At 54.1% G+C, this 45443-nt stretch carries 37 protein-coding genes and 1 riboswitch (1 of these 38 cut by a window edge); of the genes, 24 read left to right on the top strand and 13 right to left on the bottom strand.

Annotation, left to right across the window (positions count from 1 at the left end; translation table 11 throughout):
* Together OCA8868_RS05270 and OCA8868_RS05265 are read right to left on the bottom strand one after the other, a co-directional pair.
* Positions 1-286 (bottom strand): transposase (locus OCA8868_RS05270; protein WP_143849527.1); only part of this gene is annotated, 286 nt, incomplete at its 3' end.
* An 86-nt stretch (positions 287-372) separates the two neighbouring features.
* The gene (locus tag OCA8868_RS05265; RefSeq protein ID WP_143849525.1) at positions 373-942 is read right to left on the bottom strand and encodes a hypothetical protein; all 570 of its coding nucleotides are present in this window, start codon (positions 940-942) and stop codon (positions 373-375) included.
* 106 nt (positions 943-1048) lie between these two features.
* Here OCA8868_RS05265 and OCA8868_RS05260 point away from each other — a divergent pair, with 106 nt between their 5' ends.
* Together OCA8868_RS05260 and OCA8868_RS05255 are read left to right on the top strand one after the other, a co-directional pair.
* On the top strand, positions 1049-1402 hold the full coding sequence (locus OCA8868_RS05260; RefSeq protein WP_143849523.1) for a hypothetical protein: 354 nt from the start codon (positions 1049-1051) through the stop codon (positions 1400-1402).
* Positions 1403-1405: 3 nt separating this feature from the next.
* The gene (locus OCA8868_RS05255) at positions 1406-1987 is read left to right on the top strand and encodes a TIR domain-containing protein (protein ID WP_093995438.1); all 582 of its coding nucleotides are present in this window, start codon (positions 1406-1408) and stop codon (positions 1985-1987) included.
* Between the two features lie 67 nt (positions 1988-2054).
* Here OCA8868_RS05255 and OCA8868_RS16930 read toward each other — a convergent pair whose 3' ends face one another.
* On the bottom strand, positions 2055-2192 hold the full coding sequence (locus OCA8868_RS16930; protein ID WP_306456103.1) for a hypothetical protein: 138 nt from the start codon (positions 2190-2192) through the stop codon (positions 2055-2057).
* Positions 2183-2641 carry a recombinase family protein gene (locus OCA8868_RS05250; RefSeq protein WP_306456107.1) on the bottom strand — a complete coding sequence of 153 codons (459 nt, stop codon included), beginning with the start codon at positions 2639-2641 and terminating at the stop codon, positions 2183-2185. The genes OCA8868_RS16930 and OCA8868_RS05250 overlap by 10 nt, the downstream gene beginning before the upstream one ends.
* 495 nt (positions 2642-3136) lie before the next feature.
* Positions 3137-3222: riboswitch (glycine riboswitch) on the top strand.
* Positions 3223-3385: 163 nt separating this feature from the next.
* On the opposite strand from OCA8868_RS05250, the gene gcvT reads away from it, so the two are divergent.
* Genes gcvT through gcvP form a run of 3 tightly spaced genes read left to right on the top strand, consistent with a single transcriptional unit; the run spans position 3386 to position 7752 of the window.
* Entirely contained in the window at positions 3386-4507 is a 1122-nt protein-coding gene (gene gcvT / locus OCA8868_RS05245; RefSeq protein WP_093995437.1) for a glycine cleavage system aminomethyltransferase GcvT, read from the top strand.
* The gene (gene gcvH / locus OCA8868_RS05240) at positions 4494-4892 is read left to right on the top strand and encodes a glycine cleavage system protein GcvH (RefSeq protein ID WP_281253592.1); all 399 of its coding nucleotides are present in this window, start codon (positions 4494-4496) and stop codon (positions 4890-4892) included. Before gcvT ends, gcvH begins: the two co-directional genes overlap by 14 nt.
* Positions 4893-4908: 16 nt before the next feature.
* Positions 4909-7752 carry an aminomethyl-transferring glycine dehydrogenase gene (gene gcvP / locus OCA8868_RS05235; protein ID WP_093995435.1) on the top strand — a complete coding sequence of 948 codons (2844 nt, stop codon included), beginning with the start codon at positions 4909-4911 and terminating at the stop codon, positions 7750-7752.
* A gap of 125 nt (positions 7753-7877) precedes the next feature.
* On the opposite strand, the gene OCA8868_RS05230 is transcribed toward gcvP, so the two are convergent.
* Together OCA8868_RS05230 and OCA8868_RS05225 are read right to left on the bottom strand one after the other, a co-directional pair.
* Positions 7878-9605: an alkaline phosphatase D family protein gene (locus tag OCA8868_RS05230; RefSeq protein WP_093995434.1), complete on the bottom strand. Its 1728-nt coding sequence runs from the start codon at positions 9603-9605 to the stop codon at positions 7878-7880.
* Between the two features lie 20 nt (positions 9606-9625).
* On the bottom strand, positions 9626-10351 hold the full coding sequence (locus OCA8868_RS05225; protein ID WP_093995433.1) for a sterol desaturase family protein: 726 nt from the start codon (positions 10349-10351) through the stop codon (positions 9626-9628).
* Positions 10352-10541: 190 nt separating this feature from the next.
* On the opposite strand from OCA8868_RS05225, the gene OCA8868_RS05220 reads away from it, so the two are divergent.
* Together OCA8868_RS05220 and OCA8868_RS05215 are read left to right on the top strand one after the other, a co-directional pair.
* Complete coding sequence (locus OCA8868_RS05220; RefSeq protein ID WP_179214776.1) at positions 10542-11204, top strand: lysoplasmalogenase family protein; 663 nt, start codon at positions 10542-10544, stop codon at positions 11202-11204.
* 354 nt (positions 11205-11558) lie between these two features.
* A complete protein-coding gene (locus OCA8868_RS05215; protein ID WP_093995431.1) occupies positions 11559-12080 on the top strand; it encodes a DUF995 domain-containing protein in 522 nt (173 codons plus the stop codon).
* A gap of 46 nt (positions 12081-12126) precedes the next feature.
* On the opposite strand, the gene OCA8868_RS05210 is transcribed toward OCA8868_RS05215, so the two are convergent.
* From OCA8868_RS05210 to OCA8868_RS05195, 4 genes are all read right to left on the bottom strand, one after another.
* On the bottom strand, positions 12127-13473 hold the full coding sequence (locus OCA8868_RS05210; RefSeq protein WP_093995430.1) for an HlyD family type I secretion periplasmic adaptor subunit: 1347 nt from the start codon (positions 13471-13473) through the stop codon (positions 12127-12129).
* A complete protein-coding gene (locus OCA8868_RS05205) occupies positions 13466-15544 on the bottom strand; it encodes a type I secretion system permease/ATPase (RefSeq protein WP_245848042.1) in 2079 nt (692 codons plus the stop codon). The genes OCA8868_RS05210 and OCA8868_RS05205 overlap by 8 nt, the downstream gene beginning before the upstream one ends.
* A 16-nt stretch (positions 15545-15560) precedes the next feature.
* A complete protein-coding gene (locus tag OCA8868_RS05200) occupies positions 15561-17576 on the bottom strand; it encodes a type I secretion protein ATPase (protein WP_245848041.1) in 2016 nt (671 codons plus the stop codon).
* A gap of 169 nt (positions 17577-17745) precedes the next feature.
* On the bottom strand, positions 17746-19473 hold the full coding sequence (locus tag OCA8868_RS05195; RefSeq protein ID WP_093995428.1) for a hypothetical protein: 1728 nt from the start codon (positions 19471-19473) through the stop codon (positions 17746-17748).
* Positions 19474-20154: 681 nt separating this feature from the next.
* Between OCA8868_RS05195 and OCA8868_RS16775 the strand changes: the two genes are divergently transcribed.
* From OCA8868_RS16775 to OCA8868_RS16485, 7 genes are all read left to right on the top strand, one after another.
* Positions 20155-21000: a helix-turn-helix transcriptional regulator gene (locus tag OCA8868_RS16775; RefSeq protein WP_245848055.1), complete on the top strand. Its 846-nt coding sequence runs from the start codon at positions 20155-20157 to the stop codon at positions 20998-21000.
* Entirely contained in the window at positions 20997-21518 is a 522-nt protein-coding gene (locus OCA8868_RS05185; RefSeq protein WP_093995427.1) for a hypothetical protein, read from the top strand. The genes OCA8868_RS16775 and OCA8868_RS05185 overlap by 4 nt, the downstream gene beginning before the upstream one ends.
* A 197-nt stretch (positions 21519-21715) precedes the next feature.
* On the top strand, positions 21716-22732 hold the full coding sequence (locus tag OCA8868_RS05180; protein WP_245848040.1) for a UDP-glucuronic acid decarboxylase family protein: 1017 nt from the start codon (positions 21716-21718) through the stop codon (positions 22730-22732).
* Positions 22729-23730 (top strand): UDP-glucose 4-epimerase GalE, encoded by a 1002-nt coding sequence (gene galE / locus OCA8868_RS05175; RefSeq protein WP_093995425.1) that lies wholly within the window; start codon positions 22729-22731, stop codon positions 23728-23730. The genes OCA8868_RS05180 and galE overlap by 4 nt, the downstream gene beginning before the upstream one ends.
* Positions 23714-25564: a glycosyltransferase family 2 protein gene (locus OCA8868_RS05170; RefSeq protein WP_093995424.1), complete on the top strand. Its 1851-nt coding sequence runs from the start codon at positions 23714-23716 to the stop codon at positions 25562-25564. Before galE ends, OCA8868_RS05170 begins: the two co-directional genes overlap by 17 nt.
* Position 25565: 1 nt before the next feature.
* The gene (locus OCA8868_RS05165) at positions 25566-26465 is read left to right on the top strand and encodes a glycoside hydrolase family 26 protein (RefSeq protein ID WP_245848039.1); all 900 of its coding nucleotides are present in this window, start codon (positions 25566-25568) and stop codon (positions 26463-26465) included.
* A gap of 261 nt (positions 26466-26726) precedes the next feature.
* Positions 26727-26921, top strand: coding sequence for a hypothetical protein (locus tag OCA8868_RS16485; protein ID WP_143849518.1), 195 nt, complete (start codon positions 26727-26729; stop codon positions 26919-26921).
* A 40-nt stretch (positions 26922-26961) separates the two neighbouring features.
* On the opposite strand, the gene OCA8868_RS05160 is transcribed toward OCA8868_RS16485, so the two are convergent.
* Positions 26962-28398, bottom strand: coding sequence for an efflux transporter outer membrane subunit (locus OCA8868_RS05160; protein ID WP_179214775.1), 1437 nt, complete (start codon positions 28396-28398; stop codon positions 26962-26964).
* 272 nt (positions 28399-28670) lie between these two features.
* On the opposite strand from OCA8868_RS05160, the gene OCA8868_RS05155 reads away from it, so the two are divergent.
* The 7 genes from OCA8868_RS05155 to OCA8868_RS05125 all read left to right on the top strand — a co-directional run bounded on the left by OCA8868_RS05155 (position 28671) and on the right by OCA8868_RS05125 (position 36947).
* A complete protein-coding gene (locus OCA8868_RS05155; RefSeq protein WP_093995422.1) occupies positions 28671-30110 on the top strand; it encodes an aldehyde dehydrogenase family protein in 1440 nt (479 codons plus the stop codon).
* A gap of 242 nt (positions 30111-30352) precedes the next feature.
* Positions 30353-31555 (top strand): aminopeptidase P family protein, encoded by a 1203-nt coding sequence (locus tag OCA8868_RS05150; RefSeq protein ID WP_093995421.1) that lies wholly within the window; start codon positions 30353-30355, stop codon positions 31553-31555.
* A 212-nt stretch (positions 31556-31767) separates the two neighbouring features.
* On the top strand, positions 31768-32862 hold the full coding sequence (locus OCA8868_RS05145) for an ABC transporter ATP-binding protein (RefSeq protein WP_093995420.1): 1095 nt from the start codon (positions 31768-31770) through the stop codon (positions 32860-32862).
* A gap of 88 nt (positions 32863-32950) precedes the next feature.
* Positions 32951-34057, top strand: coding sequence for an extracellular solute-binding protein (locus OCA8868_RS05140; RefSeq protein ID WP_093995419.1), 1107 nt, complete (start codon positions 32951-32953; stop codon positions 34055-34057).
* Positions 34058-34131: 74 nt separating this feature from the next.
* Positions 34132-34422, top strand: coding sequence for a DUF1330 domain-containing protein (locus tag OCA8868_RS05135; protein WP_093995418.1), 291 nt, complete (start codon positions 34132-34134; stop codon positions 34420-34422).
* Positions 34419-36050, top strand: a complete 1632-nt coding sequence (locus tag OCA8868_RS05130; RefSeq protein WP_093995417.1) for an ABC transporter permease — start codon at positions 34419-34421, stop codon at positions 36048-36050. The genes OCA8868_RS05135 and OCA8868_RS05130 overlap by 4 nt, the downstream gene beginning before the upstream one ends.
* A gap of 3 nt (positions 36051-36053) precedes the next feature.
* A complete protein-coding gene (locus OCA8868_RS05125; RefSeq protein ID WP_093995416.1) occupies positions 36054-36947 on the top strand; it encodes an ABC transporter permease in 894 nt (297 codons plus the stop codon).
* 6 nt (positions 36948-36953) lie between these two features.
* Here OCA8868_RS05125 and OCA8868_RS05120 read toward each other — a convergent pair whose 3' ends face one another.
* Together OCA8868_RS05120 and OCA8868_RS05115 are read right to left on the bottom strand one after the other, a co-directional pair.
* A complete protein-coding gene (locus OCA8868_RS05120; RefSeq protein WP_093995415.1) occupies positions 36954-40712 on the bottom strand; it encodes a translocation/assembly module TamB domain-containing protein in 3759 nt (1252 codons plus the stop codon).
* Complete coding sequence (locus OCA8868_RS05115; protein ID WP_093995414.1) at positions 40712-42487, bottom strand: autotransporter assembly complex protein TamA; 1776 nt, start codon at positions 42485-42487, stop codon at positions 40712-40714. Before OCA8868_RS05115 ends, OCA8868_RS05120 begins: the two co-directional genes overlap by 1 nt.
* A gap of 135 nt (positions 42488-42622) precedes the next feature.
* Between OCA8868_RS05115 and OCA8868_RS05110 the strand changes: the two genes are divergently transcribed.
* The 3 genes from OCA8868_RS05110 to OCA8868_RS05100 form a co-directional block, all read left to right on the top strand.
* Positions 42623-43606: a membrane dipeptidase gene (locus OCA8868_RS05110; protein WP_093995413.1), complete on the top strand. Its 984-nt coding sequence runs from the start codon at positions 42623-42625 to the stop codon at positions 43604-43606.
* Between the two features lie 77 nt (positions 43607-43683).
* Positions 43684-45330, top strand: a complete 1647-nt coding sequence (locus OCA8868_RS05105; protein ID WP_093995546.1) for a hypothetical protein — start codon at positions 43684-43686, stop codon at positions 45328-45330.
* On the top strand, positions 45306-45443 hold the 5' portion of the coding sequence (locus OCA8868_RS05100) for a DUF3726 domain-containing protein (protein WP_245848038.1). It continues 375 nt past the right edge of the window; the window shows 138 of its 513 coding nt (coding positions 1-138); it begins with the start codon at positions 45306-45308; its stop codon lies beyond the right edge, outside the window. The genes OCA8868_RS05105 and OCA8868_RS05100 overlap by 25 nt, the downstream gene beginning before the upstream one ends.

The following is a 45443-nucleotide window of genomic DNA, read 5'->3' as shown; positions in this document are numbered from 1 at the left end:
CGAGGCGGCAGAACCAGCGATATGCGAGGTTCAGATGCACCTCTTCGCACAACCGGCGCTCTGACCGAATACCGAAGCAATAGCCCACCAGCAGCATCCGGATCAGCAGCTCAGGATCAATCGATGGGCGACCCGTATGGCTGTAAAAGTCGGCTAAATATTGGCGGATGTCATCCAGGTCGACGAACCGATCAATCGATCGCAGCAGATGATCTTGGGGCACATGACCATCCAGTGAGAACTCATAAAACAACGCCGCTTGCGCTTTCTGCTTCGCTCCCATCATCGCTAAATTCCCCGTTGTAATAGGGAAATTGAATCAGCCGATGGCCTTCAAATCAAGAAGACTTTTTCAACAGAATTCGCCCATATCTACCAGCCCAACTTCTCCAACAAATCACTATTTTGAGCTTTAAGCTCCGCCCATTGATTGGCCCCTTGTGTCTTGAATTCGGCGGGAGTGTTGGCTCCATTAATGAGGATCGCATCGATATCGGCAAAAAAAGCATCCGTTGGTCCAAGCTCATCCCAAGCTTCTGGTATGCCACATGCCTCAGCGATAATCTGCGACGCCATCATGACGGGTTTTATAACCTCTGTTCGAAACCCCATAAGTTCATCTGATGAAGGGAGATATTCTGGAGATAAGCGATCTAAGCCTTCTGCATGCGCACGTTTGATGCCGGGGATCATAGGCAGTTCAACCAGATGTGCGATCAGCATGAACAGCCGTGTTGACGCGTGGGGGTGATAACGAAGCGGCAAGCCTGACTTGCGGTCTTCAGATTCAATGATGAATAACACGATCAAGATGCAAGTTGCGTAGTACCGGAACAGTGGCCAGTTTTCGGTCGCGTATGCCCCAAGAATAATTTCGGTCGCATCATGGTCGGTTTGAAGTTCTAGACAGAGATGCGCATTTGCCAGTTCCAGTGGTGTCATCGTTTGCGCCGCCGATTTGGTCTGACTCTGACGTTGCACAACTCCAAAACCATTCGGACTGTGCATGCGCAACACGTCAGATCAAAAGAGAAGAGGAAACGAACCGATGACACTGCTACACGCACAACCATACGACCTAGCCGCGACAGGATTTTATTTTGAGAGCATGGAGGAGTTCACCACAAAGGCAAACAATAACCGCAACGACTACGGCGAACCTGTCGAGGAATATGAAATCCAATTTATTGACGGGGATCATATCGATTGTGATTTGGCCGAGTTTTGGGAGATCAATCAGGCGAACATCGGGCCATACTTCGACGCTTGTGAAAACTGGAGTGACCACGACAAAACGGTGTTCATCATAGCTGTTGGCGAACGCGGATACAGCTTCGATCCTGATGCCGTTTCAGCATCGGATTTTGATGTGGATATCTGCGTTGGAACGGTGTCTTTATAGGCGATCCACTTACAGACAATATCGCCGTATGGTGCTTTCAAAGACGGTTCTGTCGAAGTGGGTGACATTGATGATGAATTACCTAGCGAAACCATTCGTCGCATCATTAGAGATGACTATCTGCGAGATACCGAGGTTACGATCTTGCTCTGCGGAACGGAAACTAGGTTCCGCAAACACATTGACTGGGAATTGAAATCCTCAATGATCGACGGGCGGGTCAATAAAAAATCTGGCATATTGATTGTTGATCTTCCATCCACGTCTTCGACCAGTTGGCATTGCAGCCTCCCCAATGAAAAGGCTGTAATCTACCCTGACTACGCAGGATCATGGATGAGTCTATCGCAAAAATCGGATTACTTGTCTCGGTATCCAGACATGCCAGAGCGCGTCATCGATAACCTGTTGGTTTCTCAGGTTTCGATGTCTGTGGTGCCGTGGTCCCGTATAGAAAACCAGCCTGATAACTTGAGGTGGTTAGTGGATGCTACGGCGACTGCGGGCCGCAGCAACCAGTATGATCTGTCTTTGCCGATGCGTCGTAAGAACTACAATCCAAAGCTTGAATACGGAACCGTCTGACACAAAGTATGGAGAATCCTTGGCAAACTAGTCGTCACTAAAGCCGCAATCAACTCTTCAAGACACTTCACAACCCCCACCGTTCCATCGCCGCAGACGCCACAGCAGGTTCATCACGAATGCGGATCAGCGTTTGGCGTGACAAACCTGTTTGCTTGGATACCGCACTGGGACCGTTGCCAAGACCCAGCAGACTCAGCGCCAACTCGAACGTAGCGCGATCATAAGATGGTTTACGGCCACGGAACCGATCACACTTCGCTTTGGCAAGATCGATACCAGCTCGCTGTGCAATCTTAGTGGCCTCTGCTTGTGCTTCGGCGGTCGCTCCAAGAATGCGATCATGGCATCACGCACGGCTTGCTGAACGGGGTCCGTAGTCGATCCGTCGAAGGTCATATCGTTGATAACGGTCCTGATGATGACGCCCTGTCGAATGAAATGGCGAACAGAGTCCGTGACATCATCGTGGTTGCGCCCCAGTCGATCCAACCAACGCACCACCAGTGTGTCTCCTGATCGCAGCTTGTCATAAAGCCTACGCCCTTCTGGGCGTTCCTGAAGTCGATGTTTCACGCCAGACACCCCATGATCGGCAACGACTTCATCAATCTTGAAACCTGCTGCTTCGGCCTGTGTGACTTGGTGATCCAGTGTCTGGTCTCGTGTTGAAACACGTGCATAAAAAATGGTTTTTAAAACATCCCCTTTTGTCCGTATGATTCCTGTCCGTAGGTGAGGATCAACCTATACGGACAAGTTTCCGTGGGGATGTGTGGTGACCGCTACACCATAGCGTAGTGAACATTGCACGATGTCGGTTTTGAACGCCCGCAAAGGTAGCGGTTCACCATACGGACACGCCGACAACGAACATGACCTAAACGGACTGTCCTATTTGTGTATAGTGGTATCGTACAGGTTGGACGAGTGCCGGCCCTTCGTGAACAACCGTTGGGTCAACCAGTTTCCACTGATTTGTCTTGTTTTGCTAGCGACCTATTAGCACTGAATTCGGTAAGTTCGCGGCTGGTTATTTCGGTCGATACATGCAGAAAGAAGTGACTTGATAGTCTCGACTGGTCCAGCCGTGAATTAGCGATTGATTAAGCCCTTGCGTCCCGGCTTTGTACACGTAAGTATACTGGCATATCGACTTTGGGAGAACCAACCTAGTTGGTGCCGAAGGAGCAACCGCCCCGGAAACTCTCAGGCAACCGGACCGACGTCGTTACGAAGACTCTGGAGAGAGGTACGCGAAGTGTGCCCGCCGAAGGGATAGCAATCTCAGGCAACCGGACAGAGGGGGCATCATGCGCAGAAGCTTTGGCTTTTGTGTGCAATTGGTGCCGCGTGAACTCTCGATTTCAGACGGCCCGTATTTGATAGAGAGCCAGAATGTCTGATCTGTTTCGTACGCCGCTGCATGACCTTCATGTTGAACTTGGTGCTAAAATGGTCCCTTTCGCGGGATATGACATGCCCGTTCAATACCCAATGGGTGTTTTGCAGGAACACCTACACACGCGCAGCAAGGCCGGGTTGTTTGATGTTAGTCACATGGGGCAAGTGATCATCAAGGGTGCCGACTATGAGGCAGCAGCCGCCGCCCTTGAGTCGATTATTCCTGTCGATATTCTCGGACTTGGGCTTGACCGGCAACGCTATGGTTTCTTCACAAACGAAACAGGCGGCATTTTAGATGACCTGATGCTGGCAAACCGGGGCGATCATATCTTTATGGTCGTTAATGCTGGCTGCAAGGTAGATGACATCGCCTACATGAAGGCCAATCTCCACGACGTCTCCGTCACTGAAATTACAGATCGCGCGCTGCTCGCCTTGCAGGGGCCAGCTGCCGAGGCGGTCTTGTCGACGCTGGACGCGAAAGCCGCGGACATGCGGTTTATGGATGTGGCGAACTTGTCCCTAGCAGGCGTCGAATGTTGGGTGTCGAGGTCTGGATATTCCGGTGAAGATGGATATGAAATTTCAGTTCCCGCTGCGCAAGCTGAGGCATTGGCAAATGAATTGCTGACCCACGAAGACGTCGAACCTATTGGCCTCGGTGCACGTGACAGTCTACGTCTTGAGGCGGGCCTTTGCCTTTACGGACAAGACATGGACGAGGGATTAAACCCAATCGAAGCCTCTCTGCCATGGGCCATTCAAAAGGTACGACGCACTGATGGCGCACGCGCGGGTGGCTTTCCTGGAGCCGACGTCATTCTTGCCGCACTGGATCACGGAGTTGACCGCCGCCGCGTCGGGCTGAAACCCGAAGGCCGCGCGCCAATGCGCCAAGGTGTTCCGTTGTTTGAAGCTGAAGATGGCGGGGCGCAGATTGGATTTGTCACATCAGGTGGCTTCGGCCCATCTGTGGGTGGACCCGTGGCGATGGGTATCGTTGCGGACAATCTGCGTGAACCCGGCACCGTTTTATACGGCGAACTGCGCGGCAAGCGCCTGCCGGTGACCGTCGTTTCACTTCCCTTCATACCCGCGAATTTCAAACGCTAATCCAAACCAAAAAACGGAGACCAACATGAAGTACACTGAAGAACACGAATGGTTGCGCGAAGAAGACGGCTTGGTCGTCGTTGGCATTACTGAACATGCAACCACACAGTTGGGCGACATCGTTTTTGTCGAGCTTCCCGATGTGGGCACGACCGTCACCAAAGACGAAGAAGTTGTGGTTATCGAAAGCGTAAAGGCCGCGTCCGACATCATTTCTCCGATCGACGGTGAAATTGTTGAGGTCAATGACGCGCTGGCAGACAATCCCGCCCTCGCAAATGAAGACGCAATCGGCGCAGGTTGGTTCTTCAAGATCAAGCCATCTGACGCATCCCAAATGGACGGCCTGATGGACGAAGCCGCCTACAATGCCCTGATTGCCTAAACCTGCGGAGACTAACATGACCTTCACCCCCACAGACTATCTACCTTATGACTTCGCAAACCGACGTCATATCGGACCGTCGCCTGCTGAAATGACGGATATGTTGAAAGTCGTTGGGGCTGACGATCTGGATGCTCTCATTGCTGACACGCTTCCAGCCAAAATCCGGCAAGACGAACCGCTCGATTTTGGAAAATCCATGTCAGAGCGCGAATTGCTTCACCACATGAAAGTCACCGCATCCAAGAATAAGGTCCTGACCTCGCTTATTGGGCAAGGGTATCACGGCACCGTTACGCCACCTGCGATCCAGAGAAATATCTTTGAAAATCCGGCTTGGTACACGGCCTATACGCCCTACCAGCCTGAGATATCGCAAGGCAGACTTGAGGCGCTTTTGAACTTCCAGACTATGGTCTCTGACCTTACGGGTTTGGAGATTTCGAACGCATCGTTGTTGGATGAAGCGACGGCCTGCGCGGAAGCGATGACGATGGCGCAGCGTGTGGCGAAGTCGAAAGCCCAAGGCTTCTTCGTCGATGAAAACTGTCACCCGCAAAACATCGCTGTGATAAAGACGCGCGCCGCGCCTTTGGGGATTGAAGTCATTGTTGGCAACCCTGACGACTTGGACGCCAGCGCTGTTTTCGGCGCGATCTTCCAATACCCGGGGTCATTCGGGCAGGTTCGTGATTTCACGCCCGAGATTTCAAAGCTCCATGAAGCGAAATCCATAGGCATTGTCGCGGCCGATCCATTGGCGCTGACGCTGCTGAAGGAGCCGGGTGCGATGGGTGCGGACATTGCGGTTGGCAGTACGCAACGTTTCGGTGTGCCTGTTGGCTATGGCGGGCCACACGCCGCTTATATGGCGACCAAGAAAAACTACGCCCGCTCTATGCCGGGCCGTATTGTTGGCGTTTCCATCGACAGTCACGGCAACCGCGCCTACCGGTTGTCACTGCAAACCCGTGAACAGCATATTCGCCGTGAAAAAGCGACGTCGAACGTCTGTACCGCGCAGGCCTTACTGGCTGTAATGGCCGGATTTTACGCGGTCTTCCACGGCCCCGACGGGCTGAAGGCGATTGCACAACGGATACATCGGAAAACCGCTCGTCTGGCTGAGGGGATAAAGAGTGCAGGCTTTGATGTGCGCCCCGCGACGTTTTTTGACACCATCACAGTCGACGTAGGCCCACTGCAAGCTGCGGTACTGAAATCTGCGGTCGACGAAGGCATTAACCTGCGCAAAGTCGGCACTACAAAAGTCGGCATAACGCTGGACGAACGCACGCGCCCTGCAACAATTGAAGCTGTCTGGCGTGCTTTCGGTATTGATCGCGAGGACAAAGACTACACGCCGCACTACAATGTGCCAGAAAAGTTGATCCGCACATCGCAATATCTGACGCACCCCGTCTTTCACATGAACCGCGCCGAAACCGAGATGATGCGTTACATGCGCCGCTTGGCCGACCGCGACCTTGCGCTTGACCGCGCAATGATCCCGCTCGGGTCCTGCACGATGAAGCTAAACTCCGCAGCTGAAATGATGCCCGTGTCATGGGACGAATTTTCGCTGCTGCACCCCTATATCCCGCGTGATCAAGCTGCGGGTTATATGGAAATGATCGACGACCTGTCGGCCAAGCTTTGTGATGTCACAGGGTATGATGCGATTTCGATGCAGCCCAATTCCGGCGCGCAGGGCGAATACGCGGGCCTGTTGTCAATTGCGGGCTATCACCGTGCAAACGGCCAAGGGCATCGCGACATCTGCCTGATCCCGATGTCCGCCCACGGCACCAATCCGGCGTCCGCGCAGATGGTCGGATGGAAGGTTGTGCCTGTCAATTCGGCGGCCAACGGCGACATTGACCTCGAAGACTTTAAAGCCAAAGCAGAACTGCACGCTGACAATTTGGCAGGCTGTATGATCACGTATCCCTCTACCCACGGTGTGTTTGAGGACTCCGTGATCGACGTGTGCAAAATCGTGCATGATCATGGCGGTCAGGTTTATATCGACGGCGCCAATATGAATGCGATGGTTGGACTGTCGCGTCCTGGCGATCTCGGTGGCGACGTGAGCCACCTGAACTTGCACAAGACGTTCTGCATCCCCCACGGCGGTGGTGGCCCTGGCATGGGGCCGATCGGCGTCAAAAGCCATCTCATCCCGCACCTTCCAGGTGACCCGACAACGGGCGAAGGGGCTGTATCAGCTGCGGCGTTCGGATCACCGTCCTTACTGCCGATTTCTTGGGCGTACTGTTTGATGATGGGGGGCGATGGGCTTACGCAGGCCACACGGGTCGCAATCCTGAACGCCAATTACATTGCCAAGCGGCTCGAAGGTTACTTTGATGTTCTATACAAAGGCCCATCCGGTCGCGTTGCGCACGAATGTATCATTGATACACGCCCTTTCGCTGACAGCGCCAATGTAACGGTTGATGATATTGCAAAGAGACTGATGGATTGCGGCTTTCACGCCCCCACCATGAGTTGGCCGGTGGCTGGCACACTTATGATCGAGCCAACTGAATCTGAAACCAAAGCCGAGCTCGACCGGTTTTGTGACGCCATGCTCGCGATCCGCGCTGAAATTACGGACATCGAAAACGGCAAAGCTGATCCAGAAAACAACCCACTGAAGAACGCGCCTCACACGATGGAAGACCTCGTGAAAGACTGGGATCGACCGTATTCTCGTGAAACCGCGTGTTTCCCCCCCGGTGCGTTCCGCATCGACAAGTATTGGCCGCCAGTCAACCGAGTAGACAATGTCTGGGGCGACAGAAACTTGGCGTGCACTTGCCCGCCAATGGGAAACTATGTGGACGTTGTCAAATAACGCGCTTTTTAAAACGCGTCACAATTTCAGTGTTTGTCTTGTTAAACGCGCAATTTAACGTTGCGCGTTTTTCGCAAAGACCAATAAGGATGCTTCACCCAAAACGGCCCATCCAGCAGAGTGCACTACCCCAAGCTCCGAAACAGGGCCCATTGCTTGGGGTTCAATCCCCGAGGCCGCCCAAAGGCCAGTGATTGGTGGTCCGATGACACCTTGAACTTTGCCGTGCTAAACGCCGTGTAGTCACGGGTGAACACAGTATCGACCGCAACAAGGTCCGCGACAGCAGCGTTGGTCATCAAGTGCAGGTCTACATAGCCGTGATAGACTGGGTTGTAGTATCGGACGTCCGGGTTTTCGCGGGTCATCAACAGCGCATAGCTCGCCGTGGAATCGCCAAGAAAGCTCTGTAGTGTACTGGATGTGACGGATGTGGTGCCAATTTCTACGCCCATTTTTGAGCCATCATCGGCTGTCAGATCGTTCACCCAGTACTCGTGGGCGTCACCCGTCAGGACAAGCATATCGTTAATACCCGCAGCATCGAGAGCATCATAAAGCCGAGTGCGTGCAGCCGGATACCCGTCCCAGCTATTCAGATCGAATGGCAGGCGGAACCCGGAAATGCGCACGAATTCATCAATGCCTGCCCACTTTGGCCGAATGTTATCCATCGCTTCTTTGGTGACATGTGGGCGAAGGTCAGGGGTTGCGACACGGCCCATAACCACCTGATTGGCCAAAATACGCCACGGCTTGCCGGCACGCTTAGACTGCGTAAAGGCATCAACTACAAAATCTTGCTGTGCTTGCCCCAGCACTTCGCGATCCTCTGCGAACAGGATATTTTCGTTGAAGGCATCTAGGCCCTCGCCGTCTCCCAACGCGTCGGATGCATCTTCGACAGTGATCGGGGCATTGCGTGCAATCAGGCGCGTCTCGACCGCGACCAGAGTCGCCAAATCGCCCCATTCATAGCTGCGATATGCGGTCACGCTATCGCCGCTTGGCTCACGGACTGGCAACCATTCGTAATAGGCCTGCAATGCCGCCGCCTGACGGTCAGGCCAGTTGCCTTCGTCGCTCTGGTGATTGGCAGCACCTGTGGTGTAGCTGTCATTGGCTGTCTCGTGGTCATCCCAGATTGCAATCAACGGAATACGGGCAGTGACTGCACGCAAAGACGCATCTTGGCGGTATTGGGCTAATCGCATCCGATAGTCAGCAAGCGTGATTGTTTCGTGGGTCGGGGCATGGGGGCGAATTGGTCCTGCCTTTGGTTGGCCCGCTTTCTCGGACGTGCCGTATTCATAGATATAATCGCCCAAGTGAATCATCGCATCAAAATGGTCTTGACGGGCGATGTGGTCATAGACGTTGAAATACCCGTGTTGCCAACTTGAACAGGACACCACAGCAAACCGGGCGTCGGCTATTGGGCCCACAGGTAGTGTTTTAGTTCGGCCGACCTCAGACGTGTTATCCCCGAGTTTAAACCGGTAGAAAAATTGCGTTCCGGCGGTTAGGCCGCTGACATCGACCTTGACCGTCCAATCACGTGCCGCGCTGGTTGCAACAACGCCGGTTGCGAAAAGTGACTTAAAATCAGCAGTTTGTGACACCTCCCATTGCACATCGACTGCGTCGTTGGCGTCTACGTGGGTCCAAAGAACCACGCGGTCGTGTAACGGGTCACCGCTGGCGACCCCGTGGGCAAACACGCCAGACCCAGCCGTGTCTGATGACGTGAAAGACTGCCCACTAGGCAATGGCCAAAATTCATACGCACCAAGTGCTGCGACAGACGTGGAAGCCGCAAGCGTTGCGGTAAGCAGTTTGCGCCGTGAAATCATGATGTCAGCCTTTCGGGAGGTTAAGCGCGCGCGGCTTGTTGCAAGTCTTTTTCAGACAAGTCGAAACGGTCAGCGTAATGCTGACGCGCAGCGACTAAGCGTGGATCATCAGGGCGCAGCCCCAAAGTGCGAATAAATTCAATCCGTTGTTGCTGTTTCAGTGCATTTGTATCAATCGCGGTGCCCATAACCCGATCAATTACATGGCCACCGGGTGAAACATGGAACCACTTGGAAAAATCCCTGAAATGGTGCTGGTTGTGCAGCTTTGTAACATGCCGAGCCAGCCATGACTTGGAGCAGTTAACGTGAGCCGTCATATGGAACCATTCATACCCCAAAAACGTTGCGACCCCACCGACTAAGACAACTGCGGTCGCAATCATGACCGCATGTGCAGGCACCACAAACGATGCGACAGCCCAGACTATTGCGAAATTTATCACCATCATCGGTACAGATACCCAAACGGGAGCAAAGAACAGCTTTGTGTTGGTCGGGAAATCATGATGCCCGTAGTGCGCCTCATACAACAGATTAAAAGCCCATTGTTTTTGTGGCGGCGCCAGATGAAACACAAACCGATGCAGAGTATACTCATTGAGCATCTGGGCGGGCACGCCCAAAAGAACAAATCCCCAAATCCACCATGGAGCCCACAGAACAAGGCTTACGAACCCGACGATCAACGCCAATAGAATTGGTGGTATGGAGTGATGAGTGACGATCGTGAAAAGTCGCTGCATCTGCGCGGTTCCCTGTATTACTTCGAAGTCTGCATCAAGTTGGGCAGACGATGTCTGCTATATCCAGCATAACGTGACGGAAAACCGTCTGTTTTTTGGCCAACTTGAACTTTAGGGTAATGTCAGGCGTGTGTTTCGCGCAATGCAGTGGCACCTTGGCGTGCATCAATACTACACGAAAGAGGTCACAATGATTACTGTATCCGTAGCTTTGGGGCTCTCGGCGTATTGCGCTTTGGCATACGGTGGCGTGCTGGTGCACCAGCAGCCAAGTGCATTACGCACCATTGTCAAAGCGGCTTCGGTTGCAATTCTCGCTGCCGTTTCGGCCGTTTTCGGCGCGCCCCTTCTTTTGACTGTGGCATTAGTGCTTGGTGCTGTGGGTGACGTGTTCCTGTCGCGTGATGGCGAGAGGAACTTCTTGTTCGGCTTGGCCGCGTTCTTAGTTGGCCATGTGGCCTATATTGGCCTGTTGTCGGGCTACGGAGACTCATGGGCCGCATTTGCTTCGAACCCTGCCAAGCTGGGCGCAAGTTTGATTATGTTCATTATTGCGGGCGCCGTCGTGCAGCGCATGTTTCCCTATTTGGGCGCGTTGCGCATTCCTGTTTTGATCTACGTCCTTGTGATCGTAGTGATGGGTGTTTGCGCCTTTAACCTCCCTGCAGAATGGCCTTTTGCTTTGGCCATTCTTGGCGCGGTCATGTTCATCGCTTCTGATGCGATTTTGGGGTTTGAGGTGTTTGTCTTCGAGGACGCCGAAGATCCTCGCTATGTGCCTGCCACACTTCTGTGGTTTTTGTACTGGGGTGGTCAATTGTTGATATTAATTACCTTTTTGGTGACCGCTTGATCCCGTTTCAAGAAAGCGACGTGGGCCAGTTCGATCAATCTACAGGCTCGCCGTTTAGAATCTTGTAAAATTTTGAGGCTTTGTCTTCGCAACTTTTTTCACTGTTTGTTAATTTGACGGTCGAGTTTTGATTTCATTAGCGATGGGCGCCCATTCCCAAAAACCTTGAAAAAAATGCTGCGATGTGTAAGGGTAGACGTCTATGCAGAGTCCCGTTTTTCTTGGGAAAGTCTTGGTGTTTCGGATATTTAGACCGATTTTTTACCAACACAATTTTTTAAAACGACGTCATGATTTAAACGATTTTTTGCTCTGCGCGTTGCGTCATGACCCAATTTTTCCGGGGGGAAACTGATGTTTGCAAAGAAGTTTTTAAATCCACTGAAAGCAGCGCCTTTGGCTGTTGTACTTTCGCTTGGGACACCGATGTTTGCGGAGAATTCGTCTCGGGCGCGTATCCCCGAAGGGGCCGTGCTTGCAGATCCGACTTCGTTACTTCGGATGTTTTCGGGTCGGACTTCTGATTGGGGTGGCGGGTCTGCGGCGTTTTGGGCGGCAGATGGTACATTTCGCGCCGTAAATCCGTCTGAACAAAGCCTTGGATATGGAACCTGGTTTGTCACGTCTGCAAGCCGGATGTGTTATGAAGGCACTTGGGCCTGGCGCCAGGATTTCGGAGTTCAGACGCGAGACGTCGATGTTTGTACGCGATTTATGATTGATGCCGAAGGTCAGGTTTGGACGACGACTGAAGGTATGGGTGGGCCGTGGTTTCCGTTCTTTGACGACAACATAAACACGGGTGACTTCGTGTCACCGGGTTTTGAGGCGACGGCATCCATGCTGGGGATGATGCGCGTCCCGGCTGACGGTTAGAAGGAAAAGCAGCTAGCGCAGCCGTATGCGCTAGCTGCTTACCGCGTTACTGTTCACGGAATGCGCGGTTCATACTGTCTGTGATTGGCTTGATCAGATACTGGAAAAACGTCCGTGCTTCCGTTTGGATCATGATTTCTGCAGGCATACCGGGGGCAGGGGCGAAGCCGCGAACGCGGTCCAGTTGTTCAGGCGTCACCGAAACCCGCGCGATGTAGACTTCTTGAGGCATTTCCTGACGCCGATCTAGGATCGCATCTGCAGAGACATAGTAAACTTCGCCTTCAAGAATTGGCGTTGTTCGCGCGTTAAGGCCGGTCAATCGGACGGTCGCCATTTGACCTTGTTGTACGACATCTACTTCGGTGCGCGGCACGCTGACTTCGATAATCAGCGGCTCACCCGTCGGGAGGATTTCGGCGATGGCTTTGCCGGATTCAATGACCCCACCCGCGGTGTGGTAGTGCAGGGTCACGACTGTTCCCGAAACTGGTGCGACCACCGCAGAGCGTTCGAGAACGTTCTCGGCGCGACGCGCTTGTTCGCGGACACCTTCCAGTTCTGATTGTACAAGCTGAAGTTCATCTAACGCGACGCTTTGGCGTTCGCTGACTGTTTGTTCTATCTGCGCGCCGTAACGGTTTTTCACTTCGGCGATTTCGTCGACCTCAGCCATCAAGCGCCCGACTTGCCCTTCGGCTTCGGCGATGGCGCGTCTTAACGTATTGACCTCTGAACGGCGGATCAGACCGCGATCTAGCAATACCTGTTTGGCTGCCAAATCCTCGCGCAAAATCTCAAGTTGTGTGTTCGTCGCGGTCAGTTGAAAGTCATAACCCGACGCGCGGACTGAAAGGGCTTCGATGCTTTGTTCAAGCAGGCCAACATCGTTGCGCAATTGGCGCATAGCGGCGTCAAACGTGACGTTTTGACTGTCCAACATCGAAGCAACGCCGAAATCTGATCTCAGCTCTTCGATATGGGGCGGAAAGACGAGGCGGCTTTCACCCGCGTATTCGGCCAGTATCCGCGCTTCCATTGCTTCAAGACGGACTTGGCGTAGGAACAATTCCCGTTCCGTCGCCAAGGCGGCCGTTTCATCCAGTAGCAAAATAGGCTGCCCCGCGACGACAGTGTCGCCTTCGGCCACGAGGATTTCGTTGATAATCCCGCCTTCCAAGTGCTGGACAATTTTGTTGCTGCCAGTGGCGACAAAGCTGCCTTGTGCAATGACAGCCGCTGCAAGCGGGGCTTTCAATGCCCAGTAGCCGAAGCCGCCGAATGTGATGACGAACAGAAGCAGGCCAAACATGATGTGTTTGGAAACGGATCGTGGTACTTCTGAGTACCATTCGAGAGTCGTAGGCGTTGGAACTGTGAGAGCGTTAGACATTTGGTTGGCCTCCTGCGCCGCCGTTTGCAGGTGGAAGGGATCCGCCACCGGGTTTTGTACGTTCTGCGAGTTGAGCAAGTACCTGTTGGCGGAACCCGAACATTCCGATGTTGCCGTCTGCCATCACCATGATCTTATCGACCACGCTAAGCAGCGACGGCTTTTGGGTAATGACGACGACCGTGATGCCGTTCTCTCCAGCGTGGCGAATAGCGTTTGCGAGCGCTTGATCCCCAGCGGTATCGAGGTTGGAGTTCGGTTCGTCCAAGACAAGCAGGCGCGGATTCCCAAAGAAAGCCCGTGCAAGCGCGATGCGTTGTTTCTGACCACCAGATAGCGGCGAGCCGTCTGCCTGTACGATGGTTTCGTACCCATGGGGTAGGGTTGCGATCATGTCGTGAACATCTGCAAGAAGGGCGGCGCGGTGGACGTCTTCATCACGGGCCCCCGCACGCATCCGCGCGATGTTGGCTTTGATCGATCCCGGAAATAGCTGCACGTCTTGCGGCAGATAACCGATGTTTTCGCCGAGCTGTCGAGTATCCCAATTTCGCAGGTCCATCAGATCAAGACGCACGTTGCCGGACGTCGGCAAAATCGACCCGACGAGCATTTTACCGAGGGTCGTTTTACCCGCACCTGAATTACCAATCACGGCAAGGGATTCACCTGGGTTTAGGCTAAAGGTCAGGCCGTTCAGAATGACCTGCTTGGTTCCCTGCGGCACGTACAACAGGCGCTCAACGTTCAGGCGGCCTTCGGGATTTGGAAGTACGAGCTTTTCAAATATCTGCACCGAGTTATGCATCAACGCGCGAACTCTGCCGTAGGCGGAGCGTGAAATGCTGTAACCGTTCCAGCCTTCAATCGCGCCTTCAATCGGGGCGAGGGCACGGCCTGCGATGATGGAAGCCGCAATCACCATGCCGCCTGTGATCTCGCCCTGAATGGCAAGGAACGCGCCCCAGCCAAGCATGGCAATCTGAGTAAGAAGGCGCGCTGCACGCGAAACGGCGGCCCATGCGATGTTGCGATCTTGGGCTTTGACTTGCGACTTCAGACTGTCAGCGGTGTCTTTTCCCCAAAGGGCGACCGCTTCGGGAACCATCGCAAGCGCGTTGATGATCTGGCTGTTGCGCGACATGGAATCCAGATGCATGTTCGCTTTGCTCTGCGCCATGTTCGCGTCAGCAAAGGGTTTTGCTGTGACCTTTTGGTTGATCATCGCGATCACCATTAAAAGCAGGGCGGTAGTAACAACGATCATCCCCAGATGCGGGTGGACCAAGAAAATCGCAAAGATAAACAGCGGTGCAAAGGGCACGTCGAGGAACGAAATAAGCGTGCCGGACGTCAGAAACCCGCGCAATTGCTGCAAATCACCAAGGGTTTGATATTGCCGCCCGTTGTCGTGAAGGGACGCGTGGGCAGCGGCGCTAAGAACTGGCGCGCCAAGACGAACGGCCACTTCAACGGCGGTGCGCATCAGAATGAACCTGCGCACCGCGTCGAAGATCGCCTGCAACACGACCGCGCCAACAATAACCGTCGTGAGCATCACGAGCGTATCGAGTGAGCGGCTGGTCAGCACGCGGTCAGAAATCTGGAAAAGATAAATCGGGATCGCCAGAACGAGCAGGTTTGTCGCGCAGGTGAGCAGCATCACAAAGGTAAGGTTGCGCTTCACCACGCGGGTACCTTTGTTCAGTTGTTGAACAAATTGATCAGGTGCCGCGCGTTTGTGAAAGTCGGACGACCCACCGCCGCCACCGCCACCGCCACCCTTGCCGCCGTCAGTTGGGGTAGGGGGCTTGCCGCCGCCGTCTGTTTTGCGAATTGGCCCTGTGTCGCCTTCTATGAGATCACCACCTAACCCTTTGGCAGGGGCGGATTCCGTTATACGCTTGCTCTCAAAAACAGGAACGGCCTCTCGTGCGACACGATCTTTAGCCGTTAGCGCGAGTGGCGGAAGTTTTGCTTCGTTGTTGCTTTTTGTTGGCTCGGGCTTGGTTTTTGCTTCCTGCGCTTTCAGCAGCGCTTCGGCAAAACTCTTTGTTTCGGTCACTGTCATCTAAACTAATATCCTACTAAGCCAACATCGTTTGCATTACGTCTGGCGACGCAGTGCTTTCGGGTGCGGTTGCTACAATTGCTGTGTCTTCTGGGGCTATGTCGGAGCCCATCATGTCGTCCGCGAGAAAGGCCACGGCCTCATTTGCGAGGGCGGGCATTGCCACACCCAATGGGTCTGCGTCTGTATCGACCAGGTTGGCTTGGTAAAGCAGCGCATCGTCATAGACGTCGCCGTTGACGGCAACTTGGGAATCCACGCCAAACTCGTTGATGGTCGCTGAATTGATGATAGCGTTTGAACCCGTTGTGACCGTTGCGGATGCGCCTGTCGTGGACTCTAAGTTTTCCAGCGCGAGGTGGACTTGGTCTGAATCCCCCAAAACATTTGTCTGTTCGATCCAGTTGACCGTGGTCAAATCACCTTCGATGTAGAGTACCCGCAAGATTTCAGTGCCCTCAAAAACGCTGTCGTGGGCGACGCTTTCATCAATACTGTTGGCACCATTCGCAAAATCGTTGCTTGCAGCGGCGAAGTTGTCTTGCATCTCGCCGTAACTGTCCACGCCGACGGAATTGATCATCGCCGAGTTGAACAACAGGTTGTCGCTGCCGCTGATGTCAGCAGGTGCGTTGCCGCTTACGGTGACGGTGTCATTGTCGATCATCACGTTGACTTGACTGATCCAATTGACGGAAATCATGCTGCCGCCGATCATGATCAGATCGTATCCGTAGCCCAGTTCCGCCAGATCGGTGAGGTTGATAACCGTGTTGTCACCCATGCCGATATAAGTGTTCGTGCTGCCGAAAATCAGTTCAGCGCAATCGTCATCCGTCACAAAGCTGTACTGGTTAATTTGGTTGATCGCGATGAGGTCGCCGTCAATCCGTGTGACCGCCCAATTGGACGGCAACCCGAGATTTTCAGCTTCCCCGGCGACCTCTTCACCCTGCTCGGGCACCGGAGTGGTGACAGTGGCCGTAAGGGTTGCGGCGTTCATCGCGGTTGAATCGATGAGTTCGCCAAAGGTTCCGTAGTCATGGTCAACAAGAACATTGACCTGAGAAATAATGTTGAGGTTTACGACGTCACCCATGACAGAAAAGACAGGGGCGTCGAGCCATGAAGAGTTAATAAAAACTTCATTGAGCAACAGGTTCGCACCAGCCACGACAGCGTGGCCGTCATCAGTGTCAAATAAATCCGCGTCGCTGTAACCGGGGGTTAGGCCCTCGAATGGGTCGGGCCATTCGTAGTCTTCGTCGGCACCGTCATCTGTCGTTTCAGTTTCTTCAACGTCATCCGCTTTGAACGCTGGCATCAGTTCATCAAGGGTCGGGATCTTTTCAACAGCTTCTCCGTTGATGTGCAGGCCAACGGCCTCTGCGCCATGCAGCATTGTCGCCGCGACACCAGTGATCGAGGACACTTCTGCCACTGACATTTTGTCATGGAGAGTGATTGCGTCTGCGGTAGCGTTTTCCCCGGGTACGATCATTTCGGAACTGACTGGGGCCGCGACTGCCGCTGCGATGGTCTGGTACGTCTGCAACTGTGCCAAAAACTCGGCTGGGTCCGTAAAAACGGTTTCCCCGTCACCAAGCAGGATCATGTCGTTGTCCGTCAGGTAGGCTTCTTGAAACGTAACAACGACAACGCTTGAGGCTGGCTCAAGTGTAAGTGTCGCGCGACCTTCTGCGGAAATTGCGAAGATCGGGAAGTCTTGGTCCGGACCTGAAACTATGGGTGGAAGTTTCAAGATCGGATAGTTGGCGCCTGAAAAGAAGGGGCTCGCTATGTCGTCGCCAGGATTGTTGTGTACGCTATCGGCATACCGCAATCCGGGGGTAAATCCCTCCAGCGAGTATTTCGTTTTGAAATTGATCCCCATCGCTTCGAGGGGATCGTTTTCAGGATCTGCAGCTGCGAGCGCTTTGAACTTGTCATAGGCCTCGCGCATGCGTTGTTCTTCTAAGGTCGTGTGAAATATACCGACCATGTGGGCGACCATTTCGGTCATTTTATCCATTAACATCGCAGCCTCGCTATGAGTTAATATTGTTGCCCGCCTCTGAAACGTTTCTTATTGTTGGTGCGCAAAAAAATATGCGTTTTGAGTTCTGAAAATTAGCAAAATGAATAGTTTAGAAAGGGTCTGGGCCCGGACAAAGCCGGACCCAGAAGTGTTATCCTAACGCTTATGCGTCTGCATCGTCGCCGATGTAGCTGGAGCTGAACGAACCACCAACAACTGTCATATCGACAGTGTTGCCGAGCACGTTTGCACCTTGAACGATGGTCTGGTTGAACGCAGATGTATCAATCTGCGAAGCAGCAGACGCAAAGCTCTCACCAGTGACATAACCGTCGTCACCGTTGCCAGAGCCCCACATGCCAGCGTTTCCGCCGTCACCGCCACCGCCAGCAAAAGCGTCGCCGCCGTTGCCTGCGTGACCGCCACCAGCTTGGACACCGCCAACCTGTGCTTGGCCACCGAATGCGTTACCGGAGTCACCGCCCCAGGCGTGCCCGCCGTAGCCGTCACCACCAGCGCCGCCGGTTGCAGTGTTCATGCCGCCGTTACCAGCTGTTGCGTTCCATGCGCCAGATGCTGCGCCAGCGTCGCCGCCGTTGCCACCATCGGCGTCACCAGCACCTGCAAGGCCAAGACCAGTGCCTGCAGCACCAGAAATTGCACCAGCATCGCCGCCGTCACCGCTTTGACCAACACCAGCACCGAACCCAGCGCCAAGTGCGTCTGCATCGGAAGCACCGGTGTCACCACCGCCAGCTACACCAAGACCGAGACCCAACAGGCCAAGTCCAAGTCCACCAGCACCAGCATCGCCAGCGTCAGAGCTGTCTGCACCAGCACCAGCTGCGCCGATACCAACACCAGCACCACCAGCATCGCCAGAGTCGCCGCCATCAGCGTTTGCATCAGACAGTCCAGCACCAAGGCCGAGGCTTGCTGCTACGGATGCAGCGTCACCGCCGTTACCGCCATCAGCATTTGCATCAGAAGATGCTCCGCCAAGACCGACACCTAGGCCAACAGCTGCACCAGCTGCACCCTGTGCACCTTGGCCGCCAGCTGCTTGTGCGTTTCCGCCATTACCGCTGGTTCCGCCCATAGCACCGGCTGCTCCGCCGATCCCAAGACCACCAAGCGCGGATCCACCGTTCGCATCGGCTGTGCCGTTGCCTTTGCCACCATCTGCTCCAGCAGAGATGCCATCGTCGGCTTCAGCGCGTCCACCAGTCGAGGTGTTTGTCTGCTGCAGGTTGCCGCTGTTGGACACGTGATCGAGTGTGTCGTTGTCGGTCAACTTGTTGGACTGAGCGTTAACAGTCGCAGAGTCGTTGCCAGCACCGTTCAGAGCATCGTTGAGGATGTCTTCGATGTTCATGTCATCGCCTGGGCTGTAGTTCATGCCGCCTTCAGCCATGATGATGTCACCTGTCACAGAGTGGTTCAGGTCAACATCAGCGAAGTCGTTGTCATCTGGCATGTAACCTTCAAAGTCCAGATCGACGTCAACATCGACGTCAACATCTGTGTCTGAAGCATTGTGGTTGGCGTTCAGGTTTCCGTTAAGGTTTCCGTTCAGGTTTCCGTTTCCGTTCAGGTTACCGTTTCCGTTGGAGCTGGCATTCGCATTCGCATTTCCGTTGCCGTTTCCATTCAGGTTCCCGTTTCCGTTTCCGTTCAGGTTCCCGTTTCCGTTCAGGTTGCCGTTGCCATTGCCGTTTGAATTCCCGTTGTCGTTTTCATTGTCACTCGAGGAATACTGGGCTTGGCCCTGACCTTGAAGCTGAGCTTGGAGCTCCGCCTGCGCCTGAAGTTGCGCTTGATCCTGATCTTGGTCCTGATTTTGGTGACCATTGTGATGTGGTGGGAAAATGAAGTTGTTACGATTTGACATTTTGTATCTCCGTAAATTGCACCTACGGGATCGCCACTCTATCTAAGACGACCAACGTGTAGTTGCTGTTTTCATGTGAATTTAGATTGGGAACGTCGGATGATGACTCGATCCAAGGTTCGCCCAGTATTTTGATGTTTGTTTGATTTCGTTCGCAGGCCCCCCGGTCTAATTTATTTGTGTCAGGTGGCAGCGAGGTGATTCGGGCTAAAATGCCCCCAGGTTGCAACCTTCACCAACTCCAGATGCGGTGTTGGTCATCACGGAAATTCGTGACTGTCATAGGTTGGCTGGATCGAAAGCGATCGGGTAGCTGGACATTGGAGCTATGGAGGCGCGTTTGGATAGAGCGTTGATTTTCGGGCGGTAAATCGAAAAAGGTTAACAAAAGGTTTAAGGGGGTTACGCCAAGCCCCCGCAGTCCTTTAGGTCTGTAGACCGCCGATAAACCCGTGCTTTTGCAAACTGTTACAAAAATTTTAACGGACAAATGCTTTGGATTAGGGTAAGTTACCCAAGCGTAAAGCTTTAGATCAGCGCGACGACATTTTTGATCGCTCTGATTAATTTCGATTTCGTAGTTTGCCATTTCGGCAAATTTTCGAGCCGCCAGTGGGTTATTTTATCCAAAGATTGGAGGCTTAGTTTGCAGCCTTAGGGCAGGTAAGAGTACCGGTGAAAATGGCGCACGGTGGGCAAATTGTCTGCAGTGTCGTGAACGTGTTGGTTGCATTCGTAACGAGTTTTCAAGTTGAACTATTACCGCAATTTTCGCGGTTGGATGGGATTGTTTTTTTAACGGGTGACGAAATGATACATGATGAAATTTTGAATTCGAAGACGGCGTCTGGTGTGTTTGTGGGAGACGCGCTCGGCTTTTCAGACACGATGCTCTCGCTTGCTGAGACTGAATTCCCTTGCATGGCTTGCCTGCGAACGCCGCAGGTGAATGACCTGCTGTTGATGGGGAAGGAACGTGCTGAAGCAGTTCGACTGATTGCAGTGGACGAAGCTTTGCTTAGTAAGCTCACGGATGTCCTGCCGCAGCTGCGTGCTATGTTTCCCTTAGCGAGCATCGTGTTGGCATATCGGCACCGTGATGTCGCACGTACGTTGTTGGCGGAAATCAGTGTGAACCCGTCTTGGGGCAAGGTCGGTTTTTTGCCAATGAACTTGAACGTGGACGCTTGGTTATCGGTGCTGCGTTTGATCACGTCGGGCGAGTGCTATGTGCCATCAGAGATTATGATCCCGAAGGCTGCGCCGACGGTGATTACCGAACAATCAGCACCCGCACTGGCAGAGTACGAAAAGGTGGAATTACCGGATGATGTCAAACTAACGGCACGTGAATTGCAGGTTTTAAAATCGGCGGCGAGCGGAATGCAAAATAAGAACATCGCCGATGAGTTGGACCTCTCCCAACATACTGTGAAGCTGCATATGCATCACATCATTGCCAAGCTGGGTGTCCACAACCGGACAGAAGCTGCGAATTGGTATCATGGCCACAAGTTAACGTCATGACACGTGGTGTTGCCGAAAAAAGCAAAGCAGAGGGTCCCGTCGATTTTGACGCCTTCTTATTGCTGATCGGCAAACTCAACTATTCTTGGACAAACACTGAAAGCCTCCTGATCCATTTGATAGCGGGGCTTTCGGGAATGGATAAAGAGATCGCGACTGTTGTTTTCCTGACATTGAATACAACACGCGCCCGGATCGACATGGTTGAGCGGCTTTCAAAACTTAACCGAGTTGATTCAGTGGAACGAGAACGTGTGCTGGAGTTGACCGGCAGAATTCAGAAACAGTCCGCGCTGCGAAACCGGTATAATCATTGTATTTACGCATTTGACACTGAGGGCGAAAATCCGCGTTCAATCCTGATGCGCATCGCAGATCGCAAAGATAAATTGATGATGGGTCAGGTGAATGACCTAGATGCCGCCGCTGCTGAAGCGGTTGAGGCGGCAATCGCCGAGTTGCGGTCGATCAACCGCGATATTTGGATTACTGTCAACGAATTCAATTACCCTGATTAGCCATTAACAATCACGACTATCCTTATTGTTAGCTTACCCCAGATGCCCCTTCGTCCTACGATTTATGTAGAATTTAACGCGCCTTGGTGGCTTATTTTATAGCCTTGGTGCCTTAGGATGCACGCATATTAGCGGTTAGCCATCCTGCAAGAGGGGCAGCATTTTAGACAAGGCCTATTGTTTCGGGGGGAACAGTGGTGACGATATTTACATCGGAATTTAACCAATCAAACTCTGAGGCCCAAAAACGCATTCTAGTGGCAGGTGGTGCTGGATTCCTTGGCGGGCACCTCTGTGAGACGCTTCTTGATGAAGGGCATAGGGTCGTTTGCGTTGACAATTTCCTGACAGGGCGTCTGCGTAATGTCGAACATCTTTTCAGCAACCCACGTTTCACACTCGTCAGCCATGACATTGTTGATGAGCTGCCCGAGATCGGCGCTGTTGATCAGATTTATAATCTTGCCTGCGCGGCTTCCCCTCCGAAGTATCAAGAAAACCCGCTGCATACGTTCAAGACGAGTGTTTATGGCGCGATGAACCTTCTCGATATGGCGGAACGCTACGGCGCGTCTATTTTGCAGTCATCCACTTCCGAAGTCTACGGAGACCCAGATATCAGTCCACAGCCAGAAGGTTACCACGGGAACGTCAACACTGTTGGGCCTCGGTCGTGCTATGATGAAGGGAAGCGCGCCGTTGAAACGTTGTTCTATGAATATCACCAACAACGCGGTGTCAGTACGCGAATTGCGCGGATCTTCAACACTTACGGGCCACGGATGTCTCCGACTGATGGCCGAGTCGTGTCAAACTTTGTCGTTCAGGCTTTGGCTGGGGAAGACGTCACAATTTACGGCGACGGTAGCCAAACGCGTTCCTTCTGTTTCTATACAGATATGATTGCGGGGCTGATGGCCTTGATGAATGCGCCCGACACGGTGAGTGAGCCGGTAAATCTTGGCAATCCGACTGAGTTCACGGTTTTGGAGTTGGCGGAGACCGTCGTTGAAACGCTGGAGTCGTCCTCTAAGCTTCGCTTCGTTGATCTGCCGAAAGACGATCCGAAACAAAGAAAGCCAAACATTGCCCGCGCGAGCGATGTTCTGGGCTGGGCACCAAAGGTATCACTCGCAGAAGGTCTGGCGCACACTATTCCATATTTCGCAGCCGAGACGGACTTGATTGCGCACGTGCCGATGGCAGCAGAATGAAGACGAAAGCATCCATATGTCTTACGGGTGGTGCGGGCTACGTCGGTAGCCATGCGTGCTTGGCGTTGGCGGCGCGAGGCATCAAGCCGCTCACGATTGATAACCTGTCTACTGGATCGCGTGACGCGGTCAGGTGGGGGCCGTTAGTCAATCTGGATTTACGCGATACGGAGAGGGTGACCGAGGCGCTGATTAATTACAACGTAGACACGGTGCTGCACTTCGCGGCGTCTGCCTATGTCGGCGAGTCCGTTAGCGACCCTTTGAAATACTATGACAACAACGTCGGTGGGATGCTGTCCCTTCTCACCGCCTGCGCAGCTGCAGGAGTAAAATCTTTTGTCCTGTCCAGCAGCTGCGCCACTTATGGCATTCCCGACAATATCCCTGTCGTGGAAAATGAACCGCAGCGCCCGATCAATCCTTACGGCATGACGAAACTGATGTGCGAACAGATGCTTATGGATGTCGCGCCGCTAACGGACATGTCCTATGGCATCTTGCGGTATTTCAATGTCGCTGGGGCGGACGTTAGTGGGACATTGCGGGAAAATCACGACCCTGAAACCCATCTCATTCCGTTGACTTTGTTTGCCGCTGCTGGCTGGACGTCTGCGTTGAAGCTTTTTGGTGGCGACTACGAAACGCCCGATGGCAGTTGCATTCGTGACTATGTGCATGTGAGCGACCTCGTGCACGGGCACATTCTGGCGTTCGAGCATCTACGCGCAAATGGCGGCAATCTCACCGTCAATTTGGGCAGTGGACAAGGCGTGTCGAACTTTGAAATCGTTGAAATGGTTGAACGTGTGACGGGCCGGCATGTGCCTGTTGAAATCGCACCGCGCCGCAAAGGTGATCCGCCTGTGCTGGTTGGGAATACATCAAAGGCGCGGGAACTGCTTGGTTTCGTACCACAGCGTTCCGATCTTGCGACAATTGTGGCGGACGCGGCGCGCTCAATGGGATTGGAGGCCGCCCATGCGATTTCGGCCTGACAAAACGACAAACGACGGAGCGCAATATCGTGAGTCCGTTTTATCTGGGCGGACCCGTCTGAAGTATCGCTTATTCGTCCTTGTTTGGATCGCGGCGGCAGGTTTCTTTTGGGCGTGGTGGCTACAGCCGATCCACAATATTGGTCTAGGTCGATACCTCCTCGTGAGCGCGTGCCTGTTTTGGGTGTTTTTCCTTCAGGCCTATTTCATTGCGATGTTCATGCGTGCGCAGCGTGTATCAAAGGCAGCTCAAGACCTTATCGCGCCAAGGGTGGCGATGGTTGTCACCAAAGCGCCCGCAGAACCTTTTTACGTCGTGCGTGAAACGCTTTTGGCGATGCTTGCACAGGATATTCCGCATGACACGTGGTTGGCGGATGAAGACCCGCAGCCCAAAACGATTGCATGGTGCAAAGCGAACCGTGTCAAAATTTCCACTCGCAAGGGTGTCAAAGAATATCACCAACCCAACTGGCCGCGTCGTACACGTTGCAAGGAGGGTAACCTTGCGTATTTCTACGATCATTACGGCTACGAAAACTACGACTTCGTGGCGCAGTTGGATGCGGATCACGTCCCGCAGGCCGACTATCTACGCGAGATCTTGCGCCCTTTCGTTGACCCTTCAATAGGGTATGTAAGTGCGCCAAGTATCTGTTCACAAAACGCAAACATTAGCTGGGCTGCACGTACGCGCCTACATGCCGAAGCTATGTTTCATGGGGTGTTGCAAGCTGGGTATTCCAACGGGTGGGCGCCGATGTGCATCGGCTCGCATTATGCCGTGCGCACCAAAGCGTTGCGTGAAATTGGCGGTCTGGGGCCTGAGCTGGCCGAGGATCATTCAACGTCGATGCTGATGAACGCAGGCGGCTGGCGTGGAATGCACGCGATGGACGCGATTGCGATCGGGCAGGGACCCGCAAATCTTGCAGATTTGGTCACGCAGGAATTTCAATGGTCACGCAGCCTAGTGTCATTGCTGTTGTCGCATACGCCCCGCTATTTCCGTGCGCTACCTGCGCGACAGAAGTTCCAATTCGTTTTTTCGCAACTTTGGTACCCGATTTTTGCGGTCTTCATGGCGACGATGTTTGTGCTTCCAATCCTCGCGTTGTTGTTCGACTTCCGATTTGTCGGAGTGACCTATCCAGCATTCTTGGCGCATGTGATCCCTTCTATTGCTGTGCTGGTGTGGCTGGCCTACCTCATTCGCGCTGACGGGTTTTTCCGGCCCTTTGATGCCAAAGTACTGGGCTGGGAAAAGGCATTATTTGCAGCGCTACAGTGGCCTTGGGTCTTGTGGGGCTGCACGATGGCAGCTTGGGATAAACTGTCCGGCAAGTTCGTCGACTTTCGCGTAACTCCCAAGGGCGAGGCGGCATCATCGGTCGTTTCGTGGTCTGTGTTGTTGCCCTATTTCGCGTTAGCGCTTGGGTCGTTGGCGCCAGTTTTGTTGGTCACCGATGTGCAAGACGCCGCAGGGTTCTACCTTTTCGCACTTATCAACGCGGCCATTTACACAACCTTGTTCGCGGTCATCATTATCAACCATCTGCGCGAAAACCCAAGCCGTGCGTATCAATTGAGTGGGCACGCCATGGCGCAGTTCGCGGCCGTCGCCGTACTCGGTGGCGCGATAGGCTACGGTTCGGTCACACAAGGGCGCGACGCGGCTATCGCGCTGGCGACAACAAACGGTGATCTGCAATTCTTGCAGTCCGGCTACGTAGTGGCTGGCGCTGGGCAAGGAAATTATGGCGACCTGCACGTCACCTATAATTCAAACTGGCTTTCAGATTTTCTGCAAACCCGCACTAAAGGAGGGGAATAAGATGTCATTCAAAATTCATAAACAACCTATGAACGCGGCGGCGCTTGTTGCCGTCCTCATATCCGCGTCATCTGCGATGGCGCAGTCGTTGCCCCCTGGAGACATCCCGTTTGGGGTGTTTGATCCGGGCGGTGAATATAGCGATGTACAGGGTATTGCGATTGAGCATTTGTTCCTTCCATGGGAGGATGTTTTCCTTCCCAGCCTTGCTGAGGCCGAAACCTATACTGCTGAGCGTGGGCGCGCACTTTTAGTGACGATCGAGCCTTGGACATGGACGCGTGATGAACGTAATTCACCCTCCGTTTTGCGCAACGGGATCGCGAATGGCGTCTATGATGAAACGATGGATACGGTTTGCAGTGCACTTGGCACGCTTGATCGGCCGCTGACGATCCGTTGGGCGCAAGAGATGGACGACGAAAGTGGCCAGTTCATTTGGGCTGGTTGGGAACCGCAAGACTATGTCGATGCGTACAAACGGATGATCGATATTTGCCGGACAGGTGCGCCGGATGCTTCGTTTATGTGGTCCCCATTGGGGTTCGAGAACATGGGCGATTTTTATCCAGGGGATGACTACGTTGATATCGTCGGATTGTCGGTGTTCAGCCTCGCGCCTTGGGAACAACAGGTTCTGGGCAGAGAACAATCCTTTGATGACATCTTTGCCCCGCGGTACGAACGCGCGCTTGCTTTCGATAAACCGATCATGATCGCCGAGCTTGGTTTCGTTGGGGACGCGGACCACGTTGCGATGTGGGATGCCGACGTGCGCAGTAAAACGGCGCTTTATCCAGAACTCGACGCGGTTGTGTATTTCAACCAGCAAGAGGTTTATCCATGGCCGAATGACTTCGGTTTGCCGGATTGGCGCAGGACTGCACAGACACTGAACTGATGTGTCGGGTGGGCCGTTGCCGCAACTCGGCGGCAATTCGCCCGTCTGGAAATCAGCGCATTCAACGTGGCTAGCACGTTGAGATAACTCTGCTTCTTATCGGGGGCGGGGAAAAAGCACGTTCAGTCAACGGGCTTTTGAGTCACTTTCATAGACTTTGAAATTGCGCCGGCTTGACCGTTTAGGTGATTTTAAGGCATTTCTCCAAGTATTGACGAGGGTTGCGGACTTCAAATGTGACCCCGGTTTGAGGAGAATGCAGTGACTAATCGTATCCAACGGCTTTCGAGCCGACTAAATACCATCGGGCTTACCAGTGCTTTCATTCTAACGATTTCTGCCGCACCAAGTTTGGTCGAAGCGCAAAGCGCGAACACCGCTACGACGACGGGTAGCGGAACCTATGTTTGCACGCCTGCAGGTTTTGGTAATCCATCACGGTGTTATCGCCGCTAAAACAGATCATGCCCGCCAGATCACTTAGGCAGGCATCAGATCAATTGTTGCCGCCAGACGCGAGGACCGTTCCTTCGAGTGCCAATGGGTCAGAAGGCATAACGGGAGCCTGACCTTCGGCGGCGAAAGCCATTCCTTCAACATTCCAACCGCGCCCTGTCGCCACCTGCACCCGCATCCAGCTGAGTGCGTAATTGCGCCGTGCGTCCGCGAGGTCCAACCGGTTGCTGGCGTTGATGCGTTCTGCATCCAGTACATCTGTTAATGTCGCTTCACCCAATTGATAAGACTCGCGCGACAGGCGCAAGACGGATCGCGATGCGGATGCCGCCCGCTCAAGATGTTGAATCTGGCGGTTCCAGTTCCGGCAAAGCGTAAGTGCGACTTGGACTTCTTCAACAGCAATAAGAACACTATTGCGCCATTCGAGTTCGGCACTTCGGGCTGCGGATTGTGCGATCTGTTGGCGTCCGCGTAACAGCCCACGGTTTAGAATCGGAAGCGTTAGGAGAGGGCCAAAAGACCAACCATTTGCGGTGCCTGCTGCAACCGTTCCGTTCAACTGGATCGATGGGTACAATTGGGACTCTGCAACACCAATCTGTGCAGTTGCAGCCGCAAGGTTTTTTTCTGCTACACGAATGTCAGGACGATTTCGCAGTAAATCCGCGGGCAAACCAACGTTGGTAAAGCCATGTGGGTGCGGCTGAGGTGCGCCAGATTGCATCTGTTCCAGTAGTGGAGATGCAGGTTCTGCCAGCAACGTCGCAATATGGAAAACGTTTACCTCAAAGTTCGCGACCAAGATCGGCAACGGTGCCTGCGCTGAGGCTAAAAGGGAACGTGCCTGTTGGACTTCGAGTTCGGTCGCTTCTTCAACGGCCCGTCTTTCGTTCACAATCGCCAGCGTTTGACGACGGCTTGCAATGGTTTGGCGCGTGATCGCCGCGGTTTCTTGATAATAACGCGCTTGAATATAGCTGTTCGCCAGATCCGCGAGATAGGCGAGGCGGATCGTTCCGACGTCAAGCTGCGCAGCCTCCAAGTTTGCGACAGACCGTTCCTGTTCACGTGAAAAACCACCAAACATGTCAATGACATAGCCCGCATTAATCGAGAGGTTGTTTGTCGTTTCGGAGCCACTTTCATCGCCCTGATGCTGAACGGCAGCCGAAAGCGAGCCGCTAGATTGTGCATTCACGCCAGTCTGACCCAGGCGCGCATTCGCTGCTGTGATACGTTCCAATGCGGATCGCACGTTTAGGTTTTGCTCAGCCCCTCGATCCACCAATTCATTCAAAATGGGATCGTTCAAGCGTTGCCACCATGGGTCCGCATGCGCGTTTGAAAGCGTGCTATCGCCACCAAGAATGAATGCAGGAGCCACGTCCATCGTTGGTACTTCGAAGTTTGGTCCGACCGCTGAACAACCAACTAAAACAACGATGCTGCCAGCGGATAAAATAATCCTGATCATCTGTTCTGCCTGCCAAAAACTGCACTTTTCTTTAATAATTGCCGCAATTTGCGAAAAACAATGTGGCAGAAATGGGGCAGCGTTGCCGTTTTTAAAGAGTAGATGCATTCTGAAGACACTCGCATCGGTGGATTTCGCGCCGTTTTCCGCAACTTTAAGGTCGGAATGCTCATGACATTGATTGCGTTTTGGAGAACTATTTTCAAGAATTGGCTTGCGCGGAAGGCAGGTCGTAGCGATGTAGTGTGGGAGCGAATTGAAAGGGTCTGAAAATGGACAACGCACGCAACTTTTATATCGATGGTAAATGGGTCGCGCCTATTGCCGGAACGGACTTTGAAGTGATCGATCCTTCCACTGAGGAAGCTACATCGGTGATTTCTCTGGGTGGGCAGGCGGATACCGATGCCGCAGTCGCAGCGGCAAAGGCCGCGTTCCCGAAATGGCGTATGTCATCCAAGGCGGAACGTATTGAGCTGATGGAAAGCATCCTCGATATCTACATGCGCCGTTCTGATGAAATGGGCGAAGTTATCAGCCGCGAAATGGGCGCGCCGATTGACATGTCCAAGGTGCAGCAATCTGGTACGGGGTCGTTCCACCTCAAGGCGTTTATCCAAGCGCTGAAAGAGTTCGAATTCGAAGGCCCGCTGCGCGCTGGTGAAGAAAGCACGCACATCATCCATGAACCGATTGGTGTTTGTGCGCTGATCACACCGTGGAACTGGCCGATGAACCAGATCACGTTGAAGGTGATGCCCGCATTGGCGACAGGCTGTACGATGGTGCTGAAGCCGTCTGAACAATCCCCGCTTTCCGCGACTCTGTTCAGTGAAATCATGCACGAAGCGGGCGTTCCTGCTGGCGTTTACAACATGCTGAACGGCGATGGCCCGGGTGTTGGTAGCCAACTGTCCGTTCACAAAGACGTCGACATGGTTAGCTTCACGGGTTCTACCCGTGCAGGGCAAGCGATCACGATTGCAGCGGCACCTACCGTCAAACGCGTCAGCCTTGAGCTTGGCGGCAAGGGCGCGAACATTGTGTTCGCTGATGCCGATCCAAAAGCCGTGCAGCAAGGTGTTGCACGTTGTTTCAACAACACTGGCCAGTCCTGTAACGCGCCGACACGTATGCTGGTGGAACGTTCTCGTTACGACGAAGCAGTTGAACAAGCGGTTGCTGCGGCGAACGCCACGACCGTCAATCCTGCGGCAACGGAAGGCCAGCATATCGGGCCGCTTGTTTCAGAAATGCAGTTCAACAAAGTGCAGGACTTGATCCAAAAAGGGATTGATGAAGGCGCCAACCTTGTTGCCGGTGGCGTAGGCCGCCCTGAAGGATTGAACCGCGGGTTCTTTGTAAAGCCAACTGTGTTTGCCGATTGCACCAACGATATGAACATCATGCGTGAAGAGGTTTTCGGGCCTGTCTTGTCCATGATGCCGTTCGACACCGAAGAAGAAGCGATCGCGATTGCCAATGACACGGACTATGGTCTGACTAACTATGTTCAGACAACTGATCCTGAAAAAGCCCGTCGCGTTGCACGTGCTATGCGCACGGGCATGGTCGACATGAACGGCAAAGGCCGCGGTGCGGGGTCTCCGTTTGGGGGCATGAAGCAGTCCGGCAATGGCCGTGAAGGTGGCAAATGGGGCTTGGATGAGTTCTGTGAAGTCCGCGCGATTGGCGGCTGGCCCGTCGAATAACGCGACCTGTAAGACGGAAAACGAAATGATCCGGCTTTCCCGAAAGGGGAGGCCGGATTTTTCTTGCCCGACTCAGTGTTTCAGACTTATCAATTCCGAAAGGGCCAGCGATGGCGTCGCTTCATACTTAATGCGCCCTTCATCTATCCTGAACGCCGGGATCTTGCTTTGTCGCCTTTGGCGCTGAGGAAGGTTTCGGCCTCCTCACAAAGCTTAGGTTTTTATCGCGAAGGAGTCCGTTCATGGATCGCCCACAGCACTATCGTTTTCACCAAGGGGATAAGGTCCTCCCGTTTGCCGACGCCGAATATGAAGGGCGTCTCGCTAAGCTGCGCAAAAGCATGGCTGATCTGGGCGTGGATGCCTGCGTTTTCACGTCGATGCACAACATCGCCTATTATTCTGGCTTTCTGTATTGCGCGTTTGGGCGGCCCTATGCGCTGGTCGTGACAGCGACAGACAACGTCACCATGTCTGCTGGTATCGACGCCGCACAGCCGTTCCGCCGTGGGTATGGCGACAACATCACATACACAGATTGGCAGCGAAACAATTACTGGCGGGCTATTCAGTCGGTGACCGGATCGGGCAAGGTTGTCGGTTACGAGGGCGACCATCTGAGCCTTGCGCAGAAAGCGTTGCTAGATGAATTCCTGACGCCGAAATCCAGCATGGATATTGCGCCGACGACAATGAAGCAGCGGATGCATAAGTCCGCAGCCGAGATCGACCTGATCCGCGCAGGCGCAAATGTCGCTGATGTCGGCGGCTATGCGATTAAGGATGCTGTGAAGGTCGGTGCGCGCGAGATTGATGTCGCGATGGCGGGGCGTGACGCGATGGAACGGGAAATCGCCAAGCGGTTCCCTGATGCAGAATATCGCGACACGTGGGTTTGGTTCCAATCCGACATCAACACCGATGGTGCTCATAACCCTGTAACGTCTCGCAAACTTGAGCGTGGCGATATCCTGAGCCTCAACACCTTCCCGATGATTTCCGGCTATTACACAGCACTTGAACGCACGATGTTCGTCGGCGAAGTCGACGACGCAAGCCTGAAGATCTGGGAAGCCAACGTCGCGGCCCATGAGTATGGCATGTCGTTGTTGGTTCCTGGCGCGAAGTGCAGCGAGATCACGCACAAGATCAATGACTTCTTTGCTGAACGCCAGTTGTTACAGTACCGCACATTTGGCTACGGCCATTCGTTCGGTGTTCTGTCTCACTACTACGGACGCGAAGCAGGGCTAGAGTTGCGCGAAGATATCGACACGGTACTCGAACCCGGCATGGTAATTTCGATGGAACCGATGCTGACGATCGGTGAAGGAAACCCCGGTGCAGGCGGTTATCGTGAACACGATATTCTAGTGATCAACGAAGACGGCAACGAGAACATCACAGGCTATCCTTATGGTCCTGGTTTCAACGTTGTTGGATAAGCAAGTCGCGCGGCACATTAGAGTAAGATGCGCCGCGCGATCTAATGATGAGCATAGAAAACAGTTAATACTGTTAGAAATTGAACCTGTTAGCGCCACAACTTTCCACGAATCATGTTGTGTTCTTTGAGACTCTCAAGCAGGCTGACGTTCAGACTTTGGGTGACCTGCGCGGATGATGCGGGCGCCTATCCGCAGGGGGGAATGTCTATATGACAGATACGCAGTCGGCTTTCGTGGCCTTTGAACGTGTCCAGAAAAGTTACGACGGCGAAGTTTTGGTAGTCAAAGACCTGAACCTTTCGATGCCTAAGGGCGAGTTTTTGACAATGCTTGGGCCATCAGGGTCTGGCAAAACGACTTGCCTTATGATGCTTGCAGGGTTTGAGACAGCCACACACGGCGACATCCTGCTTGATGGTGTTTCAATAAACAATATCCCACCGCACAAGCGCGGCATTGGCATGGTGTTCCAGAACTACGCGCTGTTCCCGCATATGTCGGTTGCGGAAAACCTATCTTTCCCGTTGGAAGTGCGCAAAATCGGCAAGTCCGAGCGTGAGGAAAAAGTCATGCGCGCGCTGGGCAGGGTTCAGATGCAAGATTTCGCCGGACGTCGCCCTGCACAGCTTTCTGGTGGTCAACAGCAGCGCATCGCGTTGGCGCGTGCTTTGGTGTTTGAACCTGAATTGGTTTTGATGGACGAACCCCTTGGTGCGCTGGATAAACAATTGCGCGAAACCTTGCAGTTCGAAATCACAAATCTCGCGCATGAGCTTGGTATTACAACGGTTTACGTGACGCACGACCAAACCGAAGCGCTGACAATGTCAGACCGTGTCGCTGTGTTCGATGATGGTCGCATTCAACAACTCGCGCCGCCAGATCAGCTGTACGAGCAGCCCGAAAACAGCTTCGTTGCGCAGTTTATCGGTGAGAACAACACGCTGGAAGGTGTGGTGCAGGAAATTCAGGGCAACACTTGTATCGTTAAGCTCGACAGTGGTGACATTATCGATGCGGTTCCGGTGAACGTTTCGACAGTTGGCGAACGCACACGCGTTTCCATTCGCCCTGAACGCGTTGAATTCAACCGTGAGCGTTTGCACGCTGATGCCCATACGCTGAAGGCCGAGGTGCTTGAGTTCATTTACATGGGCGATATCTTCAGAACGCGCCTGCGCGTGGCTGGAACCGATGAGTTCGTGATCAAAACACGTAACGCGCCTGATCAGAAACGCCTGAAGCCCGGCGAGATGATCGAGATTGGCTGGCTCGCAGAGGATTGCCGAGCGCTCGACGCATAGCTGCGCAGCGTTCGATAAAACAGCATGTCCGTCGCCCGGACGGTCACGCTGAAACGTACAAAACCGGGCACTTCAATGGGAGACTTCAATGAAAACGACTATGAAATTGATGGCCACAACATGTCTGACGCTGACGGCGACACTCGCTGTTGCGGAAAGCCACATGGCCGATGAGATGACAATCGTTAGCTGGGGCGGCGCATACTCCGCATCACAAAACAACGCATACCACATGCCTTACTCTGAGATGACTGGCGTCAACATCATCAACGATGAATCCTCTGCTGAAGCAGTTGCGAAACTTCGTGCGATGAACGAAGCAGGCAACGTTACTTGGGACGTTGTTGATGTGGTTGCATCCGATGCGATCCGTCTTTGCGACGAAGGCCTTGCGCTGGAAATCGACTTTGATGAGCAACTAGCACCGGGCGACGATGGATCCACTGCTTCTGATGACTTCGGCGATCTTCTGGTGTCCGACTGCTTCATCCCGCAGATCGTGTACTCCACGACATTTGGTTACCGTACAGACCTCGTTGGCGACACTGCACCAACAGACATCTGCGCAGTCTTCGACACTGAAACATACCCAGGTATGCGTTCCCTCGAAAAGCGCCCAATCAACAACATGGAATGGGCTTTGCTTTGTGACGGCGTAGCGAAAGACGACGTTTATGACGTTCTGGAGACAGAAGAAGGTCAGGCACAGGCATTTGCCAAGCTCGACACCATTAAAGACAGCGTTATCTGGTGGTCCGCTGGTGCTGATACGCCACAGCTTTTGGCTGACGGCGAAGTTGTCATGGGATCCACATACAACGGTCGTTTGTTTGCTTTGATCGAAGAGCAGGACCAGCCGGTGGCAATGCTCTGGGACGCGCAAGTGTTTGACCTTGGCGGTTGGATCATCCCAACTGGCCTGTCACCTGAGCGTGAAGCACGCGCATTGGACTACGTCCGTTTCGCGACTGACACACAGCGTCTTGCAGACCAAGCCAAGTACATCAGCTACGGTCCAGCACGTGCGTCTTCCGCACCGCTTGTTGGAAACCACGCTGAACTGGGTATCGACATGGCACCACACATGCCAACAGACCCAGCGAACGCGGAAAACACGTTCCTGTACAACTACGAATGGTGGGCTGACTACCGTGACGATCTGGATGCGAAATTCCAGGTCTGGTTGTCCCAGTAACCGATTGAATTGGAAGGGCGGGCTGCGATTGCCCGCCCTTTCGACCCAACGACCACCAAATTCGGATACAAAGAATGCCTAAGGGATACATCATCGGCCACATCACCGTGACCAACGAGGAGGCGTATAAAGAATACGTTGCCCGTGACACGCCGATGTTTGAAGCCGCCGGTGCGCGTATCCTTGTCCGTGGTGGAGATGCCGAAAACGCTGAAGGCCCGCAGTATGCGCGTCACGTCGTTTTCGAATTCGACAGCTTTCAAGCTGCTAGAGACTTCTACCATTCGCCCGCGTATCAAGACGTGATCAAGATCCGCCATGCCAATGCTGACAGTATGATCGTCCTTGTGGAGGGATACGAATGAGCGACACAACAACAGGCCCCGTTCTGGCTGCAGATGGACGCCCGCTAAAGGCATCCCTCAACCGTGCATTACGTCGCCAGAAACTCCGCGCGATGATGCTGATTGCGCCGTTGCTGATTTTCATTTTGGTGTCCTTCGTGATGCCGATCGCCGATATGCTGTTCCGCTCCGTCGAGAACCAGATTGTTTCCGATACGCTGCCGCGCACGACTGCTTTGCTGCCCGATTGGGACGGAGAGGGCGCGCCAGATGATATGATCTATGAAGCGCTCGCCCGTGATCTGGCCGTGGCGGTTGAAGCGAAGGCACACACGCGGCTAGGTAGTCGATTAAACTACGAGCGAACGGGGATTTCATCCTTGCTACGCAAAACGGGTCGTGGCGTCGATGAGATCGGCGAAACACCGCAAGACGTTCTCGAAGGCGTCAACGACATTTGGAAAGATCGCGATGCGTTTGGAAGGTTGATCGGAACGTCCGAATGGGTGGACGCGATCAACGCTTGGGACGGCGAAGATTCTAGCACCCGCATCGCACCCGAATTTAACGCAAACTCAAGCTTCGCTGAGCAATTCCCCGGGACAACATCGCTTTATGCGTCATACGTGCTTCAATCGGTTAGTGAAGAAGACAACCCGCTGGGTGAAAAACCGTGGCCAATCTTGTTCCATGTTTTGGCGCAAGAGCTGCCATCAGCGACACCGCCATCTGATGTGCCAGAAGAGCTGGCCCTCGCATTGCGCGAAGCAGCGACCGCATTGGATGGCGTGGTATTGGATGACCCCAGAGCCGTTTTCCTCGACATAGACGATGACTGGGGTGATCAAGGTGTCTGGACTACGATCCAGACTTATGGCCCAGCCTACACGAACGGTTACTTCCTGAATTCGATCGACATGCAAAAGGGGCTCGACGGTCCTGAATGGCGCCCTGAGAATGAGCAGATTTATATCGTGTTGTTCATTCGGACCATGATTATGTCGTTAACAATCATGGGGATGTGTGTGCTATTGGGGTATCCAATTGCATGGCTGCTGGCGAACCTGCCAGACCGCAAAGCCAACATGCTGATGATCCTTGTTTTGCTGCCGTTCTGGACGTCGCTCTTGGTGCGTACATCTGCGTGGAAAGTGCTGCTGCAACAGCAGGGCGTGATTAACGACGTACTCGTCTGGATTGGCATCGTCGCGGATGATGGTCGGCTGCAACTTATCAATAACCAGACCGGTACAATCATCGCGATGACGCACATTCTGTTGCCGTTCATGATCTTGCCGCTCTATTCGGTGATGAAGACGATCCCACCAAGTTATCTGCGCGCGGCTAAGTCACTTGGCGCAACGAATTGGACAGCCTTCTGGCGGGTCTATTTCCCGCAGTCTGTCCCCGGGATCGGCGCAGGGTGTATCCTCGTGTTCATTCTGTCCATCGGCTACTACATCACGCCTGAACTGGTCGGCGGCACTAAGGGTGTCTTCATCTCGAACCGGATCGCTTACCATATTTCCAGCTCGCTGAACTGGGGTCTTGCTGCGGCGTTGGGCACGATCCTTCTGGCAGTCGTGATGTTGCTATACTGGATGTATGACAAGATCGTTGGCATCGATAACGTGAAATTGGGGGGCTAAGATATGTCTGCATTGCCACCATATGCAACGACAGGCCAACGGGTCTGGCACTATAGCTTCCGCATCATTTGTGGGCTTATCTTCTTCTTCCTGATCGCACCGATCATTGTGATCATCCCGTTGTCATTCAACGCACAGGACTTCTTCACGTTCACGCCAGAAATGCTGGCGCTTGATCCCGAAGGGTACTCGACCAAACACTATGAGGATTTCTTTACGAATTCCGATTGGCAATTGGCACTGAAAAACTCGCTCAAGATCGCGCCTGTGGCGACGATCCTGTCGGTGTCATTTGGGACCTTGGCCGCCATCGGCCTGAGCCAGTCACACGTCCCGTTCCGCCGTGCGATCATGGCGATCCTGATTTCACCAATGATCGTACCGCTGATCATCTCCGCGACAGGCATGTATTTCTTCTACTCCAACCCATACATCCCAACACCGTTCGGCAAGATCGACCTGCCGTTCACCCTGACGGGGACATACTGGGGCGTTGTATTGGCACACGCTGCGCTGGGAATTCCGTTCGTGATTATCACTGTTACGGCGACGCTTGTCGGGTTTGATCAATCTCTAACTCGCGCGGCGGCCAACATGGGTGCGAACCCTGTGACGACTTTCTTCAAAATCCAGATGCCGCTCATTTTGCCAGGTGTCGTGTCGGGTGGTTTGTTCGCCTTCATCACATCCTTTGACGAAGTAGTCGTGGTGCTATTCGTCGGTTCCGCTGGGCAAAAAACATTGCCGTGGCAAATGTTCACCGGACTTCGCGAACAGATCAGTCCGACCATTCTAGCGGTTGCGACAATTCTTATCGCTGTCTCGGTCCTGCTGTTGTTCACGCTTGAAATTTTGCGGCGGCGGTCTGAACGCTTGCGTGGAATGTCACCCAGCTAACGGCGTTTAGTAGTCGCGCTCAAAGAAGATCCCGACGCTGGTTTCACCGTCGGACCCAACCGACCCGCGTGCGGTGAAGTTGCGGTCGATGTCGATATTGATGTTGATCTCTGAGTTGCCATTCGCGCCAACGGTGACATCTGTGTAGACGTTGTCTGAGATGTATTTCCCAGCGCGAACGGCTGCGGTGCCATCCTCACTGGTCACAAAATCTAGGTCATCAAGGTCGAGCCCTTCACGGAGGTTTCCGACTACGCCACCGTTCGCACCACCAGTGCCGGCAAGCGTTGCCACGGCGGAAGCTAACTGCACCGCTTGCAATGGGCTGATGGAAGACAGGTCGCGGCCAAACAGCAACTGAGCGAGGACTTCGTCCTGCGGCAATTCAGGCGAGCTTTCGAAACGCACTTCAATATCTTCAGCAGGGCCTTCAACGATAATACTGACCATGGTTCCGGTCGCGGTCTCTGTCGTGGCGACCAACCGCAAAAATGGGGAGAAATCCCCTTGGAGTTGAGCGTAACCTTCGTCCAATTCAAAACGTTGCCCCAAGATGTTCAATCGCCCGCGAACCAGATCGAACCGTCCTATAGGGATAAGATTGTTTAGGCTCCCAGTTAGGCGCAATTGCCCCCCAAGTTCTGCATCCAGCCCGCGACCGCGCACGAAGATACGCGAAGGGACGCGGATGAGAAGGTTGATTGGGAAGTCGGGCCCAGCGATGGTGGCTTGCTCTGTCACGGGTGCTGTGTTCACTCCGGCCCGTGCGAGCGTTTGTTGAACATCCATGCGTGGTCCAAGATGCGTTACTTCGGGCAGGCTGCCCAATGCGCTGACACCGGTTGATGGGACCTGTACTTCTGCCGCTCCAACGTCGATCGTCCCCGCGATCTGCGCACCGCCAGTTAGGGGCCCGTTAATCGTGACCAGTCCGTTTGCCGTGGTGCGGTAAAGGGTCGGATCACGCAAAACGACATCCGTAAGCTGGGCATTTAAGGCGGCTTGAAAAGGTGGGACGAGGTCGACAGGGCCAGAAAGCGTCAAGGCGCCACCGTCTGCACTGGCCGCCCGAAGATCAAGGCGTGCCGTTCCGCCAGCAAGTTGAAGTGTACCGTTCAAGTCTTCAATCGCTTGGCGCAGGTTTGGTGCCACTAAGCGGGCGCCGCTGATTGTTACGGGCCCGCGCACAGATGACAGGGCAGGCGGGCCGTTCACCGTCAGATCAAACTGGGCCAAACCGCTGATTTGACGCGGATCGATATAAACGTTTGCGAGTGCAAGGGGGGCAGAGCCGTTGATGTTCACGTCCAGCTGACCGCTATTTGAAACACGCCCTGTTGCACGCGCAGCAGTACCGGCCGGACCCGTTGCATCACCCGTGACGTTCCAACCAGACGCATCTTGGTTCGCGGAAATCTCAGCAACCAGTGGGCCAGAGAAATCGGATACTAACACCGCAATGTCACGCAAACGTACAGACAAGTTGGCCGTCGTATCGCTGCCGGATGTTACGACGGCACCGTTCGCTGTAAGGTTCGGAAACACGGCATTAAGGGCATCAATGCGAAGGCGTCGAGACTCAGAAAGTCCGACGTTCGCAGACACACGACCGAGCCCCGCGAACACACGATCCAGCACCGCAGGACCTGCACGAAGGTCTTGTGTACGTGCGGCGATATCCGCACTTAGAACGCCCGTATTTGTTGAGTAGATGCCGTCCAATTCGACCGTGAGGCCACCGCCAAGGCGTTGCCCCGCGACATTGCCATAGGCGCTCAGATCACTCACGGAGAGGGTCGTGTCGGTTTGAAGGACGTATCCGTTTTCATGCGGAGACGCGGTTCCAACCGTTGAGGCGCTTATGTGTGGCGCTGCAACGTCAGCGTCCAGAGCAATCACGCCTTCTGAATCAGTTTTGACATCAGCAGTAAGGGTCGCCGGGCCCGAAAGTTCAGGTGCGAGAATGTTCAAGTCCGTGATCTGAGCGGTAAAGTTTGCGGCCGCTGATTGTGCGGTGATCTCGGCGTCGCCAGTCGCAACGACGGCCTCATTGCGGATGTTGATCTCGCTTAGTCGCGTCCCCGTCGTGTCGCGTGCGATTTGAAGCGCCAGCGTTCCTTCGCCAGCTAAAAGCGGGTCCGCTTCGGGGATGCCAAGGGCAAGGTCGCGGGTGCTCGCGTCAATGTCGAAATCGAAAATACCGTCAAAAGGTAGCGCCGTCCCCGAAAGCGCAATGGTACCGTTTCCTGCCAGTTCAACACCAGTCAACGCAGCGAAGCGGGTGAAATCATCTGCCGTTACAGAGAGTTCCGCACGCGTGTTGAAGCGTTCGCCCGGACCATTGATGTAGGCAAGACCGAACGCCTGAATTCCGGCCCCAGCTAATGTGAGTTCGCGCACCACGAAGGGCCCATCGGACAATCGCCCGACGTTGAGCGTGCCATCAATGTCAGTTCCAATCGCCTCGCTTAAGGCAGCATCATCAAATACGAGGCCACGCGCCGCATAGTTCAAATCCGCTGAAAAGCGCCCGCGCGTTGCGTTAATACTAGGGGAGATAACACCACCACCTGAGAGCGTGAGCGCGCCGACAGAAACCCCGGTCTGCGTTAGGGACGTGATATCGAAGGCGCCGGTCCACGTTTCTCCGTTGGCTTCATCATATTGTACATTGAGAGACATTTCGCTGACTTCGATCGGGTCACCTGCAATGGGGAGGAGAACACGGTTCGCACCGCCAGACCCGAGACGCCCGCGCAGATCAATCGTTTCTGGCCAACCCTGCGCGTCAATATTTGCTGACCCGCGTAACACCACCTGATCAGCAGCAATGAGCAAGTTGGACAGTTGCACGCCGCCGCCGCTGGGCACGGTGCCTTGAACACGTAGGATTGCTTGTTCGCCAAAGAACGGGTCGTACTGATCGGCCAACATAGGGCGCAAATCGCCCGCTAGGTCGATGTTGAAGTCTTGGTCGGTGCTATCAACGGAGCGCGACAACACGACGGTACCTGTCACACGCTCTACGTCATTTGTTGCCAGCGCTATATTGCCCGTGAATTCATCTAGCGGCGCGTCGCCGATGATTTCCAGCTTAACTGACGGATTGTCTGGAAGGCTAAGGAGGCGGGCTGCTATCCCGTTTTGTCCTTCTTGCGCCAGAAAGTTTAACGCCAATCGGCGCGTTTCGTTTTCAAAGGACGCATCGACGATGAAGCGACCCGTCTTGCCGTCTGTGCGTTCCAAAGTGAAGTCGGTGTCTCCCGCGCCCTCGCCAAGACGCAAAGACGCGTTCAGACGTGCGGTTATTGGCTCTCCCAGCAAATCTTCGGGCAAAACAATTTCGTCTGCTGATACAGAATTGAGGTCAATGGAAACGGGTAGGTCAGGTAAACTGAACGGCGTGGCCTCTGCGCTTGGAAGGTCAGCGGCTGTTTCGTTTGTTGCTGGAAGGCGGATCAGTTCAATGCGTTCCGCACTTAGGGTTTCGACTTCTATGCGACCAGATAAAAGGGCGGAACGGTTCCATTGAAGCGTCAGCGCCTCAAAGCGTAGCCAAACCCCGTCTGGGTCCGCGATGGTAATTGCATCTACGGTCGCCTCAGAGCTAAGCGCACCTTCAAAGTTCACTAAGCGGACGATCATTTCGTCGTTTGAAATGGTGTCTTCGATCAGGCCTGTGATGTAGTCGCGGTCTTCTTCGGTGGTCTGCGCAAACGCGCCGCCCGCCCAAACAACAAACAACAATCCAAATAAAAAACGCATCAGAATGACTGCCCGATACCGATGTAAACTTCGAGCTGCTTACCAGCATCATTACCAGACGTCGGCGTTGCCAGATCAAGGCGGATCGGGCCAATTCCCGTGTTGTACCGTAGGCCAAGCCCCGCACCAGAATGCCAATCACCGTTTTCAAATGGAATGTCGTCTGCGCCGATAAAACCGGTGTCAACGAAACCAACAACACCGATGGTGTCCGTCACATCAACACGTGCTTCTAATTGGGCACCAAAGAATGACGTCCCGCCAATTTCGTTTCCGCCCCCAAGATCAACCGCGAGAGACTGGTAAGGTTGGCCGCGAACCGTGCCGCCGCCGCCGGAGAAGAACAGATAGCTGGCCGGAACGCTTGCTGCATCGGCCCCGATGATCGAACCGATCTGACTGCGAAACGCCAACGTCAGACCGTCGTTTTCGCCAAAGCTGCGATAGATGCGGCCGTCACCTACAATCCGAAACCCACTTCCATCGTTTCCGACAAACGGAGACACAAGCAGGTTCGCGAAATACCCTGAGTTTGGATCAAGAGCATTGTCGCGGCGATCTTTGGTACCTTCAATCGGCGCATAAAACAGGCCGTAGCTGCGGTCACCAAAAGAATCGGAGATTTCACCGCCGGCGTAACCCAGACCATATTCTAGGATCACGTCGTCACGTATGCGGCGGATGATGCCTGCTTCGATGTGCGCATCCCGCTCAAAGAACGAGGGTTCATCCAGTTGCTCTGCATTGGCGTTCACGTAGAAATCTGTGTCTTGGCGAAACGTTGCAGGTCGCAAGAACGTCGCACCGAGTGCGTAGTCGATACCGCCCGTGCTGCCAGTTAGCCCTGTAACCTCTGCATCAACGCGGAACCGTTCAGCGCCGCCCAAAAGGTTTCGATGTAGCCAGAAACCGGACAACGTTAGGCCGGAAACTGTTGAGTATTCGATACCAGCCCCAATCCTACGCGGTGTTTGTTCAACCACGGATAAGGTCAGCGGAAGCGTCGTTCCATCCGGCGCAGTACCTTCCGTGATCGCAGCGGAACTGAACGCACCAGTGCGGCGAAGGTTGGCTTCAGCGCGCGTAATCATTGCAGGATCAAAGGTGCTTGTGGGCAAGCCAGCAATCGCAAGCACACGCTCTGTCCGCACGGCCTCATTTCCGGTGACGGTGACGTTCCCAAACGTAAGCTTTGGGCCGGGATCAACGATAATTGAGACATCTAGTTGTTCGTCCGGATGACGCGCGGTGATGCTTTGCCCGCTGGTGTCCGCTAAGGGATGCCCGACATCACGCCAGCCGCCCACGGCGGCGCTGGCAGCATCACCGATGTCATCGGAACGCGCTGTATTTCCTGTGCTGAAGGCCTCAGGCAGCTCTGTTCCACGCGCCAGTGGCGCAATGTCCGCACGCCCGAAGGTAAATCGCGGACCTGGTGAAACGGAAAGGACAACACTAGAAACAGAACTGCGGGGCATCAGCGGATCTAGCCGCGAGGCCTCAATACCGTCCACAAGAATTGAAATCGTTCCGCCGTAGTACCCTTCGGAGTACAAACCTGTCAGAAGGCGGCGATAATCTGCACGCGCAGCGGCGACGTAGTCTTGCGGGGCATCTGCCCCATCGCGCGACAAGGCCAACGTCAAGGACGCGGCGGTAAGGGCTGAGCGCAATTCATCACTGGCGCCCGGTGCATTTAAACGTACTTCTTGCGCCCCGAGTACGCCGGGAATCATCCACGCTGAGAGCGCCAATGTTTTGATCAGATTGCGCATGTTACCCGCTCTACACTCGTCTTTTGTCCTTCATACCTGAGGCAGCACGGCAGCGAAACGGCAAAGCCCGCTTAAGCGTGGTTCTGCCGATCAATAATACTGGTAATATTCTGGCGTTGAGGGCAGGGTGCGCGAATGGGATACTTGATTGATAATCTGCAATACGCAAACTGGTCCGAAAAAGTGTTTCGCCAGATGCGCGAAGGTGGCGTCGATGCCGTACACGTGACCATCACCTATCACGAGACTTTTCGTGAAATGGTGTTGCAACTTGAGGCGTGGAACCGTCGGTTTGAACAGTTCCCGGACTTGATCATGCGCGGGACCACTGCTGCTGACGTCGCGAAGGCACAGGCGACGGGGCGCACCGCTATTTTCTTTGGCTTTCAGAACCCTAGCCCGATTGAAGACGACATCGGCTTGATTGAAATCGTTCACCAACTTGGCGTGCGGTTCATGCAGCTGACGTATAACAACCAATCACTCCTCGCGACGGGCTGCTATGAGAATTACGACGCAGGGCTAACCCGATTTGGCAAACAAGCCATCGCTGAGATGAACCGAGTTGGTCTTGTGGTGGATATGAGTCATTCGGGGGACCGTTCGACGTTAGAGGCAATTGACACGTCGTCGCGTCCGGTCGCCATAACGCATGCGAATCCAAACTGGTGGCACCCAGCCTTGCGCAACTTTGACGATGATGTGGTTAAGCCTCTCGTCGCACGGGGCGGTATGATGGGGTTCTCGGTTTATCCGCATCATTTGAAAGACGGATCCGCCTGCACGCTAGAGAGTTTCTGCGAAATGGTGGCGGAAGCCGCTTCGCGTTATGGGGCCGAAAACCTCGGGATCGGGACGGACCTTTGCCAAGATCAGCCAGATAGTATCGTTGAATGGATGCGCGTGGGCCGTTGGTCTAAGGCGATGGATTATGGCGAAGGATCCGCTGATGCGCCCGGGTTCCCTCCAATGCCTAGCTGGTTCGGCGACAACCGCGACTTCGGTAATATCCGCGCTGGGCTTGATGCGGTCGGGATGTCTGCGGCTGAGATTGACGGAATTATGGGCGACAATTGGTTCCGTTTTTACGACAAGAATTTCGGTCCTGACCAATCTTAGTCAGCGGGCGACGTTTTGTGCGCAAAGCTGTCGATTTTAGATGTTGACTGGTCCGCACTCTCTGGCAGGGTATGGCCATGCTCGACACAAATGCACCCCCACCACAAAGCCCGTTGCGCCCTCCGAGTGAGGTGATGCGCCTGCGTCGGATGGGGGCGTCTTTTCCCACGCGGCTGTCCTTTTTGAGGGTCCTGCTGCGCAGGTTGTCTGCGGAAAATGCCAAAGTCTCGCGACCTGTTTGGGCGATTGACGAGGACGGGTTTGGCCATGCGGTCTATTCACTGACTTACGGCGGACATGTGTATTCCCTTGTCGCGGTTTCCACCGATCTACCAGAAGATCAACGTACAGACCGCGTGATCGCTACGGCATGGGACACGGCCTACGTGCTCTATGATGGCTTGCCCGACGCATCCGAAATAGACCGGATCGTTGCGAGCGCCCCCAAGCAAGAAGCGGCTCGGTTCACAGCACGTGACTTGGTGTTAAGCCGCGCCAATAAATCTGTTCGTCTGTTTGCCCACACCGTTGAACGGCTAAAAGCGGGTGAACAACCCGATGAAACGCTTGTGCGTGACACGGGCTATCTGATGCGCACCACAGCTGTTTACGGGAACGGGAAATTCGGCATCGCGGATCGCGTTGATTTTGCGCAGCGCGATGGCATGGGCGGATCGTTTGCGGCCGAAATGCTCGCGGTTTGGCTGATCCGCGGGTTCACCCATGATCTGGTTGAACATGTGGGTGGCGCGAAACTTGCGCCGCACCTGAAACGGCATCTTGGGATCGGAAATTCCACGGGGCTTGGAATGGCGCCGTTTCTTGTGTCACATCCGATGCTTCTGAATGCGTGGGTTTCTGCACGTGAAACTGCGCTAGCCCGCGTACGTGCCGTTGAGGGGGTGAGCGCGGAGCAAATCGAGAAGATCTATTCCTTGGTCGTTCGTGCTGCGCAGCATTTGGCGGAATGGCAGGTGCCCGATGCAATCGGCCAAGTTCGAATCGACAGGATGCGCAGCGAGTGGCCCAAAGTTGCTGTAATGATGACGCCAGAATTGATGAGCTCACACCAACCCCTAGAGCAGATCTGGCAAGCGGCGAGCGATTTCTCGGTCGACACGCAAGAATGCCTCGCCGCCTTGATGATCGAACCTTTTGGCGAGCTGGTGGATGAACTGGCTGACGGAATGGCAACTGAACGCCGTGTGACGTTGAACACAGCAATGTCGTGCGCGGATGCGCACGCCCTGATTACACGCGACTGGTCATGGGCCTTTTGCGATTACGATGCGCCGGATGCCTGCCACCAGTTTTGGTATGTCTCTGAAGCCAAAGCCGAGCCACGTCTTGGCCTTCGCCACGAAGAACCGGGTGCCGATCTTGAAAGCCCGCTCGATATCTCGCGGCAAGTGGCCTGTATGGCGAAAGAGTTGCCCGATACAGGAACAGTCGCCCAATTCCTCGCACGTCATCCTGAACACCGCGCCGCGATGCGCCGCGTCCAATCACTGGATGGTGCGCCTTATGCGGAAATACGGGACAATCTTATTGCAGACACTTGCCTGCCGATTGACATGCTGCGTTGCAAACTTGCGTTTTTTGGTGCCGCGAAGTTTGATCCAAAATCAGACCGTTGGACGCGGATTACCCTATGCCAAGGTGCGCCTATGCACGATGAATTGAAGGACGCTGATGACTGGTGGCTGCCGGTGTTTGCATCATGAGTGGCGCACAGGAAAAATCAGCAAACGAAATCGAAGGCCTGGTATTGAAGGCTGCGCGGGGCGGTGGATTGCCGCTCGGGTTGGCGGAAGACTTGGCAATGGCGACCGCCTAT

Source organism: Octadecabacter ascidiaceicola (assembly GCF_900185015.1).
Classification (GTDB): Bacteria; Pseudomonadota; Alphaproteobacteria; order Rhodobacterales; family Rhodobacteraceae; genus Octadecabacter; species Octadecabacter ascidiaceicola.
The sequence above is the reverse complement of the archived record's forward strand: the minus strand, read 5'-3'. Positions and strand labels throughout refer to the sequence as shown.

Bases quoted from the DNA above. Each gene is read 5' to 3' on its own strand.
- OCA8868_RS05145 (WP_093995420.1), top strand. From the start codon at position 31,768: ATGACAGATACGCAGTCGGCTTTCGTGGCCTTTGAACGTGTCCAGAAA.
- OCA8868_RS05205 (WP_245848042.1), bottom strand. From the start codon at position 15,544: ATGACAGTGACCGAAACAAAGAGTTTTGCCGAAGCGCTGCTGAAAGCG.
- OCA8868_RS05135 (WP_093995418.1), top strand. From the start codon at position 34,132: ATGCCTAAGGGATACATCATCGGCCACATCACCGTGACCAACGAGGAG.
- OCA8868_RS05165 (WP_245848039.1), top strand. From the start codon at position 25,566: ATGTCATTCAAAATTCATAAACAACCTATGAACGCGGCGGCGCTTGTT.
- OCA8868_RS05230 (WP_093995434.1), bottom strand. From the start codon at position 9,605: ATGATTTCACGGCGCAAACTGCTTACCGCAACGCTTGCGGCTTCCACG.
- OCA8868_RS05215 (WP_093995431.1), top strand. From the start codon at position 11,559: ATGTTTGCAAAGAAGTTTTTAAATCCACTGAAAGCAGCGCCTTTGGCT.
- OCA8868_RS05150 (WP_093995421.1), top strand. From the start codon at position 30,353: ATGGATCGCCCACAGCACTATCGTTTTCACCAAGGGGATAAGGTCCTC.
- OCA8868_RS05220 (WP_179214776.1), top strand. From the start codon at position 10,542: ATGATTACTGTATCCGTAGCTTTGGGGCTCTCGGCGTATTGCGCTTTG.
- OCA8868_RS05155 (WP_093995422.1), top strand. From the start codon at position 28,671: ATGGACAACGCACGCAACTTTTATATCGATGGTAAATGGGTCGCGCCT.
- OCA8868_RS05210 (WP_093995430.1), bottom strand. From the start codon at position 13,473: ATGTCTAACGCTCTCACAGTTCCAACGCCTACGACTCTCGAATGGTAC.
- gcvP (WP_093995435.1), top strand. From the start codon at position 4,909: ATGACCTTCACCCCCACAGACTATCTACCTTATGACTTCGCAAACCGA.
- OCA8868_RS05140 (WP_093995419.1), top strand. From the start codon at position 32,951: ATGAAAACGACTATGAAATTGATGGCCACAACATGTCTGACGCTGACG.
- OCA8868_RS05120 (WP_093995415.1), bottom strand. From the start codon at position 40,712: ATGCGTTTTTTATTTGGATTGTTGTTTGTTGTTTGGGCGGGCGGCGCG.
- OCA8868_RS05115 (WP_093995414.1), bottom strand. From the start codon at position 42,487: ATGCGCAATCTGATCAAAACATTGGCGCTCTCAGCGTGGATGATTCCC.
- OCA8868_RS05195 (WP_093995428.1), bottom strand. From the start codon at position 19,473: ATGTCAAATCGTAACAACTTCATTTTCCCACCACATCACAATGGTCAC.
- OCA8868_RS05200 (WP_245848041.1), bottom strand. From the start codon at position 17,576: ATGGATAAAATGACCGAAATGGTCGCCCACATGGTCGGTATATTTCAC.
- OCA8868_RS05265 (WP_143849525.1), bottom strand. From the start codon at position 942: ATGACACCACTGGAACTGGCAAATGCGCATCTCTGTCTAGAACTTCAA.
- OCA8868_RS05105 (WP_093995546.1), top strand. From the start codon at position 43,684: ATGCTCGACACAAATGCACCCCCACCACAAAGCCCGTTGCGCCCTCCG.
- OCA8868_RS05260 (WP_143849523.1), top strand. From the start codon at position 1,049: ATGACACTGCTACACGCACAACCATACGACCTAGCCGCGACAGGATTT.
- galE (WP_093995425.1), top strand. From the start codon at position 22,729: ATGAAGACGAAAGCATCCATATGTCTTACGGGTGGTGCGGGCTACGTC.
- OCA8868_RS05170 (WP_093995424.1), top strand. From the start codon at position 23,714: ATGCGATTTCGGCCTGACAAAACGACAAACGACGGAGCGCAATATCGT.
- gcvT (WP_093995437.1), top strand. From the start codon at position 3,386: ATGTCTGATCTGTTTCGTACGCCGCTGCATGACCTTCATGTTGAACTT.
- OCA8868_RS05125 (WP_093995416.1), top strand. From the start codon at position 36,054: ATGTCTGCATTGCCACCATATGCAACGACAGGCCAACGGGTCTGGCAC.
- OCA8868_RS05160 (WP_179214775.1), bottom strand. From the start codon at position 28,398: ATGATCAGGATTATTTTATCCGCTGGCAGCATCGTTGTTTTAGTTGGT.
- OCA8868_RS05185 (WP_093995427.1), top strand. From the start codon at position 20,997: ATGACACGTGGTGTTGCCGAAAAAAGCAAAGCAGAGGGTCCCGTCGAT.
- OCA8868_RS05130 (WP_093995417.1), top strand. From the start codon at position 34,419: ATGAGCGACACAACAACAGGCCCCGTTCTGGCTGCAGATGGACGCCCG.
- OCA8868_RS05225 (WP_093995433.1), bottom strand. From the start codon at position 10,351: ATGCAGCGACTTTTCACGATCGTCACTCATCACTCCATACCACCAATT.
- OCA8868_RS16775 (WP_245848055.1), top strand. From the start codon at position 20,155: ATGGCGCACGGTGGGCAAATTGTCTGCAGTGTCGTGAACGTGTTGGTT.
- OCA8868_RS05110 (WP_093995413.1), top strand. From the start codon at position 42,623: ATGGGATACTTGATTGATAATCTGCAATACGCAAACTGGTCCGAAAAA.